47 protein-coding genes (2 of these 47 only partly in view) are annotated in these 57671 nt (G+C 62.6%); 29 read left to right on the top strand and 18 right to left on the bottom strand.

Going from position 1 to position 57671, the window contains the following annotated elements; all coding sequences use genetic code 11:
- Positions 1-34, top strand: partial view of a fumarylacetoacetate hydrolase family protein gene (locus HB375_RS01035; RefSeq protein WP_167671095.1) — the 3' portion only. It extends 1166 nt beyond the left edge of the window; the window shows 34 of its 1200 coding nt (coding positions 1167-1200); its start codon lies off the left edge, out of view; its stop codon occupies positions 32-34.
- Positions 27-1484, top strand: a complete 1458-nt coding sequence (locus HB375_RS01030; RefSeq protein ID WP_167671094.1) for an aldehyde dehydrogenase family protein — start codon at positions 27-29, stop codon at positions 1482-1484. Before HB375_RS01035 ends, HB375_RS01030 begins: the two co-directional genes overlap by 8 nt.
- Before the next feature lie 115 nt (positions 1485-1599).
- Here HB375_RS01030 and HB375_RS01025 read toward each other — a convergent pair whose 3' ends face one another.
- The 3 genes from HB375_RS01025 to bglX form a co-directional block, all read right to left on the bottom strand.
- Entirely contained in the window at positions 1600-8085 is a 6486-nt protein-coding gene (locus tag HB375_RS01025; RefSeq protein ID WP_167671093.1) for a cadherin-like domain-containing protein, read from the bottom strand.
- Positions 8086-8417: 332 nt separating this feature from the next.
- Positions 8418-9197, bottom strand: coding sequence for a YoaK family protein (locus HB375_RS01020; RefSeq protein WP_167671092.1), 780 nt, complete (start codon positions 9195-9197; stop codon positions 8418-8420).
- 39 nt (positions 9198-9236) lie between these two features.
- Positions 9237-11480: a beta-glucosidase BglX gene (bglX, locus tag HB375_RS01015; protein ID WP_343232331.1), complete on the bottom strand. Its 2244-nt coding sequence runs from the start codon at positions 11478-11480 to the stop codon at positions 9237-9239.
- 128 nt (positions 11481-11608) lie between these two features.
- On the opposite strand from bglX, the gene HB375_RS01010 reads away from it, so the two are divergent.
- The 10 genes from HB375_RS01010 (at position 11609) to HB375_RS00965 (ending at position 21520) form a co-directional block, all read left to right on the top strand.
- Positions 11609-13126, top strand: coding sequence for a response regulator (locus HB375_RS01010; RefSeq protein WP_167671091.1), 1518 nt, complete (start codon positions 11609-11611; stop codon positions 13124-13126).
- Positions 13127-13226: 100 nt separating this feature from the next.
- Positions 13227-14621 (top strand): MATE family efflux transporter, encoded by a 1395-nt coding sequence (locus HB375_RS01005; RefSeq protein WP_167671090.1) that lies wholly within the window; start codon positions 13227-13229, stop codon positions 14619-14621.
- A gap of 264 nt (positions 14622-14885) precedes the next feature.
- On the top strand, positions 14886-15227 hold the full coding sequence (locus HB375_RS01000) for a septal ring lytic transglycosylase RlpA family protein (protein WP_167671707.1): 342 nt from the start codon (positions 14886-14888) through the stop codon (positions 15225-15227).
- Positions 15228-15291: 64 nt separating this feature from the next.
- A complete protein-coding gene (locus HB375_RS00995; RefSeq protein ID WP_167671089.1) occupies positions 15292-15645 on the top strand; it encodes a hypothetical protein in 354 nt (117 codons plus the stop codon).
- A gap of 94 nt (positions 15646-15739) precedes the next feature.
- Positions 15740-16045, top strand: coding sequence for a hypothetical protein (locus HB375_RS00990; RefSeq protein WP_205800003.1), 306 nt, complete (start codon positions 15740-15742; stop codon positions 16043-16045).
- Positions 16046-16100: 55 nt separating this feature from the next.
- The gene (locus HB375_RS00985; RefSeq protein WP_167671087.1) at positions 16101-16412 is read left to right on the top strand and encodes a polyhydroxyalkanoic acid system family protein; all 312 of its coding nucleotides are present in this window, start codon (positions 16101-16103) and stop codon (positions 16410-16412) included.
- A gap of 187 nt (positions 16413-16599) precedes the next feature.
- Positions 16600-17817, top strand: coding sequence for a glycosyltransferase (locus HB375_RS00980; RefSeq protein ID WP_167671086.1), 1218 nt, complete (start codon positions 16600-16602; stop codon positions 17815-17817).
- 4 nt (positions 17818-17821) lie between these two features.
- Complete coding sequence (glf, locus tag HB375_RS00975) at positions 17822-18979, top strand: UDP-galactopyranose mutase (protein ID WP_167671085.1); 1158 nt, start codon at positions 17822-17824, stop codon at positions 18977-18979.
- Between the two features lie 54 nt (positions 18980-19033).
- On the top strand, positions 19034-20311 hold the full coding sequence (locus HB375_RS00970) for a family 1 glycosylhydrolase (RefSeq protein ID WP_167671706.1): 1278 nt from the start codon (positions 19034-19036) through the stop codon (positions 20309-20311).
- A 15-nt stretch (positions 20312-20326) separates the two neighbouring features.
- Positions 20327-21520 carry a glycoside hydrolase family 1 protein gene (locus tag HB375_RS00965; RefSeq protein ID WP_167671084.1) on the top strand — a complete coding sequence of 398 codons (1194 nt, stop codon included), beginning with the start codon at positions 20327-20329 and terminating at the stop codon, positions 21518-21520.
- A 3-nt stretch (positions 21521-21523) separates the two neighbouring features.
- On the opposite strand, the gene HB375_RS00960 is transcribed toward HB375_RS00965, so the two are convergent.
- Positions 21524-24274, bottom strand: a complete 2751-nt coding sequence (locus HB375_RS00960; protein WP_167671083.1) for a glycoside hydrolase family 2 protein — start codon at positions 24272-24274, stop codon at positions 21524-21526.
- Between the two features lie 389 nt (positions 24275-24663).
- Between HB375_RS00960 and HB375_RS00955 the strand changes: the two genes are divergently transcribed.
- The 6 genes from HB375_RS00955 (at position 24664) to HB375_RS17995 (ending at position 31471) form a co-directional block, all read left to right on the top strand.
- Positions 24664-27177 (top strand): DUF3772 domain-containing protein, encoded by a 2514-nt coding sequence (locus HB375_RS00955; protein WP_246728284.1) that lies wholly within the window; start codon positions 24664-24666, stop codon positions 27175-27177.
- Positions 27174-27668: a CAP domain-containing protein gene (locus HB375_RS00950; protein ID WP_167671082.1), complete on the top strand. Its 495-nt coding sequence runs from the start codon at positions 27174-27176 to the stop codon at positions 27666-27668. The genes HB375_RS00955 and HB375_RS00950 overlap by 4 nt, the downstream gene beginning before the upstream one ends.
- 132 nt (positions 27669-27800) lie before the next feature.
- Positions 27801-29606 carry a glucan ABC transporter ATP-binding protein/ permease gene (locus tag HB375_RS00945; RefSeq protein ID WP_167671081.1) on the top strand — a complete coding sequence of 602 codons (1806 nt, stop codon included), beginning with the start codon at positions 27801-27803 and terminating at the stop codon, positions 29604-29606.
- Positions 29607-29631: 25 nt separating this feature from the next.
- Complete coding sequence (locus HB375_RS00940; protein ID WP_167671080.1) at positions 29632-30570, top strand: alpha/beta fold hydrolase; 939 nt, start codon at positions 29632-29634, stop codon at positions 30568-30570.
- A 5-nt stretch (positions 30571-30575) separates the two neighbouring features.
- Entirely contained in the window at positions 30576-31067 is a 492-nt protein-coding gene (locus HB375_RS18000; RefSeq protein ID WP_246728283.1) for an alpha/beta fold hydrolase, read from the top strand.
- Entirely contained in the window at positions 31064-31471 is a 408-nt protein-coding gene (locus HB375_RS17995; RefSeq protein WP_246728282.1) for an alpha/beta fold hydrolase, read from the top strand. Before HB375_RS18000 ends, HB375_RS17995 begins: the two co-directional genes overlap by 4 nt.
- Here HB375_RS17995 and HB375_RS00930 read toward each other — a convergent pair.
- From HB375_RS00930 to HB375_RS00920, 3 genes are read right to left on the bottom strand one after another with little or no spacing between them, the layout of a single operon-like run.
- The gene (locus HB375_RS00930) at positions 31468-32766 is read right to left on the bottom strand and encodes an HlyC/CorC family transporter (protein ID WP_167671079.1); all 1299 of its coding nucleotides are present in this window, start codon (positions 32764-32766) and stop codon (positions 31468-31470) included. The two genes, HB375_RS17995 and HB375_RS00930, sit on opposite strands and share 4 nt — an antisense overlap.
- Positions 32763-33890, bottom strand: a complete 1128-nt coding sequence (aroB, locus tag HB375_RS00925) for a 3-dehydroquinate synthase (RefSeq protein WP_167671704.1) — start codon at positions 33888-33890, stop codon at positions 32763-32765. The genes HB375_RS00930 and aroB overlap by 4 nt, the downstream gene beginning before the upstream one ends.
- A 17-nt stretch (positions 33891-33907) precedes the next feature.
- Complete coding sequence (locus HB375_RS00920) at positions 33908-34537, bottom strand: shikimate kinase (RefSeq protein ID WP_167671078.1); 630 nt, start codon at positions 34535-34537, stop codon at positions 33908-33910.
- Positions 34538-34676: 139 nt separating this feature from the next.
- On the opposite strand from HB375_RS00920, the gene HB375_RS00915 reads away from it, so the two are divergent.
- Both HB375_RS00915 and xerD read left to right on the top strand, forming a co-directional pair.
- Entirely contained in the window at positions 34677-34820 is a 144-nt protein-coding gene (locus HB375_RS00915; RefSeq protein ID WP_167671077.1) for a histidine kinase, read from the top strand.
- The gene (gene xerD / locus HB375_RS00910) at positions 34820-35752 is read left to right on the top strand and encodes a site-specific tyrosine recombinase XerD (protein ID WP_167671076.1); all 933 of its coding nucleotides are present in this window, start codon (positions 34820-34822) and stop codon (positions 35750-35752) included. The genes HB375_RS00915 and xerD overlap by 1 nt, the downstream gene beginning before the upstream one ends.
- A gap of 445 nt (positions 35753-36197) precedes the next feature.
- Here the strand turns inward: xerD and HB375_RS00905 are convergent, their stop codons facing one another.
- The 3 genes from HB375_RS00905 to metX form a co-directional block, all read right to left on the bottom strand.
- On the bottom strand, positions 36198-36554 hold the full coding sequence (locus HB375_RS00905; RefSeq protein ID WP_167671075.1) for a hypothetical protein: 357 nt from the start codon (positions 36552-36554) through the stop codon (positions 36198-36200).
- A gap of 72 nt (positions 36555-36626) precedes the next feature.
- Positions 36627-37271: a methionine biosynthesis protein MetW gene (gene metW, locus HB375_RS00900; RefSeq protein WP_167671074.1), complete on the bottom strand. Its 645-nt coding sequence runs from the start codon at positions 37269-37271 to the stop codon at positions 36627-36629.
- Positions 37268-38437 carry a homoserine O-acetyltransferase MetX gene (gene metX, locus HB375_RS00895; protein WP_167671073.1) on the bottom strand — a complete coding sequence of 390 codons (1170 nt, stop codon included), beginning with the start codon at positions 38435-38437 and terminating at the stop codon, positions 37268-37270. Before metX ends, metW begins: the two co-directional genes overlap by 4 nt.
- A 132-nt stretch (positions 38438-38569) precedes the next feature.
- Between metX and HB375_RS00890 the strand changes: the two genes are divergently transcribed.
- The 4 genes from HB375_RS00890 to HB375_RS00875 all read left to right on the top strand — a co-directional run bounded on the left by HB375_RS00890 (position 38570) and on the right by HB375_RS00875 (position 42340).
- Positions 38570-39247: a hypothetical protein gene (locus tag HB375_RS00890; protein WP_167671072.1), complete on the top strand. Its 678-nt coding sequence runs from the start codon at positions 38570-38572 to the stop codon at positions 39245-39247.
- Between the two features lie 89 nt (positions 39248-39336).
- Entirely contained in the window at positions 39337-40170 is an 834-nt protein-coding gene (locus HB375_RS00885; RefSeq protein ID WP_167671071.1) for a chorismate mutase, read from the top strand.
- Positions 40171-40293: 123 nt separating this feature from the next.
- Entirely contained in the window at positions 40294-41400 is a 1107-nt protein-coding gene (hisC, locus tag HB375_RS00880; RefSeq protein WP_167671070.1) for a histidinol-phosphate transaminase, read from the top strand.
- Positions 41393-42340, top strand: a complete 948-nt coding sequence (locus tag HB375_RS00875; protein WP_167671069.1) for a prephenate/arogenate dehydrogenase family protein — start codon at positions 41393-41395, stop codon at positions 42338-42340. The genes hisC and HB375_RS00875 overlap by 8 nt, the downstream gene beginning before the upstream one ends.
- Here the strand turns inward: HB375_RS00875 and HB375_RS00870 are convergent.
- Complete coding sequence (locus HB375_RS00870; protein ID WP_167671068.1) at positions 42334-43386, bottom strand: DUF2125 domain-containing protein; 1053 nt, start codon at positions 43384-43386, stop codon at positions 42334-42336. The two genes, HB375_RS00875 and HB375_RS00870, sit on opposite strands and share 7 nt — an antisense overlap.
- Before the next feature lie 119 nt (positions 43387-43505).
- On the opposite strand from HB375_RS00870, the gene HB375_RS00865 reads away from it, so the two are divergent.
- Entirely contained in the window at positions 43506-44033 is a 528-nt protein-coding gene (locus HB375_RS00865; protein ID WP_167671067.1) for a gamma-glutamylcyclotransferase, read from the top strand.
- Between the two features lie 13 nt (positions 44034-44046).
- On the opposite strand, the gene HB375_RS00860 is transcribed toward HB375_RS00865, so the two are convergent.
- From HB375_RS00860 to ftsE, 4 genes are all read right to left on the bottom strand, one after another.
- Positions 44047-44811 (bottom strand): lysophospholipid acyltransferase family protein, encoded by a 765-nt coding sequence (locus tag HB375_RS00860; RefSeq protein WP_167671066.1) that lies wholly within the window; start codon positions 44809-44811, stop codon positions 44047-44049.
- A gap of 51 nt (positions 44812-44862) precedes the next feature.
- Positions 44863-45594, bottom strand: a complete 732-nt coding sequence (locus HB375_RS00855; RefSeq protein WP_246728281.1) for a YdcF family protein — start codon at positions 45592-45594, stop codon at positions 44863-44865.
- A gap of 108 nt (positions 45595-45702) precedes the next feature.
- A complete protein-coding gene (locus tag HB375_RS00850) occupies positions 45703-46668 on the bottom strand; it encodes a cell division protein FtsX (RefSeq protein ID WP_167671065.1) in 966 nt (321 codons plus the stop codon).
- Positions 46669-46673: 5 nt separating this feature from the next.
- Complete coding sequence (gene ftsE, locus HB375_RS00845; protein ID WP_246728326.1) at positions 46674-47297, bottom strand: cell division ATP-binding protein FtsE; 624 nt, start codon at positions 47295-47297, stop codon at positions 46674-46676.
- 389 nt (positions 47298-47686) lie between these two features.
- Between ftsE and hpt the strand changes: the two genes are divergently transcribed.
- The 3 genes from hpt to HB375_RS00830 all read left to right on the top strand — a co-directional run bounded on the left by hpt (position 47687) and on the right by HB375_RS00830 (position 51515).
- Positions 47687-48253 (top strand): hypoxanthine phosphoribosyltransferase, encoded by a 567-nt coding sequence (hpt, locus tag HB375_RS00840; protein ID WP_167671064.1) that lies wholly within the window; start codon positions 47687-47689, stop codon positions 48251-48253.
- Positions 48254-48301: 48 nt separating this feature from the next.
- On the top strand, positions 48302-49456 hold the full coding sequence (locus tag HB375_RS00835) for a trans-sulfuration enzyme family protein (RefSeq protein WP_167671063.1): 1155 nt from the start codon (positions 48302-48304) through the stop codon (positions 49454-49456).
- 112 nt (positions 49457-49568) lie between these two features.
- Positions 49569-51515, top strand: a complete 1947-nt coding sequence (locus HB375_RS00830; RefSeq protein ID WP_167671062.1) for a bifunctional 2',3'-cyclic-nucleotide 2'-phosphodiesterase/3'-nucleotidase — start codon at positions 49569-49571, stop codon at positions 51513-51515.
- Between the two features lie 483 nt (positions 51516-51998).
- Here the strand turns inward: HB375_RS00830 and HB375_RS00825 are convergent, their stop codons facing one another.
- From HB375_RS00825 to HB375_RS00815, 3 genes are all read right to left on the bottom strand, one after another.
- Positions 51999-52853 carry a YihY/virulence factor BrkB family protein gene (locus tag HB375_RS00825; RefSeq protein WP_167671061.1) on the bottom strand — a complete coding sequence of 285 codons (855 nt, stop codon included), beginning with the start codon at positions 52851-52853 and terminating at the stop codon, positions 51999-52001.
- Positions 52854-53030: 177 nt separating this feature from the next.
- The gene (locus HB375_RS00820; protein ID WP_167671060.1) at positions 53031-54845 is read right to left on the bottom strand and encodes a calcium-binding protein; all 1815 of its coding nucleotides are present in this window, start codon (positions 54843-54845) and stop codon (positions 53031-53033) included.
- A 623-nt stretch (positions 54846-55468) separates the two neighbouring features.
- The gene (locus HB375_RS00815; protein WP_167671057.1) at positions 55469-57016 is read right to left on the bottom strand and encodes a calcium-binding protein; all 1548 of its coding nucleotides are present in this window, start codon (positions 57014-57016) and stop codon (positions 55469-55471) included.
- A 161-nt stretch (positions 57017-57177) separates the two neighbouring features.
- Here HB375_RS00815 and HB375_RS00810 point away from each other — a divergent pair, with 161 nt between their 5' ends.
- Positions 57178-57671, top strand: the 5' portion of a protein-coding gene (locus tag HB375_RS00810) for a DMT family transporter (RefSeq protein WP_167671055.1). The gene runs 370 nt beyond the window's last position; the window shows 494 of its 864 coding nt (coding positions 1-494); its start codon is at positions 57178-57180; its stop codon lies beyond the right edge, outside the window.

Here is a 57671-nt window from a genome sequence, read left to right as displayed (position 1 = left end):
GCGCGGCCTGCTTAACAGCACAAGGAATGGATGAGATGAATCGCAACTACATTGGCGGATCCTGGGTCGAGGCGTCGCAGGCAGCGCCCGACATCAACCCCTCGAACACCAACGACGTGGTGGGCATGTTCGCCCGCGCCGATGCCGCCGATGCGCAGGCCGCCATCGCGGCCGCGTATGACGCATTTCCCGCCTGGTCGCGCTCCTCGATTCAGCTTCGCCACGACATCCTCAAGCGGATCGGTGATGAAATCATCGCGCGCAATGACGAGCTGGGGCGACTGCTCTCGCGCGAGGAGGGCAAGACCTTGCCTGAGGGCGTCGGCGAAGTGGTCCGCGCCGGCCAGATCTTCCTCTTCTTCGCCGGCGAGTGCCTGCGCATGGCTGGCGACAAGCTTGCCTCCGTCCGTCCGGGCGTGGATGTGGAAATCACGCGCGAGCCTCTGGGCGTGATTGGCCTGATCACGCCGTGGAACTTCCCCATCGCCATTCCGGCCTGGAAGATCGCCCCCGCGCTCGCCTTCGGCAACACGGTGGTGTTCAAGCCAGCGGAACTGGTGCCGGGTTCCGCGCACGCGCTTGCCGAAATCATCGTGCGCGCCGGCGTGCCGGAAGGCGTGTTCAACCTCATCATGGGCCGCGGCTCGGTGGTGGGCGACGCGTTGCTGAACAGCCCGAAGGTCGCGGCGATCTCGTTTACCGGCTCGGTCGCCACGGGCCGTCGCGTCGCTGCGGCGAGCGTCGCATCCGATCCGATGAAGAAGCTGCAGCTTGAGATGGGCGGCAAGAATCCGATGGTGGTTCTGGACGATGCCGATCTCGACGTGGCGGTAGATTGCGCGCTCAACGGCGCGTTCTTCTCCACCGGCCAGCGCTGCACCGCGTCCTCGCGGCTGATCGTGACGGAAGGCATTCACAACCGCTTCGTCGATGCGCTGAGCGCGCGCATGCGTTCCCTTGTGGTGGAGGATGCGCTGAAACCCGGTACGCAGATCGGCCCGGTGGTCGACCAGAACCAGCTCGACCAGGACCTTTCCTACATCCGCATCGGGCAGGACGAAGGCGCGAAGCTGGTGTGCGGCGGCGAACTCTTGAATCGTGAGACGCCGGGCTTCTATCTCGCGCCCGCGCTCTTCACGGAAGTTGACAATGCCATGCGCATTGCACGCGAGGAGATCTTTGGGCCCGTCGCCACGGTGATGCGCGTACGTGATTACGAGGCGGCGCTGGCAGCGGCGAACGACACGCCGTTCGGCCTGTCATCCGGCATCTGCACCACGAGTCTGAAACATGCCTCGCACTTCAAGCGCAACAGCGAAGCGGGCATGGTGATGGTCAACCTGCCGACGGCGGGCGTGGATTACCACGTTCCGTTCGGCGGCCGCAAAGGTTCGTCCTACGGACCGCGCGAGCAAGGGCGATATGCGGCGGAGTTCTACACGACCGTGAAGACCGCTTACACCTTCGACGGCAACAAGCCCTAAAACTCCGCAGGCGAAAACCGGCCTATAAACAAAAGCTCCTCCCTGACGACCAGGGAGGAGCTTTTTCTGTGAGTGAGGATGAGCCTGTTCAGCGAAACAGGCTCGTCCGCATGTTTTAAAGGAAGAAGTCGCCCTTCTTCAGGCTCACGACATTCTTCAGGAAGAAGGCGATATCCGCCACACCATCCCCGTTGACGTCACCATAGACATAGGACCCACCGGCGACGGCTTCATAGCGGAGTTCGCCTGCCGTGTGGCTGAACGCGCTTGCGCCGATGAAACTGAAGGCCTGGTTGTCTGCCCGCACGCTGTTGGCGTCCATCACGGAAAGATCGATCTTGTCTTTCTCCTTGGCGGAGAAGTCGTCGATGACATCGATGCCCCAGGTGAACGAGCTGTCGCTGAGCGACCGGAACATGAAGGTGTCGGCCCCACTGCCGCCCGTCATCCGATCCGCACCGAGACCGCCGTGTAGGAGATCGTTACCTTCGCGTCCGATCAGAACGTCGTTGCCGGTTCCGCCATAGAGTGAGTCGTTGCCCGTCCCGCCATCGACGGTATCGTTGCCATTGCCGCCGAGCAGGCGGTCGTGGCCGTTCTGCCCGTAGAGACGGTCGTTACCGTTCTCGCCTTCGATTCGATCGTTGCCGTCGCCGCCATAGGCCTTGTCGTTACCGCCGCGGGCGAGAAGAATGTTGTTTTCGGCATTGCCCCGAAGGAGGTTGTCGAGATTGTTCGCATAGCCGAGCCGGGCCTGACCGGTGAGGATCAGGTTCTCGATATTGGCCGGGGCGATGTAGCTGGTGGACGCATAGATGGTGTCCGTTCCCTCACCGCGTCCCTCGATCACAAGATCATTGATGTCGTCGACGATGTAGATATCGTTGCCCTTGTCCCCGGCCATACGGTCTTGGCCCATCCCGCCGTTGAGATGGTCGTTGCCGTCACCGCCCAGAAGCTGGTCGAGACCTTCACCGCCGAAGAGCAAGTCGTTGCCGATGCCGCCCGAGACGGTGTCATTGCCGGCATCGCCGTAGAGCATATCGTTGCCGCCGAGCGAGCCGACATAGTCGTTTCCGCCGCCGCCGTGCAGCGTGTCGTCATCCGCGCCGAGCACCATGTACTGGTTTGCGCTATCGCCCCAGACGAACTGCGCTCCGTCGCCGCCCGTGATCTTGATCGCGCCGATAACCGCCGCGAATTCCACGTTCTGCAGCTGGATGCTGCTGCCCGAGGGAAGGTTGCGAGTGTCGACGACAAGGGCCGTCGCCACGCCGGTTGCCGACGGGTTGCCGGAAATGACCAGCGGCGCGCCGGGTGCTGCGCCCGACGTCGTCGGAACGATGGTCTGCACCAGAAGGTCCGTGTGGCCCGGCAAGCTCTGCAGGAAGCTTGATGCGCCGCTGCGAAGACTGCCCCGGTCGCTCGAGTTGGCGTCGGTGTGGGCGTTGATCTCGAGCAGGATATCGGCCAGCGCCGAGTTCACATCCTTCGGTGCGGTCGGCCCCGTGACTTCAAGGCCGAAGCCCACCGGCAGCTGTGCCAGCAGCAGAGGACCGCCGGAATTCCCCTGGACGAGCGGAATGTCGGCCACGGTGTTGTTGCCGACCTCCTCCGAGCGGGTCGGCTCGACCACCGGGATCGTGATGACCTGCGTGATCGAACCGTCGAGGTTGTTGTGCGTCTCCGTATGGACGGGTGTTCCATCGACGAGCGTGTTCACCCACACGTCAACACTGTCGGACGCCGTCGAGAACGGCGTCGTGCCGCCGGTCATCATTGCATCTGCGATGTTGCCATTCGTGCCAACGCTGCGATCCCACGCGTGGAAGGTGAGGGCTGTCGCGATCATGCCATGAACAGCGGCGTCGGGCTCGAAGTAGATGCGCGTATTCGCGTCCGCAGGCAGGAGACGGGCATTGTCGGGTGTCAGCGTCCCCACGCGGAGCCAAGTTGCGCCGCCATCGGTCGTGTACCACCAGGTGCCGTTCGTCTCATCGGCTTGCGTCACGACGATGCCGGCAAGCGCGCCTGCATCGATGTCCGTCACATTGCGGGTGCCGACCAGGGCGGAGACAAGCGTGCCGACAGTCCCGACCGGCGCGCCAGCGTTCTCGCCCACCAATATGGGCGACACATTCGTGTCAATCAGAACAGGCGCGTCGTTGACGCCATTCACCGTGATGGTGGCCGTATCCGTCGTGGTGCTGAACGGCGACTGACCGCCGGTCGCAGTGACATTGACCTTTGTGCCTTCATGACCCGCCGTTGCGCCGGTCTGGTCCCACGCCCGGTAGGTCAGGGATGCTGTGGTGCCATTCTTGCTATCCGGTACGAAGCGCACGAGGTCGGTCGCGCGCAGCAGCAGGGCCGCGCTGTTCGACACGGTGCCGATGGCTGTCCAGTGTGCGCCGCCGTCGAGCGAATACTCCCACTGGCCGATGCTCGACACGAGCCCGGTCACGGCGATGCCGCTAAGCGCGCCTGGGTCAGGATCGGTCACGCTAGCGCCGAAAATAGAGGCCACTGTGGCGCCGCCATTGGCGATGGCATCCTCGGTGATGCTCGGAAGCGTCGGAGCCGCCGGGGTGATGACCGGCGCGTCGTTGACCTGCGTGACGGTGAAGTGGAACGTCTGATTGCCGCGCGTGCCGCCAGCCGCGTCGGTGATCGAGAAACCGAACCCGTCCGTCGCGGCCTCCAATCCGTCGTGGGCGTACTTCAACCGACCGGCGTTGATATCGGCCTGAGTGAACGTCGCGCCCGCGGCGAGGGCCGTGCCGGAGAGATAGAGCGTACCGTGTGCGGGACCCGTCGTAACGGTGTAGGTCACCTGCCCGGGCGCTTCCGCATCCGTCGCCTGCAGCATCGTGGCGGTAATCGTGTTGTCCGCCGAGCCTTCCGCCACCGTCGCGCCGGTGTTGAACGACACCACCGGCAGCGTGTTGTAGGCGACTGTCTTCGTGACGGGAACGCTGTTGCTGCCACCCGCATCGCGCACGGTGATCGCGACGGTCCGGTCACTTTCATCAGGAACGGCGTTCGTGTTCGTGTAGGTGATGCCACGCAGCACCTGCTCGTAAATCCCGATGGTGGTGCTTCCTAAAATCGTCAACGTTCCGGTGACGCCGTTGTAGGAGAGGGTCAGCCCGGAAGCTGCGGCCAGATTGGCAGCGGCGGAAGTCAGCCCCATAGCCTCGTCGATCCCGTCGGGGCGCGACAGCAGTGTGATCGTTGCTTGGCTGAGCAGGGTGCTGTCCACATCGGAGAGCGTCAATCCGCTGTCGACGGTGACGGCGCTGCCGGGTACGTATTCGGTTGTGTGCGGAGACACGCCGATGACGGGCTGGTCGTTGACGCCTATGAGGAGAACGGAGCTGGTGACCGTATTCGACTGGCTGTGTTCCGCAGCGCCGTCGCTGACCTGGATGCTGATCGTCCGGGTGTTGTCGGTGCCGAACTCGGTCGGGTTGGCCGAGGTGGACGAATAGGTCACGGACCGCAACGCCGTCTGCAGTTCCGCCACCGTGCCGGTGCCGGTGAGAGTCAGAACGCCGGTTGCAGAATCATAGGACGCGGTGAACGGACCCGGCGTCCCGACCGCCAGCGTGTCGCCCGTATGGAAATTCGTGATCGTCACGGTGCCGCCGGCGAGCGTCGCGCTGTCAACGTCCGTCAGGCTGAGCGAAGGGGCGACGGCCGTTCCCGCGGCGCCTTCCGTCCAGGTGGTGATCCCGCCATTGGACAGGACTGGCGCGTCGTTGATGGCGGTAACAGCGATGGTCGCCGAGGCGGTCTGCGAGGAGAATGCCGTCGTGCCGCCATTGACCAGGGTGCTGGCGGTGTGCGGACCGCTGTTGTCCGAGGCACTGCCGGTGGTCCGGTCCCATGCGCGGAAGGAAAGGCCCGCGTTCTCCGCGTTGTCGCCATCGGGCATGTAGCGGACGAGGCTGGTTGCGGAGAGCAGCAACGCCGCGCCGCCGGACACACTGCCGAAGGCGTGCCAGGTCAGGCCGTCGACTGAGTATTCCCACGTGCCATTGCCGTTGGTGGCCGTCACCGCGATGCCGGAGAGCGCACTTGCATCGATGTCGCCATGGCCGCTCTGCGCCAGAAGGGCGGCGACGGTGGTGGCGGCGCTCGTGGTGTCTTCATCGGTGCCGGTCAGCGTAATCGTTCCGCCCGTCAGGGTCGGCGCGTCGTTGACCGGCGTGATCGCGATCGTCGAAGTCGCGGACGAGCCGCCGAGGCCCGCATTGATGGCGCTGGTCGAGGCCTGCACCGTGAAGCTGCCCGGATCGTTCGAATCGTGCGTCGGTCGGAAGTAGACGGCCGTCGTCGCGCCGGTCGACGGAATGAAGGTGCCGTCCGTGATCTCGTGCGTGAAGGCCGCATCCGAATAGAGCTTGCCGCCAGTAATTCCGGTGATCTTGTAGTGCGTGACTTCAGAGCCGTCCGCCGCATTGCGCGTAATGACGATGGCGCCGCTGTCCGTATCTTCGAGAATGGTGGGGTTAGCAACGCTCGGCGTGTCGGCGACGGGGGTGATCTTCACCGTTGCCGTCGAGGCCGGCGAGTTCGCGCCCTCGTTGTCGACGACGACATATTGGAAGTTCGCATCCGTGTTGCGGTCCGCATCCGGCGTGAAGCGCAGGTCGACCGAGCCGTTGGTGAGCGTGATAACCGTGCCGGCAGCGCCAAACGTGATCGGCGTGCCGTCCGCCAGCTTGAGCGTGCCGCCGGTGACGGACATGATGCGGACCTGCGTCGGTGTCGGACCGTCCAAGTCGAACAGCGTGGTCGGCGTCAGCTGGATATTGGCGGCGCCAGGAGTGGCGTCCTCCAGGATCGAAACCGCCGCACCGCCGGGCGCGCTCACGGTCACGTCACCGCCGGCGTTCGGCTTTTCATTCACGTCGATAACCGTGATGGAGGCGGTGTCGGTCGCAGTGGAGAAGGACTTGCCCGTCGTGGTGTTGACGCCCGTCGCACCGTTGGAGTGGCCACTGGTGCGGTCCCACGCCTTGAAGGTGATGCCGTCGGCAAAGTCCCCGGTCTCATTCGGATTGGGCTTGAAGTAGATCAGCGTCGTGGCGTTGGCGTAAAGCACCAGCGCGGAGCTGGCGCTGACAGCCGCGAGAGCGGTCCACGTCGCGCCGCCATTGATGGAATAGTAAAGCGTGCCCTTGCTGCTGACGCCGGTAATCGCGATACCCGCGGCGTCGCCGTCAACATCGCTGAAGTTGCTAATGCCCATGGAGCCGATCAGCGTCGAGACCGCAGTCGAGCCTGCGGTCGAGCCGTTGGCCGGAGCGGGCGAATCCTCATCGATGGCGTTGAGCGCGGGGCTCTTCGAGACATTGAGAACCGGCGCATCGTTGACGCGGGTGATAGTGACGGTGGTGTTGCTGACCGACGTGGTGCCCGCAACCGTGCCGTCATGCACGCCAACGGTGATCCCGGTCGTGAACGTGCCGGACGAGCCCGTGTTGTTGGTCGGCGTGAAGACGATGGAATCGAGGATCGCGGTCGCCGCCGCCGGCGTGAGGCCGGTGATCGTATAGACGCCGTTGGAACTGGATGTGAAAGCCGCTCCGCTCAACGTGCCCGCCGCCGGATTCGAGAGCGTGATCGTCAACGTGAGATCGCTCTCGCCCGTATCGGGATCGGCAACCGTCAGGTTCTTAAAGAGATTGAGTGTCGCGCCGGTGTCGTTGTCGTTGAGCGCGGTGGTGGCCAGCGAGCCGGAAATGACCGGAGCATCGTTGACGCCCTGAACGGTGATGGTCGCCGTTGCCGTGTCGTTGAGGCCGGTGGAATCCGTCACCGTGTAGGTGAAGGAGGTGGTGCGCGTCTGGCCCTGGGCGAGATCCGCGAAATTGCCGTTATCCGAGAACTGGAACGTGCCGTTGGAGTTCACCAGGACACGCCCGCCACCGGACAGATTGGTCCACTGGCCGACATTGACCGCGCTGCCATTGATCTTGGTGATCGTCTGAAGGTCAACGACGCCGAGCGGACCGCCGTTGTCGAGGTCGATGTCGTTGGCGAGCAGATTGCTGCCGTTCAACGTGGTTCCGGCCGTCGCTGTGTAGAAGTCGGGATGCGCCACCGGCGCATCATTCAACTGGTTGTCGTAAAACACCGTCTGGTCGACATGCGTGCCCGGCTGGAAGCCGAGGAACATCCAGTTCAGCGTCAGCGTCTTGGTGGCAGCGTCATAGTTGGGGGTGTAGACGTTATTGACCCCGTTCATCGAGCCTTGATCGGCGATCGTGCCCGGGGCGACGCCCTGCGGCGCAAGCCCCTCGATCTTGATGCTGAAGCCGGCGGGCTGTGCCGTGCCGACGAAGCTCGCAAAGACTTGGTTGCCGGAAATATCGACGGTCATTGTGCCGCTGAGAAGGCCGTTCGGACCCTGGACCGGCTCCATGTCGCCGTCGCCGTCCGTGTCCGACAGGATGCGCGCTGAGATCGGCACCACGAGTTCGGCGCCATTGCCGACGATGACGGAGGTGAAGACGTTCGGCTGTTCGAATTGGAACCAGCCCTGCAGTTCGAACGTGACTGTGACCGCAATACCTTCAAGACTTCCAGCCATATGCGCCCCCTTCATCCCGGCGTGGCGTCGGGATGGCGTGCCTCTATCGGCACGGTTTCGAATTGTTGACGTAACTTCCCCAGCCGACTCGCGGCCCAGTTTCAGGGTGCAGAATAAGTATTTAGTCCCGCTCGTCGAGCGAATATTTCGAAATTCGAACTAATTAATGCGAATTATTACCTTGAGATGACGTTAAGTTATGATTTGTTTTATCATTACATATCTTGTTTGTGTTTCTTTGATATAAGAAAACAATCAGAATTTGCATGAACATCTCTGCGCAGCCGAAGATCCGCCTCCCGCTATGAGGGTTCACCGCGTTCCGCGCGGGATCAGCGGCGCTTGGCGAGGTCCGGCAGCAATGCTGGGCCGGCCAGAATAAGTAGCACGAAGGCGAAGGGCAGGGCGAACAGGAAGCCGATTTGATTGAAGCCGACCGCCCCGACGATGCCGCCGATGAAGAACGAAACCAGCAATGCCGCCAGAAGTCGCAGCTTGGCGCGGTCCGCCATGACCGGCGGAACTGACTTGTCACGGTTCCAGTAAAAGAGCTTGCCGAGTTCGATCCCGATATCGGTCACGATGCCGGTGACATGAGTCGTGCGCATCCGCGCGCCGGAGATCTTTGTCACGGTCGCATTCTGCAGGCCCATGATGAAGCAGAGCAGCGGCACGGCGGTGCGCATGAAGCCGGCGGATGGGTAAGCGAGCCAGCCGAGCACGCCGAAGGCGATGAGGAGCAGCGCTTCCAGCAGGAGGGGCAGGGCGAAGAGACCTCCCAAATGGTGACGCCTCCCCCAGTTGATCAGCATGGCCGAACAGGCCGCGCCAATAATGAACGGCAGGAAGGCCATGAGGCCGAACAGAACCACGTCGAAGGCGCCCAGGGCCGCATGATCGGCCATGGCCGAGAGGATCCCCGACATGTGCGAGGTGTATTGGCCGACGGCGAGAAACCCGCCCGCATTGATCGCACCCGCGACGAAAGTCAGGGCCATGCCCAACCGTGTATCCGCCACGCCAGTGCGCTCGGAGGCGACGATGTCTCGCGCTCCAAGATAGCGAGCTGTCAGCGTCCGATGTGTTTTCGCCCTGTTCCGTGCGTCATCCATCGCCTCCTTCTATAGCGGGTGCGGCGGCCCTTCGTCGACCTATTGCGCTTGAATCGGAACAGATGCGCGCCGCTCCGAGGGCGGGATGCGGATCGTATCCGCGACGGTGACCTCACCCACCGCTGCGGCATTCGCGTCGCCGCCGACGAAGACTTGGATCGTGCCCGCTTCCACAAGATACGTGCCGTCATCGAGGTGGAAGCCGAGGGACTCCACAGGAACGCGGAGCGACACCGTCTTCGCCTCGCCGGCTTTTAGGGCAATTTTCTCAAAAGCCTTCAATTCGCGCAGAGGACGGCTGCGCATGGCGACCGGATCGCGGGTGTAGAGCTGCACCACCTCCTGGCCGGCCCGCGCGCCCGTGTTGGTCACAGTGACGGAGACATCGAGCGCGTCGCCGGGTTCGAGACGCGCCTTCGCGATGGTGGCGTTCCTGTAGGCGAAGTGCGTGTAGCTTAAGCCCCAGCCGAAGGGATAAAGCGGGGTGATCTCGTCATCGAGATAGTTCAGGGTGAAGCGGTTGTTCGGCAGGGTCGGACGGCCCGTGGGCAGACGGTTGTAGTAGAGCGGCAATTGCCCCACCGAACGCGGCCAGCTCAAAGGAAGTTTTCCGCTCGGGCTCACATCGCCAAACAGCACGTCCGCGGTGGCGGGCCCGCCTTCCGTGCCCGGATACCAGGCCATGAGGATCGACGGGATTTTCTCGCTGAGCGCGCCGAGTTCCAGCGGACGGCCGGCAACGATCACGAGCGCGACCGGCTTACCCGTGGCGGCGAGCGCCTCCAGCACCTCCACCTGCTTGCCGTTAGGCACGAGACGCGTGCGCGAAGCCGCTTCGCCGGACAAATCCTGTGGCTCGCCGAACACCGCGATCACGAGGTCGGATTCTTTTGCGACGGCGATAGCCGCGGGGAGCTGATCGGTCTTCTTGCAGAAGAGATCGCAGGCCGGAGCGTATCTCACCGCGACGCCCGCCTCCTTCGCCCGTTCGCGAACGCCTTGCAGAATGGTGGTGCTGTCGTTCGATTGGCCGCGCGCGGCATGGGGGCCGAGCTGATCGCGCTGCGCATCCGCGAGCGGCCCGATGACGGCGATGGAGCGCACGCGCGGCGTGATCGGCAGAAGGTCGTTGCGGTTCTGCAAGAGAACCAGCGTTTCGCGCGCTACCTCGCGCGCGGCCTGCCGCGCCTCGCGGGAGGGGAAGCCGTCATCGTTCCGGGTCGGATCGATGTCCGGCCGGTCGAAGAGGCCGAGGCGGAATTTCGTGCGCAGCACGCGGCGCACCGCCTCGTCCACTGCGCTCTCGGGCACGCGGCCCGCGCGCACCTCAGTGGGCAGGTACTTGATGTAAAGCTCGCCCATCATGTCCATGTCGACGCCGGCGAGCAGCGCCTTGCGCGCCGCCTCCGCTTCGTCCGCCGCGATGCCATGGCCGATGAGTTCGTGAATGCCGGACCAGTCGGACGTGACGAAGCCGTCAAAGCCCCATTGATTGCGCAGCACCTCCGTCAGAAGCCAGGGATTGGCGGTCGAGGGCATGCCGTTCAACGCGTTGAAGGCCGCCATGAAACTGTCGGAACCTGCCGCCGCCGCAGCGCGAAACGGCGGCAGGTAGGTGTCGTGCATCTCGGCCGGCGGAATATAGGTGGTGTCGTAATCGCGCCCGCCCTGGGGCGCGCCATAGCCCGCGAAATGCTTGGTGGTCGTCGCCAGCCCGCCCTTATGGAAACCCTCGACCCGTGCCGCGGTCAGCATCGCGCCAAGAAAGGGGTCCTCGCCGAATCCTTCCACGATCCGGCCCCACCGGCTGTCGCGGGAGAGATCGGCCATCGGCGCATAGGTCCATGTGACGCCGACATAAGAAGCCTCTTTCGCCGCCCATTCGGAGGCGAGAGACGACAGGCGCGGGCTGAACGCTGCCGCCTCTCCCAACGGAATAGGGAATTGCGTGCGGAAGCCGTGCAGGATGTCGAGGCCGAAGAGCGGCGGGATTTTGAGGCGGGACTGGCGGACGAGCGCCTGCGCGCGCGCGACATCCGCCGCGCTGTTGAAGTTGAGCAGTGCGCCGATCTTACCCTCGGCAATGTCCTGCCAGCGCAGCGGCGGGCCGTGGGAGATGAGGTTCAGCTGGCCGACCTTCTCTTCCAGCGTCATGCGGGCCAAAAGATCGTTGACGCGCTTTTCGATCCCGTCCTGGGCCGAAGCCCCTGCGAGAGCACCGAAAAACAACGCACTTGCAACCAGAGGCCGCAAAATCCTGACACGACGAAACAACGGCACCACTCTTAATTTCCACCGGACACGAAAACTTGCTGCAATAACATCTCGCTTTGCATCAGATCGTGCTACATAAAACAATTATCGAAGTGGCGTCTTCGAGGCGCTTCGTCAAATGATTGTTCGAAAACGCGATGCCTTTGCTGCCTTTTACATTGAAGCTCGCTCTTGCGCTCTCCTCCTGCGCGCTCATTTTCTCAGGCCTTGCATTGGCGGGTGCGGCGTTTAGCCGGCAGCCCGAATGGATCGCCATGTCGGGCCTGCTTTTTGCCCTGGCCGTCCTGTGGGGCGGCGTGAGCCTCGGCCGGCGGATCAAAGAACTCCTGCGCGAGCAGGAGGAACGGGCCGCGAATCGCTCAAGGCCGGAGGCGGAGCCCTTTCCCGCTCTTGAGAAACCGGCCCCGCGAATGCATTCAGAGGGTCCGACGCCGGTCCCCGCGAAAGCCTCCGGCGAGGCCGGGGATGAGCAGAGCGCGCGCCGGGTGCAGAAGCTGGAAATGCTGGAGCGCCTGCGGGAAGGCATCGTCCACGACCTCAACAACAAGCTTCTCGTCATCAGCGCGAATATCGATTCCGTGGCGCGGCACCTGAAGGATCAGCCGGCGCTGCAGCGGAAACTTCTCTCCGCACTCGTGGCGTCCGACCAGGCCGCCAGCCTGATCGCCCGCTCCAATGCCTTTGCGCGGGGGCAGGATGGCGATGTTCGCTGTGTCGACCTTGCGGAGCGCATCGAATCCATCGCGACGCTGATGAACCGGTCGCTCTTGAGGGACACGGTGGAACTGCGCGTCTCGCTTGAGAGCGATCTCTGGCCGGTGCAGGTCGATCCCAGCGATCTCGAGATGGCGATCATGACGCTCAGTGCCTATGTACGCGACGCTCTTCACCAGGGTGGGACGATCACCATCGAGGCGCGAAACGCGCAGGTGCAAAAGGGATCTCTATCGAACCTCGCGATCGAAGGCGACTTCGTGCAACTCGTCATCGCCAGCACCGGAACGGACGAGCCTCAACTCGGTCTGGATGAACAGGGCGAGCAGGCGTTCACGTTGCGGGACATGGATCTCGACGCGTGGCTGACATTGAATCGTGGCTTACGTTTCCTGCATCCGCTCGGCGGCACCGCGGAGGTGCGCAATATCGCATACGGTCTTGCGATCACCCTCTACCTCCCGCGCGCCGATGCTCCCGTAGAAATGCTGCCGGGCGCCTTGCGGGACGAGTTTGGTGAGAGCGAAACGGTCCGCACGCATACTGAGGTCCTTGTCATCGACGATGAGGTGGACGTGGCGCTGGCCTTGCAGGCCATGCTCGAAGAGGTCGGCTATGTCACGCGCATCGCCACCGATGCCCGGCAGGTGATGAAGACGCTGAAGGCGCGCAAGCCCGGCCTTGTCCTGACCGATGTCGCCATGCACGGCACCATGAACGGCGTGATGCTCGCGCGCGAAATCCGGCAGGCCTTTCCGGATCTGCCCGTTCTGCTCATCACCGGCAATCCGAGTGCGATGGAGGAGGAAAAGGAGTTTCTGCTTCTCCTCAAGCCCATCGTCAGCCGCGATCTGCATGCTGCGATTCAGCGACAGCTCGCGCCTCCCGAGGAGAACAATGTCGTGTCCCTGTTCCCTCGGCCCTCGCGGCGTTCGTCCTAAGAGATTCGGATTCGCCCGGAACGAGAGGGCGAAGATCTATTCTCCGCACGACTTCAGGGTGTGGCCTTTCGCGTCCGGTTCGGGCTAAAAGCCTGTCACCATGATTCCGAGCGCTTCATCCACACAACGGGCCGCCTGGACAGCGGAGCTGCGCGCCACGCTCGCGCTCGGCTGGCCCCTGATCCTCACCAACGTCGCCCAGAATTCCCTGATGACGACGGACGTCATCCTCATGGGCTGGCTCGGCTCTGGCGCATTGGCGGCCGGTGCGCTCGGCACCAACCTCTATTTCGCTTTCCTGATTTTCGGCATCGGGCTCGTCAGCGCGACATCGCCGCTGATCGCCGAGGAGTTGGGCCGCAAGCGCCATTCCGTGCGCGAGGTGCGCCGCACCGTGCGCCAGGGCTTCTGGGCGGCGATCACCGTCGCGATCCCGATCTGGGCCGTTGCGTGGAATGGTGAATGGCTGCTCCTCGCCATGGGGCAGGAACCCACCTTAGCCCATGAGGCGGGGCAATACATCCGTGCTTTGCAATGGAGCCTGCTGCCGTTCCTGCTCTACCTCGTGCTGCGCTCCTTCCTGGCGGCGCTCGAGCGGCCCGGCTGGGCGCTGGTGATCGGTCTTCTCGCCGTGCCGGTGAATCTCGGGGCCGCCTATGGCCTGATGTTCGGCACGTTCGGCCTGCCGAGCCTCGGGCTTGTCGGCGCAGGCCTCGGTACGGTGATTTCCAGCACGTTCATGTTTCTTGGCCTGGCGGTGGTCATCAGCTTCGATCGCAAGCTCAGGCGCTATCATCTCTTCGGCCGCTTCTGGCGGGCCGATTGGCCGCGCTATCGCACCCTGTGGCGCATCGGCGTGCCTATCGGCCTGACGCTGGCGTTCGAGGTGACGATCTTCAACGCGGCTGCGCTCCTCATGGGACGCATCGGGGCGAACGAACTCGCCGCCCACGCCATTGCGCTTCAGATTGCCTCCTTCTGCTTCATGGTGCCTTTTGGCTTCAGCCAGGCCGTGACGGTGCGCGTGGGGCGGGCCTATGGCGCGCAGGATGCCGACGGGGTGACTCGCGCCGGCTGGACCGCCTTGGCGCTTGGCGTGGGCTTCATGGTCTTCACGGCGACGCTGATGATTTTCGCACCGCATCTCCTGGTCGGCGCGTTCCTCGACCTGAACGATCCGAAGAATGCCCCGGTAATCGGCTTTGCCCTGTCCTTCCTGGTGCTTGCGGCCGCCTTCCAGCTGGTCGACGGTGCACAGGCTGTGGGGGCGGGCATGTTGCGCGGGCTTCAGGATACTCGCGTTCCCATGATCTATGCCGCCTTCGGCTATTGGGGCGTCGGCCTGCCGCTCGGCGTCGCTCTTGCCTTCGGCACGAATTTGAGAGGCGTCGGCATCTGGATCGGCCTTGCCACGGGGCTCGCGACGGTCGCGGCCCTGATGTTGTGGCGCTGGCTGCGGCGCGAACGGCTGGGGCTGCTCACCCTTCCGGCCTGAGGATAGGTTTCAGTCGTCTCAGTGATGCCATTCGGCCAAGCTTTGAAGAGGCTTGGCCGTAAATCTCCGTGTCTCATTAGTTTAGTTCCATAGCGCAAAAGGATAGGTTTCTAAGAAAAAATCCATTTTAAGTTGATTTTGCTCCTCTGGTGGCCAGCTCCCCCTGTCAAGCTCGATACAAGGGGAGCAATATCCGTGAGGACTTTCGTTTCTCTGGTGCCGCTTCTGGCGCCGTTTCTCTTTGTCGCTGCCTGTCAGGAAACCATGGCCGATCCTTCAGTGACCGGCTCCATTCCGCAAACCAAGTCTGGCCGAGAATTCCAGCGGGGGGTGGCCTCCTGGTACGGGCCGGGCTTCCAAGGTCGCCGGACCGCGAGCGGCGAAAGCTTCAACTCATCGGCCATGACGGCGGCCCATCGCACCTTGCCCTTCGGGACGAGATTGCGGGTCGTGAACGAGAAGACCGGCCTGTCCGTCGTGGTCCGGGTCAATGATCGCGGACCTTTCGCTCATCGGCGCATCATAGACTTAGCGGCTGGCGCGGCGCAGGAGCTGGGTCTGACCAAGACCGGCACGGCCTATGTCGCGCTGCAACGGCTCGATTAAGGTTAGGCGCTTCTTAATTCCTTGCAGCGATCCTGTCTCCGATTCGGGGCCAAGGGTTGCTTACATGGAATCGAGATCTCAGCCGACCAACGTCATCCGCTTTCCCGGTGCGCGCATTGCGGCCTCGCCGCGCCGCGACCAGAAGGGTTTTATGGATGCGGTCTATACCGCGGGCTCGCTGCCGGTCGCCGCTGACGACCGGGCGACCAAAGTCATGGCGACGCGGCTGACCATCTTCGGTCTTGTCGTCATCGACGAGATGCAGGCCGACGGCACGGCGCGGCGGTTGCGACCGTCGGAAGCGATTCATGCCTCAACGGCCTGTCCTTGGCGCGTCTCGAAACCGTCGAGCCGCTATCGGGTGGATGACAGCCTGCCGGCCTCCGACCGGGATCTCTTCGCGGCGTTGCAGGCCTGACGCCTCGTTTTCCGCTCTTTACGCCCTAGCTGTCCATCCGTGACGCATCGAGCGCGGCCGCGGCCGCGCTTCCCGATGCTTCAGGGTGGTGGCGATGCATCTGGTTCAGCTTCTTCTGCCCCTGACGGATCGCGCCGGACGCCGCTTCGACGGCGCAGTCTATGGACGTGTGCGCTCCGAACTCGCCGAGCATTTCGGCATCATCTCAAGCTTCACGCGCGCTGCCGCCAACAGCGTGTGGAAGGAAGGCGGTCACACCCCGCACGACGATCTGGTGGTGTTCGAGGTCATGGCCCGCGAAATCGACCAGCATTGGTGGGAGCGCTACCGCGCCGAGCTTGAGCGCCGCTTTCAGCAGGAGACGATTGTGGTGCGCGCGCTCAAGGTCGAAATGCTTTAGTTTCGGAACCCGATCCGCACCGCTGCGCTTGTTGTGCAAAGAAGCGGAGCGACCCATGTCGAAATCCCTCGTCGTCCTCATTCCTCACAATCTGGGAAAGGCTGAAGCCGCGCGCCGGCTGCACGGCGGCATGGCGCGGCTCAAGTCGCAGTTCGGCGACAAAATCGCCTCCATCGATGAAGCCTGGGCTGAAGATCGCATGACATTTCACGTCGGCGCACTTGGCCAGTTCGTCGATGGTCAAATCGATGTCTTTGACGATCAGTTGCGTGTTGAAGTGCAGTTGCCGTGGATCCTTGCCGTCATCGCAGACAAGGCGAAAACATTCATTCAAGCGCAAGGGACGCTGATGCTGGAAAAGAAATAACAGCCGTATTTCCTGAATGACTGTTCATTAAGATGAACGAATCCGGAACCAAGTTGCTTTGGTTGCGTTGGCAACTTGATTGCGAGCGTGAGCCATTGCCGGTTCGCTTCACGAAAACCTGAATGTCACCGCCCGAGCGAAACATCGCCCGGCCGTGACCGCGTATGGACAGTTTAAGGATTGCGCTATGCATGAGCGTTTGACGACGCAGAGCCTTGCCTATCGTCTGAGTTTCAAGACTTCCTCGAAAAAAACTCTTCTTGTCTGCTTCTCGCATCTGCGTTGGGATTTCGTCTGGCAGCGTCCGCAACATCTTTTGAGCCGCGCCGCGCGGCACTACGCCGTTCTCTTTGTTGAAGAACCTATCTTTGAACCTGTAATCCGCGCGCATCTGGAACTCAGCACACGGCCGCAAGGCGTCACGATTGCCGTGCCGCATCTGCCGGAAGGATTGTCCGCGGATGGAACTGTTGCGGCGCAACGCAAGCTTGTTGCCGATCTCATCGGCCGCCGCGCGCAGCAACCTCGCATCTTCTGGTACTACACGCCGATGGCGCTCGCGTTCTCGAACGATCTCGAATGCGATCTGTGCGTCTATGACAACATGGATGAGTTGTCTCTTTTCCGCGGCGCCTCGGAGGAGATGCTCGCCCTCGAATCCGAACTCTTTGCGCATTCCGATCTGGTCTTCACCGGCGGCTTGAGTCTTTACGAAGCCAAGCGCGACCGACATCACAGCGTGCACGCCTTTCCCTCATCCATCGATTTCGATCACTTCGCGAAAGCGCGCGACATCAAAGCGGATCCCGACGACCAAGCCGAGATCGGCCTTCCGCGCCTCGGATTCTTTGGCGTCATCGATGAGCGCATGGATCTCGATCTTGTTGCCGACATCGCCGATCTGCGGCCTGCGTGGCAGCTCGTCATGATCGGGCCGGTGGTGAAGATCGATCCGGAATCGTTGCCGCAGCGGCCCAACATTCACTGGCTCGGCGGCAAGTCTTATAATGATCTGCCGCATTATCTGTCGGGCTGGAATGTCGGCCTCATGCCCTTCGCGATCAATGAAGCCACACGCTTCATCAGCCCGACAAAGACGCCGGAGTTTCTCGCCGCCGGCGTGCCGGTGGTATCCACCCCTATCACCGATGTTGTCAGGCCCTATGGCGAAAAGGGGCTCGTCGAGATTGCAGGAAACGCATACGACGTGGTCGCGTGCGCGGAGAGCATTCTCTCACGGCCGAAGGATGCGTGGCTCGCGAAAGTGGACCGCCATCTCGCCTCCGGCTCGTGGGATCGCACTTGGGCGGCCATGCATCGGTTGATGCGCGATGTCGGCGGAGAGATGGTGGCCGGACGTTCCGTATCGCCGCAGCCCACTCATGCGGCCCCCCCCGCGGAGTAAGGTCATGTATGACTGGCTCATCGTTGGCGCGGGCTTTGCCGGAAGTGTGCTTGCAGAGAGAATTGCGAACGAGCGCAACGAGCGCATCCTGCTGATCGACCGGCGCAACCATATCGGTGGAAACGCTTATGATCGGTATGACGATCAGGGCCTCCTCATCCATCAATATGGCCCGCATATCTTCCACACGAACGCCAAGCAGATTTTTGACTATCTCTCCCGCTTCACCGAATGGCGGTTCTATGAGCACCGGGTACTGGCACAGGTTGATGGTACGCTCGTGCCGATTCCGATCAATCTCGATACGGTCAATACGCTTTACGGCTTCAACCTGACCTCGGAAGAGTTGCAGGAATGGTTCGCCGGGCGGGCGGAAAAGGTCGACGAGATCAAAACATCGGAAGATGTGGTGGTCTCCACGGTCGGGCGCGAACTCTATGAAAAATTCTTTCGGGGTTACACCCGCAAGCAATGGGGTCTCGATCCGTCCGAACTCGACAAATCGGTGACCGCGCGCGTTCCGACGCGCACCAACCGGGACGACCGCTATTTCGGTGACGAGTTCCAGTTCATGCCGCGTCACGGCTACACACGCATGTTCGAAAAGATGCTGCGGCATCGCAACATTCACATCATGACGCAGACCGAATACGAAGATGTGCGGTATAAGATTCCGCACAGGCGAGTCATTTATACCGGGCCTGTCGACGAATATTTTGGGTTCCGATTCGGCAAATTGCCTTACAGGTCGCTGCGCTTCGAGCACGTCACGCTCGACAAGCCATGGCACCAGCCGGTCGGCGTCGTGAACTATCCGCAGACGCAGGACTACACGCGCGTTACCGAGTACAAGCACCTGACCGGCCAGGAGCATCCCAAGACGGCGCTCACCTATGAGTATCCGTCCGCTGTCGGCGATCCGTATTATCCCATCCCGAAGCGGGAAAATCAGGAGCTTTTCAAGAGGTACGAGCGGCTCGCGCTGGCGACACCGGATGTGTGGTTCGTCGGGCGGCTTGCTACCTATCGCTACTACAACATGGACCAGATCGTCGGTCAGGCGCTCGCCACGTTCCGACGCATCAACGACACGGTGCCGCGCGGAGCGGCCGGCACAGGTCGGCGCATCGTTCCGGCAACAGCGGCCGCTCGCGCGCTCTAGAGCTTATATTCCAGCCATTACGGAACAACGCAGCGCGGAATGGACTCATAGGTGATGACATCCCTTCCGCTCCGCCCGCAAGCGTCGCGCCTCACTGCACCGCAGGCTTTCTGGTGGTCGACCGGAATCGAGGACACATTCATCACTGAGCCTTGGCCATCGACGGGGCGAACTCTCGATGAGTATGAGCTGACCGGTCACTATGAGCGCTGGGCGGAGGACCTGAGCCTCGCAGCCGCATTGGGCGTGAAGACCATTCGCTACGGCATCCCCTGGCACCGTGTGGAGCCCGCGCGCGGGCAGTGGGATTGGGACTTTCCTGACAAGACACTCGGGCGTCTTCTTGATCTCGGCATCGATCCGATCGTGGACCTCGTCCATTATGGCCTGCCGCGCTGGCTGCATGGCGCTTACCTCAACCCCGATTATCCCGAGCGTGTCGCGGAGTACGCGTCCGGCCTCGCTGGTCGCTTCCAGGGGCGAATCTTCTGGTACACGCCGCTGAACGAGCCGCGCATCACCGCCTGGTATTGCGGCCGCCTCGGCTGGTGGCCGCCGTTTCGCCGCGGTTGGTCGGGTTTCATCGCAGTCATGATGGCGATTGCCCGCGGCATCGTGCGCACGGTGCAGGCCTTGCAGGCAGTCGATCCTGAAATTCTAGCCGTTCACGTCGATGCGACCGATCTCTACGAGACTCCCGATCCAGCCTTGGCTGGTGAGGGCGAGCGCCGACAGGAGATCGTGTTTCTCTCGCTCGATCTCGTCAGCGGCAGAGTCAACCGCGAACATCCGCTCTGGGCGTGGCTGCTGCACCATGGCGCGGGGGAGAGCGACCTCGCGTGGTTTCAGGAGAATGCCATCGACCTGCCGTTCATCGGCCTGAACCTCTACCCCATGTTTACAAAAAAGCGGCTGCAACGAGAGGCGAGGGGGCGCTTGCGCATCCGCCAGCCTTACGCTCCCGGCGATCTCGTGGCGCAGCTAGGGCGGCTCTATCATGCGCGCTACAAATCGCCGCTTTTCGTCAGCGAGACCGCATCCATCGGCTCGGTCGCGAAGCGGCAACGATGGATGGACGATTCCATCGCGGCGGTGAAAATTTTGCGAACTGAGGGCATCCCGATGGTCGGCTACACCTGGTGGCCGATGTTCGACATGGTGGCCTGGGCGTACCGCCAAGGCACGCGGAATCCCGCGAATTATGTCGCGCCGATGGGGTTGTGGGACCTTGATCCCGTGACGCTAGATCGAACTCCTACGCCTCTCGTCGGTTCTTATCAGGCCTGTGTGGCCGGCGGCATTTCCGCCGTTGGGCTACTGAAGACTGGATAGAGCGGGGCGCTTTTCATGTTTCGCAGCTTCTTCCTGGCCGGCTTCGAAGGCTCGACCGGATATAACCGCCATGGCCAGTGGTTCGATCAGGTCGTCGCCACGGGGCATGACAAAACCTTCCGCGAGGATTATCGCGCGCTCGCCAAGCTCGGCATTCACGGCATCCGTGAAGTCATGCGCTGGCCGCTGATCGACCTTGGCCGGGGACGATACGATTTTTCCTCCGTCGCGCCTTTTCTGCATGCGGCAGCGGAGAGCGGGCTCGAGGTGATCTGGGATCTTTTTCATTACGGCTTCCCTCGCCACGTCGACCTGTGGAGCACGGACTTTCCAAGCCGCTTCGCCGACTACTGCTACGCCGCCGCGCGGCTCGTGGAGCGCCATTCCTCCAGCATCCCTTATTTCACGCCCGTCAACGAACCCTCATTCATGGCTTACGCCGGCGGCGAGAAGGGGCTGTTTGCGCCGCACGAAAGCGGGCGTGGATGGGATCTGAAGGTCGCGCTTGTGCGTGCCGCCATCCAAGGCATCGACGCGATCCGCTCCGTGCGCTCGGACGCGCGCATCGTCAATGCGGACCCGCTCTGCTCCGTCGTGGCGCCGATGTGTGAGGAGGAGGAATGGCGCGCGGTGGTGGAGGATTTCAACAATCGCCTTGTCTTCCAATCCTGGGACATGCTGTGCGGCCGTCTCCTGCCGGAGCTCGGCGGCAGCCGGGCGCATCTCGATATTGTGGGCGTCAACTACTATTGGACGAACCAGTGGGAGTGGAACACGCCACCCTCCGTTGACGGCACGATTCCGCCTCTGGCCGAGGACGATCCACGCCGTGTGAAACTGCGCGATCTCGTGACAAGCGTCTCGGATCGCTATGGCGGCGATCTGATGATTACCGAGACGACGCATGTTGGCGAAAGGCGCGGCCCCTGGCTGCGCGAGGTGGCGGGGGAATCCGAGATCCTGCTGCGCGATGGTGTGCCCCTTCAGGGCGTCTGTCTCTATCCCATCCTCGGCATGCCGGAATGGCATTCGCCTCAGGATTGGACACCCATGGGGCTGTGGGATCCCGTCTGTCGCCACGAGCCGCATGGTGAGCGCGTTCCCTGTCAGCCGATGCTCGACGCCTTTCGCGATATGCGCGGGCTCGATGTGTTGCACGCGAGGCGGCGGCGCGAACGCCTGTCGCCTCGCGCACGAGTCATGACATGAGATTTACGCCGCAGCCTCCGCTGCCCGCACGGCCTCCTCGAGGCGCGGCGCGCGTGCTTCGACGGAGAGGTCGATGAGACTGTCGAGCAGGCTCGTCGCGGTCGGCTCGGCGAGCGGATCGTCCCTGAACAGCTGGAGGGTGGACGCCACCATCCGTCCGCGTCCGTACGTACGCTCCACGCCGAGTGCGACCGGCTTGTGAATCCAGCCGACCACCAGACCGGCAAAGACACGGGCCTGGAAGTCGAGCAGGTTGCAGCCGGAAATCACGTAATCCGGCAGAACCCGGTCCATCGTCTCATCGAGAAGCGGCCCGCCGGGGAAGTGCGCGAAATGCCCGGCGCGGCGCAGCCACGAGAAGGATGAGGCCCAATCACCGCGCCACAGCGTACCGTCGCGCGACTTGACCTTCACGTTCTGCCAATGCGGGAAGAACGGATAGAGCATCATCTCGTGGTCCGGCAGCAACAGGAGGTTTGCGCCCCGCCGGACATGATCTGCGATCACCTTGTCATGGTTGCGGGAGACGATGACGGTCGCTTCCTCCATCTCGCGCGCGGCGGCATAGCCCATGAGCTGCAAGCGCTCGCGAATGTCTTCGTCCGGTGACCACATCAGCTGGCGCGCCTGCGCCGGCGCGCCGCGCCTGGGGTGAATGGCAAGGTCCACGTGGTTCTGCGCGATCAGGTGCCCCTCCGCCGAACGCAGATGCAGCGAAATGCGGCGCAGGCCCGCCTCCGTCAGCTCCGGAATGGGGATCGCCACCTGTCCGAGATCGAGCACGAAGGGCGCTTCGATACGCGGCAGATTCATCTGCTTTGTGTGACTGTCCAGGCTGATGTCGAGACGGCAATTTTCCAGCAAAGGCCCCGCGCCGTGCGCCACCGCGAGGCGAAGATTGGCCGTCTCGCCCGCCCAATAGGAGACCCGCTCCCATTTCGGCACGATCACCGTATCCGCATTGATGATGTGGAACAGCTCGTGGAACACGCGCGGATTGCGGCGCATGTCGAGAAGGCCGTTCGATTCCCAATGGCAGTCGTGCAGCTCGGTGATGACGTAGCCCGCAAGGCTCGGCTTCCGGCGCATCGCTTCGATCTCGTACTTGAGCGCGCGGAATTGCTGCCATTGCGCAGCGGTCACGAAGCGGCGCAGGTCGCCGAAGACACGGTCCATGCTCCAGTCCGAGAAGCGGTTCTCGACGCCGTGCGCATACATCACGCCCTCGCCCCAATCGTGCCCGGTTTCGAACCACCAGGGCTCCTCGCCATTGGCGGCGCGTAGATCCTTTGGATAGGGCAGGCCCCAATTGCCGAATTCGGAGCACATCAGCGGTTCGCGGCCGGTAATCACCGCGTCGCCATGGGGCGAATAGAGCCAGGAGGCGCGGGCCGCGAGTTCGTCCACGAACTTGTCCCACTCGTCACGGTGGTCGGGAATAGCGGCGTAGAAGTGATAATCCGCGATGTCCGATTCAACATGGAAGCTCGGCGCGAGCGGCGAGTTGTCGACCACGAGTCGCGTCGGGTCATAGGCCTTCAGCCAGGCGAAAGTGCGTTTGAGCCACTCGCGATGATCCGGATCGTTGACGAGGTCGACGCCCCAGTTCTCGTTGATGATGGTCCAGATGATGATGCTGGGATGGTTGCCGTCGCGATCCACGATGCCTTTGAGGAGCTTTTCCTTGCGCCCGCGCGAGCGGTCGGTGGACATGCCGCCATTCGGCAGCTCGGTCCAGATCAGAAGGCCCATGCGGTCGGCGACTTCGTAATAACGTGGGTCCGCCGCCTTGATGTGGCAGCGCAGGCAATTGAGGCCCAATTCCTTTGCCTTGCGGAACTGGTCTTCCAGAAAAGCCACTGACGGCACCGTGCAGATGGTGTCGGGATAGTAATCCTGATCGAGCGCGGCGCGCAGATAGAGCGGCTCGCCGTTGAGATAGAATTTGCCGTTGCGGGCTTCGATGGTGCGGAAGCCGAAATGGTCCTCGATCTCATCCTGAACTGCGCCGTCGCGGACGAGGTGCAGTCGGATGCGATAAAGGTTCGGTTCGTCCGGCGACCAGGATTCCACATGCTTGATCGAAAACTCGAACGGCATGCTGGTGACGCCGACCTGCGTCGGGTGCGTTTCTTCGAGCACCAGATTGCCGGAGGGATCAAAAACCTCGATCCTGACGTCCGCCTCGTCCGTGAGAGGGCGCGCGAAGAACACGCCCGCCATGACCCGTCCCGTTTCCCGGTTCGGCACGAGGCGGATGCGCGTCATGTGATCTGCGATGCGGCGCTCGAGAAGGACCGGCTGCCAGATGCCCGAAAGCGGGCCGTACCAGCTCTGCTTGCCGAACGGAATTTCGGCGAAGGGTGAATCCGGAAACTCGGCCGGGTTGTCGGTTGGCGAGTCGACCCGCACCTTGATCTCGTTCGGGCCGGGCTTGAGATAAGGCGTCACGTCGAAGGAGAAGGGCAGAAAGCCACCCTCGTTCGTGCCCACAAGTTCTCCGTTGATGAAGACGCGCGAGTTGTGAAAAACCGCGCCGAAGCGGAGCCATACACTGTCGCGAAGCCAGTCTTCCGAAAGTTCGAGGTTCAGACGATAGATGCCGATGCCTGCGCGCATTCGCAGGTCGGAGAACTGTGCCTGCCAGGGGCTGGGAACCACGATCTGACGGATCTCGGCGGGGCCGGAAAGGCGGTCATCCGCGATGTGCAGGAATTCCCAGGTGCCATCGAGGCTGATGCGATTGTCGTGCATGAGCGCTCCTTGAATTCAGGTTCTACCCAAGGGCGTCCAAAGCGGCGAAAACATGACTGATCCCACGGCTTGTCAGCCTGGCGCACTCTTCGCCGCACCGACCCCGAGAATCGCTCGAACTATTTGTCCTCACCCGCGACAATGGCGACGCGCCCAAACTGAAACAACGGTGGAGCCGCGCATTTGATCCCGGGCTCAGGTCTTCCGCCGGGGGTACAAGGCGGTGTTCTGCGGGCGTCCTGGTGGCCTGCGCTATCGCTGGGATGGGTGAGGAAACGATGTTGTTCATCATCCTCGGCTTTTTCTTGCGCTTTGCCTGTCCGAAGGCGACTTTTTGCCCCAATGATTCGCATAACCGGCCATCCAGGATTTGCGACAAGGCGGATTGAATGACGAAAACGGGAATGCAGCGGTTCTTCTGGGCCGCCTTGATGGTGCTGACGTTCGCAGTTGGCGGGCTCGGGCAGGCACAGGCTCAGCCCCAGTCGCCAGTAACCGTACCGGCGGTCTCCGCCGCGCCGGAGGCAGGCAGCGCAGCCTCGCTCGACACGAAGGCCGCCCGCGCCAAGCTCGACGGCATCAAGGCCGATCTCGACCAGAAGGAGCTGGCACTCCAGGGCCGGACGCTTCCCAACGCGGAGCTCCAGAACCTCCGGCAGCAGATGGAGCCGATCATCGCCAATATCCGCGCGCTGATCGAGGATCAGACGCCGAAGCTCGAGGCCAGCAAGGCGCGGCTCACGCAGCTCGGGCCGAAGCCGAAGGACGGCCAGCCCGAGGAGAGCGCCGACGCCGCCAAGGACCGTGCCGAACGCGAGGCGGCGGTGGCGGAGTTGGACGAGACGCAGCGCCTGGCGCGCGCCCTTCTCGTTCAGGCCGAACAGGTCAATGCGCAGATCAGCGACCGGCGACGCGCCGGCTTTGCACGCGCCTTGTTAGAGCGCAGCGACGGCATCTTGAGTCCTAGCCTGTGGCTCAACGTCGTCCAGGCCATCCCGCGAGAACTGCGAGCGCAGCGCATCACCCTGTCCGATACGCTCACCCAGATGGATCGCAACGCGACGTTCGGCGTGCTGCTGGTCGTCGCACTGGCGCTCGGCACCGCCATCGCACTCTATGTCGGGCGGCGCTACATCGCGCCGCGTCTCGTGCGACGTGACCCTGAAATCACCGAGCCGGCGCGCCGCAGCCGGTTGCTTGCGGCGCTCGCCGTGCTGCTTCTCGGCGCGGTTCCTGCCATTGCCGGCAGCTGGATCGTCTGGATTGCGATCGACTCGGCCGACATCTTCCCGCCGCGTTTGGAACAGGTTGTCGCGGCCTTGCTGCTCGGCATCGCATTCGTGGCCTTCGTGCGGGCGCTGGTGGACGCCATTCTCGCGCCCGATCACACGCCCTGGCGCTTGGTAAACGTCTCGAACACGTCCGCCACGCGCATCATGAGTTTCTCGGTCACCATCGCAACCGTGATGATGATCGGAAAGGTGCTGGAATCGTTCAATCAGGCGATTGCCGCGGCTCTGCCGATCACAGTCGTCACCCGCGGGGTCTTCGCGCTGGCTGCAGTGCTGCTTTTTGCGGAGCTTCTGCGTCGCTTCGCCCGCAAGGCCTCGCAGGAAGAAGCCTGCCTCGGCCCCTATGTGGCGCCCGAGCCCGACATCGGCGGCCCGTTGCGGACGCTGGGTTGGATCGTGGTCGGCATCGTCATCGCCAGTGTGCTCACCGGCTATGTGGCGTTTGCCTCATTCCTGGTCGATCAGGTCATCTGGGTCTCCATCATCGTCGCGCTGCTCATTCTCTCGATTGCGCTGGCGGACGAGTTCATCGGCGGCACGCTGCGCGGCGACACCCGCGTCGCCACGACGCTTCAGGCCAACACCGGCCTGCGCCTCCGCTCGCTCGAACAGATCGGCGTGCTGGCCAGTGGCGCGGCCCGGCTCGGGCTGATCGTTCTGGCCGTCCTTCTGGCGCTCGCGCCGTGGGGAATCGAGTCAACCGATCTGATGGGGTCGATCCGCGCCGCCTTCTTCGGCTTCAGCGTCGGCGATATGACCATTTCGATTTCGTCGATCCTGATTGCCGCCCTGCTGTTCGCGGCGGGATTCGCGATCACGCGCGTGATCCAGCGCTGGCTCGATCACACTTTCCTGCCCGCGACCGATCTCGATGCAGGCCTGCGCAACTCGATCCGCACGGCGGCGGGCTATGTCGGCGTCATTGCGGCGGGCGTTTTGGCCTTCAGCTATCTGGGCTTGAGCCTGGAGCGTGTCACCATCGTCGCCGGTGCGCTCTCGGTCGGTATCGGTTTCGGCCTGCAATCCATCGTCAACAACTTCATCTCAGGGCTCATCCTGCTCTGGGAGCGCCCCATCCGCGTGGGCGATCTCGTCGTGGTGGGCGATGGCGAAGGCTATGTGCGCCGGATCAACGTGCGCTCCACCGAGATTCAGACTTACGACCGCTCGACGCTGATCGTGCCGAACTCGAACCTGATTTCCGGCATCGTGCGCAACAGGGTTCGCAACGACCGCATCGGGCGCGTGCTCGTGTCGGTGCCCGTTCCGCGCGCGACCGATCCCGACCTCGTGGCGCAAATCATGCGCACCGCCGCTCTCGCCCACCGCGAGGTGATGAGCGAGCCCGCACCACGCGTCATCTTCAAGAAGGTCACCGAGAACACCATCGACTTCGACCTCATCTGCTTCGTCGATGACATCGACGCGGCTGGTCGCGTTTCGAGCGACTTGTATTTCGAGATCTTCCGCGGTCTGCGCAAAGCAGGCGCGTCCGCCGTGCCGGAGGCGCCTGCTCATAAGCCGGAGGAGTACGAAGAGGAGCCGCCGAAGAAGCCGAAGGAGGATGAAGAGGAAGGCTTAACCCTTCTCAAGGATAAGTCCTCTCCATGAAACACATCGCCGTCGTCAGCCTTATCGCGCTCGCCCTCGCTGCTTGCCAGGGTGGGCAGCGCTCCGCGAATCAGATGCCGAGCTTCTATGTCTCGCTCACCAATGCCAATGCGGTGGTGGATGCGGCGACCGCGCGGGACATGATCAGCGCCTATCGCGGCAACAAGGGCCTCGGGCGCCTCGCCCTCGATCCTGACCTGCAGGCCGAAGCCGAGGCCGAGGCCGACGCCATGGCGGCCGCGGACAAGCCAAGCTCCGCCGAGACCCTCAAGAGTCGTCTTGCGGCGAAGGGCGTCATCGCGCCCGCTGTCAATCTGTCGGCGGGCTACCACACGCTGGCCGAGGCGTTTTCAGGCTGGCGCGAGAGCCCCCAGCATGACCGGGTTTTGCTAGATCCGCAGGCGACCCGCATGGGCATCGCCACGGCTTATACGCCGCGTTCCAAGTACAAGGTCTATTGGGTGCTCGTCGTCGCCGGCCCGAAGCGCTGACCGGCTGGCGGCGAAGCTTGCCCAAAGCCGGGGCAGGCTTAGTATCGTGACGAAACTCCGTTCAGCAACGGATCATGTAACAGCGGTTATATGATGGGTTGCTATTGGGGTTCGTTGCGCAGGTGACCGCGTATGTGGCTGATCCGCCTTTACGCCCGTGTTCTGGGCCAGCTCGGTTCCGATCTCCGTATCGGTGGCATTCTGGCCCTCGCCAATGTGGCGCTTGCCATTTCCGCCTTCGCGGAGCCGATCCTGTTCGGGCGCATCATCGATGTGCTGACGCGTGCTCAAGTGCCGGGCGCGCCGCGCATCACCTTCACGGTGCTGACGCCGCTGATCGCGGCCTGGGTCGCGTTCGGTTTCTTCTCCATCGGGGCGGGGGCGCTCGTGGCGCTTTATGCCGACCGACTGTCGCATCGCCGCCGTCTCGCGGTGGTGGCGAATTACTTCGAGCATGTGCTCCAACTGCCGCTGGCCTTCCATACCTCGACCCATTCGGGCCGTGTCCTGAAGGTGATGTTGGAAGGCTCGAACGGCATGGCCTGGCTCTGGCTCGGCTTCTTCCGCGAGCACTTCGCCGCGCTCGTGGCTTTGTGCGTGCTGCTGCCGCTGACGGTCTTCCTCAACTGGCGGCTCGGCCTCCTTCTCGTTGCTCTGGTCATCGTCTTCACGATCCTGACCATCGTCGTGCTGCGCAAGACGGAGAGCCTGCAAGGCTCGGTGGAGCGCTACCATTCGAACCTCGCGGAGCACGCCTCTGACGCGCTCGGCAACGTGCCGGTGATCCAGTCCTTCACCCGCGTGGAGGCGGAGGCGCGTTCGCTCAGAACCATCATCCAACAATTGCTCCAGGCCCAGAACCCGGTCCTGTCCTGGTGGGCGGTGGCCTCTGTCGCCTCGCGCGCTGCCGCGACGATCACGGTCACGGCGATCTTCCTCGTCGGCACGGCGCTCCACCTCAACAAGCTCGCCACCATCGGCGATATCGTCATGTTCATGAGCATGGCGACGATGCTGGTCTCCCGCCTCGAACAGGCGGTGAGCTTCGTCAACCAGCTCTTCATGCAGGCGCCGAAGATGCGGGAGTTCTTCGAGGTGCTCGATACCGTGCCGGTGGTGCACGACCGCCCAAACGCCAAGCAGGTCGAGCGTTTTCAGGGCAACGTTGCTTTCGAAGATGTCAGCTTCTCTTATGACGGCAAGCGCGCCGCCATCGAGGACGTGACTTTTTCCACCAATCCCGGCGAGACCATTGCGCTTGTCGGCGCAACTGGTTCCGGCAAGTCGACGACGCTGGGCCTGCTGCACCGCGCCTTCGATCCGCAATCGGGCGCAATCCGCATCGACGGCGACGACATTCGCGACATCGCGCTCTCATCCTTACGTCGCAACATCGGCGTGGTGTTCCAGGAGCCGATGCTGTTCGCCCGCTCCATCCGGGAAAACCTCCAGGTCGGCCGGCCTGAGGCGACCGACGCGGAGATGATCGAGGCATTGGAGCGTGCGCAGGCCATCGAGTTCATTGCCCGGCAAAGCGAAGGGCTCGACACCATCATCGGCGAACGTGGCCGCTCGCTTTCCGGCGGCGAGCGCCAGCGCCTGTCCATTGCGCGAGCGCTTTTGAAGAACCCGCCGATCCTCATCCTCGACGAGGCGACGAGCGCGCTCGACGCTGCCACCGAGCAGAAGCTCCAGAGAGCATTGGACGAAGTCATGCGCGGCCGCACCACCTTCGTCATCGCTCATCGCCTCGCGACCATTCGCAACGCCAACCGTATCCTCGTCTTCGACCACGGCCACATCGTCGAGATGGGGACCTTCGACGAGTTGGTCGCCAAGGGCGGGCGCTTCGCGGAGCTTGCCAAGGCGCAATTCATGGCCACCGAGGAGCGGCCACGACGCCCGAGGCTAGTTGCCGAGGAGGCGCTAAAAGCCTAGGAGGTGAGGGCGGAGTTAAATCTTCATGCCCCTGGCCCCAAACGACGGAAGTATTCCCGACTGGTCGGGACCGGCCTCGACCGGACATCACAAGGTCAATGGCGTTACCTTGCACGATATCGAGGTTGGCACGCCTGAATCGCCTCTTGTTATTTTGTTGCACGGTTTTCCAGATTTCTGGTGGGGGTGGCGGCGGCAGATCGCTCATCTCGCGTCCTCCGGCTTTCGCGTCGTCGTGCCGGATCAGCGCGGCTATAACCTCAGCGAGAAGCCTGTCGGCTTCAAGGCGTATGATCTCGACACGCTGGCAGCCGACATCATTGGCCTAGCCGATGCTTACGGCTCCAAGAAGGTGCAACTCGTCGGACATGACTTCGGTGGCTTCGTCGGTTGGTGGACGGCGACGCGCCATCCCGACCGGGTCGAGCGCCTCGTCGCTATCAACGCGCCGCATCCGCATATCGCGCTGTCCTATGTGCGCCGCCATCCGATCCAGATGATGCGCAGCTTCTACATGGGCATCTTCCAGCTCCCGTGGGTTCCGGAATCCATCCTCGGGCTGAGCAACTACGCCGTACTGCGCAAGACGCTGACTCTGAGCAGCCGCGCCGGCACTTTTACCGCCGCCGACATGAAGCGATATGAAAATGCGTGGGCGATGCCGGGGGCCTTGACCGGCATGATCAATTGGTATCGCGCCCTGCGCGTGCGCCCCCAGCTGGCGGAGGTGAAGGTCAAGGTGCCGACGCTCGTGATGTGGGGCCTGCAAGATCACTTTCTGGACCGCGGGTTGGCCGATGAGAGCATGGAATTGTGTGAGAACGCACAGTTCCTCGGATTTGAGAATGCCACTCATTGGGTCCACCTCGAAGAAGCGGACGCTGTCAACGAGGCCTTGGTTTCCTTTCTGAGTTCTCCGGTGGGGTGCATTTCCGACACGGGGAGCCGTGTTGCTGCGGGTTGAGGGGTATGTCGCAGGTGATCCATGAGCCGAGTGTGCTCGAATGGCCGGGGGAGCCGGTTGAGACGCTCCACCGCGTCAACGGCATCACGCTGCATGATGTCCAGCTCGGCGCGTCGGATGCTCCACTTGTCATTCTTCTCCACGGCTTTGCCGACTTCTGGTGGGGGTGGCGACGGCAGGTGGACGATCTTGCGGCTGCAGGCTTTCGCGTCGTCGCGCCCGATCAGCGCGGCTACAACCTGAGCGAAAAGCCGATCGGTCTCAGATCTTACGATCTCGACACGCTCGCGGCCGATATCGTCGCCTTGGCGCAGGCTTATGGGCGCGAGAGGTTTCATCTCATTGGGCATGATTTCGGCGGCCTGATCGCGTGGTGGACGGCGTCCCGCTATCCGGATCGGTCGAGCGGATGGTGGCGATCAACGCGTTCCACCCCCAAATCCTCATTCCCTACATCCGCAAGCACCCCAGCCAGATGCTGCGAAGCATCTACATGATGATCTGTCAGGTCCCCTACCTGCCGGAATCCCTGCTGAGATTCCGAAATTTCGCGATCCTGCGTGGCATGCTGCACATTGGCGGTCGGAAGGGCACATTTTCCGATGCGGATACGAGGCGCTATATGCGGACGTGGTCGGTGCCGGGAGCCGTGACGGGTATGGTTAATTGGTATCGCGCCCTGCGCCGCAGGCCGCCAATCGACAATCCCCGCGTCAAGCCGCCGACACTCGTGATCTGGGGCAACCGCGACCCCTACCTGCAGAAGGGACTGGCTGAAGCAAGCCTGAGCCTTTGCGACAACGGCGAAGCCCTCTGGATGGAGGACGGTTCGCATTGGGTGCACATTGAAGAGCCGCAGGTCGTCAACAAGGCGCTGATCGATTTTCTGACACGGTCCTAATCGTTTCTGTTTCCCGCCGGGGCGAGGCGCGTGATCCGCAGCGCCATGATCCTGTTGCGCGATTTGCGCAGCACCTGGAAGCGGAAGCCGTGGAAGGTGAAGATCTGGCCCGTGTCGGGAATGGCCTGCGCCTCATGGATGACGAGGCCGGCGATGGTCGTCGCCTCCTCATCGGGCAGGTTCCAATCCATGGCGCGGTTGAGATCGCGGATCGGCACCGAGCCGTCCACATTCACCGAGCCGTTGGGCTGCGGGCGCACGCCCTGCACGGACAGATCGTGCTCATCCTTAATGTCGCCGACGATCTCTTCGAGGATGTCCTCAAGGGTAACGAGGCCCATCACCTCGCCGTATTCGTCCACCACCAGCGCGAAGTGGGTTTTCTTCGCTAGAAACGCCTTCAGCTGGTCGCGCAGCGACATCGTGTCGGGCACGAACCAGCTCTCGAGCGCGATGGCTTCGACCTTGAGCTTGGTGGCGTCTCCGCCGACCACGTCGAGCGCGCGCAGCAGGTCCTTGGCGTGCAGCACGCCGATGATGTTCTCCTGGCTGCCGCGCCAGAGCGGCATGCGCGTATAGGGCGAGGCCAGCACTTCGCGCACGATCTCTTCCGATGAGAGATCCGCGTTGATGGTGCGCATCTTGGTGCGGTGAACCATCACCTCGGAAACGGTCAGCTCTTCAAGGTCGAGAAGACCGCCGAGCATGTCGCGCTCCACTTTCTCGACATTGCCTTCCTTGTGCAGCAGATCGAGCTGGCCGCGCAGTTCCTCCGACGCGGAGAGGATTGGCGTGTTCTCGCCGATACGAATACCGAAGGGCCGCAGCATGAGCCGCACGGTCCATTCCACCGCAAGCGCCAGCGGGCCGATGATCGCGACGACCCAGGTCATCACGCGCGACAGCAGCAGGGCCGTGTTGTCGGGCGAGGTGATTGCCAGCGTCTTCGGCAACACCTCCGCAAACACGATCACGAGGATCGACATGAACACGGTGGCATAGATCGCGCCTTCGCTGCCGAAAAGCTGCACGAGAATGCTTGTGGTGAAGGCTGAGACGCCGATATTAACGATGTTGTTTCCGATCAGCGCCGTGCCGAGAAACCGCTCGCGCATGTTCAGCAGGCGATTCACCAGCCTGGCGCGGATATCTCCGCTCTTTTCCAGAAACAGCATTCGCGAGCGCGACGCTCCCGTGAACGCCGTCTCGCCCGCGGAGAAAAACGCCGACAAAAGAAGGCAGAGGATAACGACGAGGGCCGCGAACCAAAGGTTGACGGAAAGATCTTCACTCATGGCCGTGACGCGTTGATCTCTTTCTCCAGAAACGCCCGCACGCTATCGACGGCAATGCCGGGAGCGATGAAGCTTTTCCCGATTCCGCGCGCCAGAATGAAGGTGAGCGCGCCGCCCTTCACCTTCTTGTCCTGGGCCATGGCGTCGAGAAGCTCGTCCACCGTGCCGCAGCCGCCGGAAACCTGGGCAAGCCGCGTGGGCAGACCCGTGGCGGCAAGATGCGCCTCGACACGCGCCGCATCAGCCTCAGGGCAAAGGCCCAGCGAGGCCGAGAAGCGGAAGGCGAGGCACAGCCCGATGGCGACACCCTCGCCATGCACGAGCCGCGCCGATTCGTAACGGGTGATGCGCTCCAGGGCGTGGCCGAAGGTGTGGCCGAGATTGAGCAGCGCGCGGTCGCCGTCCTCACGCTCGTCGCGCACCACCACGGCGGCCTTGGCGCGGCAGCTTTGCGCCACTGCTTCGTCCCGCTCCGGTCCGCCCGCGAAAACGCCCTGCCAGTTTTTCTCGCACCAAGCGAAGAAGGCCGCGTCATCGATGAGGCCGTATTTCACCACCTCCGCATAGCCCGCGCGCATTTCGCGAAGCGGCAGCGTGTCGAGGAGCGCCGTATCGGCGAGAACGAGGCTTGGCTGATGGAACGCGCCGACAAGGTTTTTGCCGTGGCGCGAATTGATGCCGGTCTTGCCGCCAACGGAGGAGTCGACCTGCGAGAGCAGGGTCGTCGGCACCTGCACGAACCGCACGCCCCGCCGCACGACGGCCGCCGCGAAGCCTGCGAGATCACCTACCACGCCGCCGCCGAGCGCCACGACGAGATCGCCGCGCTCGATCTTGGCTTCCAGCACCGCGTCGCAGACGGTTTCGAGAGAGGCGTAGCTTTTCGTCGCCTCGCCCGCCGGAACCGTGACGATGGCAGCGCGCAGACCTTGTTGTTTAAGCGATTGCGCTAGGGTCTCGGCGTAAAGCGGCCCCACATGCGCGTCGGTCACGATGGCCGCTGCCCGCGCGCCGAGCGCGGCAATGCGTGCCCCGGCTTCGTGAAGCAGGTCGCGCCCGACGAAGATGTCATAGGCCCTGTCGCCCAACGGCACCGGAACGGTCGTGATGGATGCCGCCGGCATCCGCGCTGCTGCGCCGCTCAACGTTGCGCACTCCTATTTTTCTCAAACCACTTCGCGAGAGCCTCGATGATATCTGCGACCACGCGATCATGCGGCGCTTCGTGCGAATCCACCGTGAGGTCCGCCGTCGCATAGACCGGGTGCCGCGTATCCATGAGCCGCCGCATCGTGCCTTCCGGGTCCGGGGTCTGGAGCAGGGGCCGGTTCGAGCGCTTGCGCACGCGGCGCATCAGCACGTCGAGGTTGGCCCGAAGCCAGATCGAGATGCCGTCCTCGGCAATACGCGCCCGGGTTTCATCGTTCATGAAGGCCCCGCCGCCGGTCGCCAAAACCATCGGTCCGTGGTCCTGAAGAAGGCGGGCGATGACGCGGCGTTCCCCGTCCCGAAAGTGATCCTCGCCGTGAATGGCGAAGATGTCGGGAATGGTCATGCCGGCGGCGGCCTCTATTTCATGGTCAGCGTCGCGGAAAGGCAGACCGAGAGTCTGGGCAAGCCTCCGACCTACGGTACTCTTTCCCGCGCCCATGAGGCCGACGAGCACGATTGATCGCGTGCCAAGCTGGCGGCAGATCGGGTGGCCGCCCTGGCTTCCGGTTTCCGGCTCGCCGGCTTCATCGAGGGAGGTGAAGCGGCTGATACTGTTCATGCTTCATGTCCTAGCATGGGGGGCGGCTTCTGTCACAAGGAGCTTGCGCCCATGGCTTAGGGATGAACCTGAGAATTGATCGGGGCTTGCCTGTCGTGCTGTTGCGTGGTTCCTACCAAAGAGACTTCATGAGGCTCCTGTGCCGACACTTTTTCGGTTTTTCGCCGTCGTTGCCTTGCTTGCGGTTGTCGGGTTTGCTGCCATGTGGGCGCTGGCGACCTTCGTTGAGCCCAGCCCGCATGAGATCACCGTGCCCGTCGCCACCCCGCATTCGTCCTCCTGATGAACGGTCACCGTCACGCCAGCCTTTTCCTCGACATGCTCGCCGCCGAGCGTGGCGCGTCCAAGAACACATTGGACGCCTACCGGCGCGATCTTGAGGACTATCTTGCTTACCTCAACGAGGCAGGCAGCGCGCCGGACCGCGCCGATGCCGCGACCGTGCGGGGCTTCATGGCAAGCCTGGAGGAGCGGGGCCTGAAGGCCAGCTCCGCTGCGCGGCGCCTCTCAGCCGTGCGGCAGCTCCACAAATTTCTCTATGTCGAAGGCTATGCCCCCGCCGATCCGACGGCTGCAGTGTCTGCGCCGAAGCGCGGCCGCGCGCTGCCGAAGGTTCTCTCAGTCGAGCAGGTGGACCGTCTGCTGCAGGTGGCACAGGAGAGCGCGAGCCTCGAAAAAGCCTCACCCACCGAACGCCTGCGCGCGGCACGCATGGTCTGCCTGCTGGAACTGCTCTACGCAACGGGCCTGCGCGTGTCGGAACTGATTGCGCTGCCGCGCAGCGCCGCCAAGACCAGGGACCGCTTTCTCGTCGTCAGAGGCAAGGGGGCGAAGGAGCGCCTTGTGCCCCTCACCGATGCAGCGCGGGAGGCCGCGCAGGCCTATCTCGCTCTCTCGGAACAGCAGAACAAGGCGAGCGGGCCGTGGCTGTTTCCTGCGGACAGCGAAAGCGGTCACCTCACCCGTCAGGCTTTCGCCCGCGACCTCAAGGCCGTGGCGGCAGGCGCTGGCCTGCGCGGCGACAAGATCAGCCCGCACGTCCTGCGCCACGCCTTCGCCAGCCACCTGCTGCAGAACGGCGCGGACCTGCGCGTCGTGCAGGAACTGCTGGGCCATTCCGACATCTCGACCACGCAGATCTATACCCACGTTCTCGACGAGCGCCTGAAAAGCATGGTGCGCGACTTGCACCCGCTCTCCGCCAGCGAAGGGTAGGCTGCGTCTGTCAAGGGTTGTGAAAATATTGCAGCGAGCTCTGATAGTATTTTGACATGAAATGGGCTGAGGTGAGGCTATTTTGTGCCGATTAGCCTATAATCTTAAGGTCAATACTTCATTGGGATTAATAATAAAATACAGATAAGCTCGAACCATGTTCTCCCGAAGGGGTTATTCAAAGCCACGAGCCACCATCAGGGAGTGAGACGATGCCTAATCAACCTGGTTCTCCGGGCCGCGAACAATCGCCGTCGGAGAAGAACAAACAGCGTGATATGCCCCGCAAGGGCGAAGAGCGGACCCCTTCGAAAGAGACGCCCAAGGGCGGCCAGAATCCGCAGGGCGGTCAGCGTTGATTGATTCATTGCGGTGAATTCATTGCGAAAGGGCTGCCGCGAGGCGGCCCTTTCTTTTCGTGCAGGATCTTAAGACATCAGCCGTGTCATTCCACGACTTTGATGCTTTTCAACGTCCGGCCATCGCTTGAAACGTGACAAACGCCGCGAAGAGCGAGGCGAAATTTCTTGTCGGCATGAAGGTTCTGGATATCCCAGGAGACGATGATCTCGTCCTTTACCACTTGTGTGCCGGTGATGTTGCTCATGTCGCCGACAGTATCGGGCGTTCTGCGAATGGCGGGAATCTGCGGCAGCGTTTCCTTGGCCTTCAGGCAGGTTGCAGCGGCGGCATTGCTGACTTCAAGAGGGAGCTTCGCTTGTTCCGCTTCTGCGCCTGTCGCGAGCGTAAGCATCGAGGTGAGTAGGATTACCGGTAGAATGCGGAAGGGTGAGGGGGCCATGCGTTGCACCGCGAATAGGTAAGGTCGGAACAACGTTGCATTGCGGTGAACTTCCCGCAAGACCTTCAAGAATTATCGCCGCTTGAGCAAAAACACCCCCTGCTCGCCGAGCAGGTTCCACACCCACCAGGGCAGGGTCATGCGCACGGGGCTGCCGCCTGCGTCGAGGGCGGCGGCTTTTTCCATCTGTGCGCCAACCTCGGCGCAAAGCTCCACGAAATCGCGGATCGTGCAAAAGTGGATGTTGGGCGTGTCGTACCACGCATAGGGCAGGTTTTCGGAAACCGGCATCCGCCCGCGAAAGGCAAGGTCGAGCCGCACGCGCCAATGGCCGAAATTGGGGAAGGAGACGATGGCCCTGCGTCCGATGCGCAAGAGCTGTTCCAGCACCGCTTTCGGCTGACGGGTCGCCTGGATGGTCTGGGAGAGGATGACGTAGTCGAAGGCATCATCCGGATAGTCGACGAGGTCCGTATCCGCGTCGCCCTGGATGACCGGCAGGCCCTTGGCGAGACAGGCATTGACGCCCTCGCGGGAAATCTCGATGCCGCGCCCGTCGACGTTCCGGCGCTCGCGCAGCAGCGAAAGGAGCGCCCCATCGCCGCAGCCGATATCGAGCACGCGCGAGCCCGGCTCGACCATGTCGGCGACGAGGAGAAAATCGAGCCGGTGGCCGAGACGATCGTCGGTCGGGGGAAGCGCGGCTTGCGATGTCATGCGATCCCCCGTGCGCGAGCCGCTGCATCGATGAAGCCGCGCGCCGCCGCGAACATTTCCGGCTCGTCGAGCAGAAACGCGTCGTGGCCTTTGTCGCTCTCGATCTCGACGAAGCCGACGGAGGCCGCAGCCGCGTTCAGCGCGTGCACGATGGCGCGCGAATCCGAGGTGGGGAAGAGCCAGTCGGAGGTGAACGAAATCACGCAGAAGCGCGTGGCCGAGCCCTTGAAGACGCGCGCGAGAGAACCGCCATGCTCCGCCGCAAGGTCGAAATAATCCATTGCGCGCGTGACATAGAGATACGAGTTGGCATCGAACCGCTCGACGAACGACAGGCCCTGATAGCGCAGATAACTTTCGATCTGGAAATCCGCGTCGAAGGAGAAGGTCGGGGCGCTGCGGTCCTGATAGTTGCGCCCGAATTTCCGGTGCAGCGCCATCTCGGAGAGATAAGTGATGTGCGCGCCCATGCGCGCGACGGCGAGGCCTTTGGAAGGCCGTGTGCCTTCGCTCAAGTAGCGCCCGCCGCGCCAATCGGGATCGGCCATCACCGCCTGGCGGCCGACCTCGTGGAACGCGATGTTCTGGGCCGAATGACGCGCGGCCGTCGCGATCGGCAGCGCGGCAAAGACCCGGCCGGGATAGCTTGCGGCCCATTGCAGCACCTGCATCCCGCCCATCGAACCGCCGACGACGCAGAACAGCTTCTCGATGCCAAGCCTGTCGATCAGGGCTGCTTGCGCGCGCACCATGTCGCGGATGGTGACGACGGGAAAATCGAGCGCATAAGGCTCACCGGTCGCGGGGTTGATGGAAGCCGGGCCGGTCGTGCCCATGCAGCCACCGATGACATTGGCGCAGATGACAAAGAAGCGGTCGGTATCCACCGGCTTGCCGGGGCCGATCATGGTGGTCCACCAGCCGGACTTGCCCGTCACGGGGCTGACATTCGCCACATGCTGATCGCCGGTCAGCGCATGACAGATCAAAACGGCGTTGGACCTGTCGGCGTTGAGCGTGCCGTAAGTCTGGTAGGCGATCTGCCAGGAGGAGAGGGGGGTGCCCGCATCCATCATCAGCGGCTCGTCCGGCCCAAAGCGCGCAACAAGGCTCGACGGATCGTCGATCTGGCTTCGCGGCTCGGGGGGCGGAACGGCACTGGACATGGTTTCGACGGAAACGTTCGATCTTCCGAACAGCGGTAACGGGGGCGGGTCCGGTCGTCAACGACCGTTGGGCTAAAACGACTTGCCGCATCTGCCCCGAGGTGCAAGAGAGGGCGGATAGGAAATAATATTATGAATCGTTCTACATTTCGTCCATCGTTCTGGGACCTCACCCCTGTCATTGTGCCCTTTGCGGTTTGGCTTGTGAGTTCGAGCTGGATCGAGTCGAAGGCCGAGCAAGCGTATCAGCAATCGCTTTGTCATCTCGATTTGCCGCTGAGCCTCGCCACCGCTACCGACATCCTAAAAATGCTTTATCCGGTGGCGTGGAACGAGGTCGTTCTTCTCGGCCAGAAATCTTCGCAATGTGTCGCTGATTTCCATACGCAACTGATGGCGGCTTACACATGCGCATTCATTGTCGCAGTTATAAGCGGCATAGTCGTGTATTTCGGTGCGGGTCTCTGGAGGTATGTCGCGACCGAACTTAGCGGGAAGCATCCAGCTTTTAAATTTTCATATCTATTGGTTGGTATAGTATTTTGTTGTTTTACTATATATAGTTCAGCGACGCAGATGGCTGTTATTGTCTTTGAGCCCGATAAATATGCTCATCTTGGAGCAAAGGCGAAAAATACGAGGCTATTATTCGACGGAAAATATGTAGATATTAACAATCACTGGTGGAAAATCCAGATGATCGCTTTTGTTACATTAGGATTCATGGTCCCGCTTTATCACGCAGTGACTGCATTCATGCGCTCGACGGACGGGCGTCAAAAGCACGGAGAGTCCGTGACATCCGCTTGAGGGATAGAAGACGTCCGCATTTACAAGCAGGGAAACTAGCGCTCTAAGAGGCAGGCCGAACGATCCGTCCCACCTCTTGGATTGCCTTCATGTCCGCTGAAAAGCCCGCCTTCTCCCTCGCCGATCTGCGTCAGGACATCGACCGCATCGATGAGGCGATGCATCGCCTGCTCATGGAGCGCGGTACCATCATCGACCGGCTGATCTCGGTCAAAAAGACCTCCGAGTCAGGTCAGGCTTTCCGGCCGGGCCGCGAGGCGTCGATGATGCGGGCCCTGGCCGAACGGCATACGGGCCTGCTGCCGCTCGATACGGCGGAGAGCATCTGGCGCGTCATCATCGCCACCTTCACCTATGTCCAGGCGCCGTACTCGGTCCATGCCGACATTTCCGGCGGCGATGCGCCCATGCGCGACAGCGCGCGGTTCCATTTCGGCTTTACGGTGCCTTACATCACCCATCCGAGCGCGGCAGCGGTGATCGAGGCGGTGGCCTCCTCGCGCGGGGATCTCGGCATTTTCCGGCTCGACCAGGGGGCGACGAGCGGCGCGTGGTGGCGGGCTCTTGCCGATGCGGAACGGCCGAAGATCATCGCGCGCCTGCCCTTCATCGAGCGCCCCGACCATCCGGCCGGAACGCCGGTCTTCGTCATCTCGAAGCCCCTGGAGGATGCCGCCATGCGCGACGTGATCCTTTATGCCGCGCAGTTCGAGCGCTGGCACAAGGGGGCGAACGAGGCTCTGGCCAAGCTGGGCGGCGAGGTAGTGGCGAGCGCCGCCGATGCTACCGGGCTGTCGGAATTGATCGCGGTTCCCGGCACCGTCGCTCCGGATAAGCTTCAGGAGGCGCTCACCGCCGCAGGCGCGAGCCTGGCAAGCCTCGTCGAAGTGGGCAGCCATGCCGAACGTTTCCGCGTGAAATGAGCGGCGAGCTGCTCTCTATCTCTTTGCTTTGCCGCATTTCCTTTCGGCGAACCGGTAGCCACTTCGCCGGAAAATGCGCTAGAGCCTTTGTCACACAGTCCGTTTGAGTTTGAGGAAACACCCATGTCTTCTCGTCCCGTCCCCCGTTCCGGCATCATGGACATCGAGGCCTATGTGCCCGGCAAGAGCGCGGCCAAGGGTGTCACGAAGATCCATAAGCTCTCGTCGAACGAGACGCCGCTCGGCCCCTCGCCGAAGGTGGTGGAGGCGATCCGCACCGTGGGCGACCTCGAGCTTTATCCCGACGGGTCGGCCACGAAGCTTCGCGAGGCCATTGCCGCGAAATACGGGCTCGATCCCAACCGCATCATCTGCGGCGCGGGCTCGGACGAGCTTTTGTCGCTGGTCACGAACGCCTATGTCGGCCCGGGCGACGAGGGCATTTTCTCCGAGCACGGCTTCCTCGTCTATCGCATCGCGATCCTCGCGGCGGGCGGCGTACCGGTGGTGGCGAAGGAGAAGGATTATCACGCCGATGTGGATGCGATCCTCGCCAAGGTGACGCCGAAGACCAAGATCGTCTTCCTCGCCAATCCCAATAACCCGACCGGCACCTATCTGCCGTTCGACGAGGTGAAGCGTCTGCATGCGGGCCTGCCGCCGCATGTGCTGCTCGTGCTCGATGCGGCCTACGCGGAATACGTGCGCCGGAACGACTATTCCTCCGGTCTCGAACTCGTTGCCACCGCAGACAACGTGGTGATGACCCGCACCTTCTCGAAGATCTACGGTCTCGCGAACTTGCGTCTCGGCTGGATGGTCGGTCCCGCCCATGTCATCGATGCGGTCAACCGCATCCGCGGCCCGTTCAACATCAACGGCCCGGCGCTGGTTGCTGGCATCGCCGCGATCCAGGACGATGCGCATGTGGCGAAGGCCGTCGCGCACAACGATGAATGGGCCGCTTGGCTCACCCGCGAGATCGAGGCGCTCGGTCTCAAGGTCACGCCGAGCGTCGGCAACTTCCTGCTGATCCATTTCCCTGAAACGCCGGGCAAGACCTCGAAGGAGGCGGATGCCTTTTTGTCGAGCCGTGGCCTGATCTTGCGCCGGATCGATGCCTATGGGCTGCCTCATGCCCTGCGCCTCACCGTTGGCAGCGAAGAGGCGAACCGTCTTGTCGTCTCGGCTCTGCGCGATTTTCTGAGCGGCGCGAAGTCCCATGCCTGAGCGTCTCGGTCCTCCCCGCGACACGCCGCTGTTCGGGCGCGTCGCACTGGTCGGCCTCGGGCTGATCGGCTCCTCCATTGCGCGTGCCACGCAGCGCCTCAAGCTTGCGGGCACACTCGTTGCCATCGACAACAGCGAGGCGGTCGTTGCGCGCGTGCGTGACTTGGGGATTGCGGATGAAGCGACCACCGATGTCGCCGCCGGCGTGAAGGATGCGGATCTCGTCATCCTTTGCGTGCCGGTCGGCGCGTGTGGCGCGGTCGCCGAGGCGATGGGGCCGTCTCTGAAGCCGGGCTGCATCGTGTCGGATGTCGGTTCGGTCAAAACCTCGGTCATCAATCAGGTTCAGCCGCACCTGCCAGCGGGCGTGCATCTCGTTCCCGCGCATCCGGTCGCGGGCACGGAACATTCCGGCCCCGACGCCGGCTTTGCGACGCTGTTCTTCAATCGCTGGTGCATTTTGACGCCGCCCGAAGGCGCGGATGAAGCGGCCGTCGCGCGCGTGAACGCGTTCTGGCAGACGCTGGGTTCCAAGGTGGAAGTCATGACGGCGCAACATCACGATCTGGTGCTTGCCATCACAAGCCATGTGCCGCACCTCATCGCCTACAACATCGTCGGCACGGCGGCGGATCTGGAAACCGTCACACAGGGCGAGGTGATCAAGTTCTCGGCCGGCGGTTTTCGGGACTTCACCCGCATCGCCGCGTCCGATCCCACCATGTGGCGCGACATCTTCCTGCACAACAAGGAAGCGGTGCTCGAAATGCTCGGTCGCCTCAACGAGGATATCGCGCTGCTCGCGCGTGCCATCCGCTGGGGCGAGGGCGACAAACTGTTTGACCTCTTCACCCGCACCCGCGCCATCCGGCGCGGCATCATCTCGGAAGGCCAGGAAACGGCGGAGCCGGATTTCGGCCGCCGCCGGGAAGGTCAGTAAAGCGGCATCAGCCTGATGCTGGGGATCACGAAAGGCCCCAGCACGAGGCGTCCGTTCTCGAGCCGCAGGGACGGCAGGGGCATGAGCTGCGGTTGCGCATTGGGCTGGCCTGCGGCGGCCTTTGCGCCCTGACCGAGCAGCGCGCCGATGAGCGCCCCATTCGTGCGCCCGCCGACAGCATTGCCGAGGAGACCATCGAGCCCCGCCGCTGCAATGCTCAGCTGGCCCGCGGGCCGATGCAATTCATCCAATTGCAGAGCGCCTTTCGCCTCCAATCGGCGCGGCCCCTTCGCCATGGACAACATGAGAATGTCGAGCTTGCCGCCGGCGGTGCGCCAGCGTTCCAGCTCCTCGGCAACAGGTCGGCCGCGAAAGCCCTCGGCTTGCGAGGCCGTGACGTCCGCGCTCAGATCCACCGGGTCCGCTCCACCGACCAGCGCGTCGAGAAACGGAATCGAGGCCTGCTTCACCGACACAGCGGCGTCATAGGCTTTTTCCTCCGCGCGGGAGGGGTTGGGGCGGATGTGAAGCTCCACATGCTTCCCTACGGTCACGATCTCGTTTTCGGCGAGTCCGCTGATGGTGAAGCGTGGCGCGTCGGCAGCAATCGAGAGACGCTGGAAGCCATTCTGCGTGGTATGCACGCTCGTCTGCAGCAGATCCCAACTGCCCTGAACGGTCACTTTGCCGTCGGTGAAAGTCAGCGGCCCGTCGATCTCGGTGATGATGAGGCGGGGCTGATAGACCTGCGCGATGGACTCGACGCGGCCGAGCGATGCGCTGATCGCCCCCTGCTTCAGGGAAAGGGTGTCGCAGGTGACCTCGATGCGGAACGGATAGCCGCCCATCCAACGATCCTCACAGGTCCATTGGCGGCCCGCCTTGGCCTCAGCCGCAAGCCACGCATCCATCGCGTCGCTGGTGCGGTTGCGGATGACGAACCAGGCGACGCTCCACGCGATGGCGACCAGAAGCAGGATGGTGATGGGCGCATAAAGCCAGAAGCGATTGCTGCGGGCGCTCGCTTCGGTCAGGGACTCATCCATTCTTGCTTCTCCAGTTGGGCGGTTTCAGCGCGCGGTCGGTTTCGGGTTCCCCTTTCCCGGCACACGCTCTAGTAACGGCTAGCGTCGGAAACAGGCAAGGTTCGGGCATGGCGGATGCAATGAGCGATCTTTCGGACGATTTGTGGGTGTTCGGCTACGGCTCACTTATGTGGCGTCCGGGTTTTCCTTTCGTGGAAACCCGCCACGCGCATCTCTCCGGCTATCACCGCTCGCTCTGCGTCTTCTCCCATGTTCATCGCGGTACGCCCGACAATCCGGGGCTGGTTCTTGGCCTCGACCGGGGCGGGCGCTGCCATGGGGTTGCCTTCCGCGTGACCCCGCAGGAGGCCGAGGCGACGGTGCATTACCTTCGCGAGCGCGAGCAGGTGACGGCGGTCTATCTCGAACGGCGTCTGCCGGTCCGCCTCAATGACGGACGCGCGGTCACGGCCCTGGCCTATGTGGTGGACCGCAAGCATGAGCAATATGCCGGCCGCCTCGCGTTTGAAGAAGTACTGACGCTGGTGCGCCAGGGCCGAGGCGTCTCCGGGGCGAATCCGGATTACGTCCGCTCGACCCACGAGCATTTGCTCGGCATGGGCGTGGTCGATCCGCTTTTGGCGCGGCTCATGACCTCGCTGGCCTGAAGAGCCTGCCAGGTCAGGCTTTGGAGAGGTTCGCGGGTTTCGACGCGGGGTCGAGGCCGAGTTCACGGCGTCCCTGAGCGAGAAGCCGATTGCTCGCCGTCTCGATCTCGTCCTGCAGCTTCTGGAAAAACGCGTCGCGCGGCAGGCCTGCCGGAATCGGGTCGAGGATTTCGATGCGGATCGTGCCGGGGCGGCGGATGAACTGACGGCGCGGCCAGTAAAGGCCGGAATTCAGCGCGACCGGCAGGCAGGGCACCTCGAGGCTCCGATAGAGGTGCGAGACGCCGACCTTGTAGGCCGGGGGCGCTCCGGCAGGGCGCCGCGTCCCTTCGGGGAAGATCAGGATCTGGCGTCCGTGAGCGGCTTCCTCATGCGCCCGCGCCATCATCTGAATGAGGGCCTGCGATCCCTTCTTGCGGTTCACGGGCACGGAGCCGCCCTTCCAGGTGTACCAGCCGAAGAACGGAATCCACATCAGCTCCCGCTTCAGGATGAAGGCCGGGTCGTCGAAGAGAGGCAGGAGCGCAAAGGTCTCCCACAGCGACTGGTGCTTGGCTGCGACGAGGATGCCACCCGGCGGAATCTTCTCCCGCCCGATGATCTCGACTCGTGTTCCCGCCAACACCCGCAGGAGCCAGTTGGATGAGACTGCCCAGAGCTTCGCGCCGCGCATGAAGATCCGCCGGGGCAGAACGAGGGTCGGGATGAGCAGGATCAGCCACCCGATCAGGTTGAGATAGAAGGCGACGTTGAACAGCAGGGAACGGAGAATGAGCATGGCTTCGCGGCAAAAGAAAAGCGGAGCTTCGCGCTCCGCGTTACCAGTACTTTAGCGCGATTGCGGCTCCGCGACCACCTGCTTCACGGGCTGGTGGATGATGTGAACGACCGCGGAGGATTCCGGGTCGTCCTCCAGCCGGGTTCGGAGCCAGACGAGCAGGAACTTGACGTATTCGGACGCCACCACCTTGGCCGTGGTCGGGTTATGCCACCAATCATGCGGGTCGATGGTCGCCGCGACCGGGTAAGGAATTTTTTGCAGGTTTGGCAGGGCGTGGTCCAGCTCCACGAGCGTGCGCGGCATGTGGTAGTTCGAAGTCACCACGATGATGGCGTCGAAACGGTTTCTCTCGGCCCAGCGCCGGGTCTCGATGGCGTTGCCGATGGTGTTGCGCGCCCGGTAGTCCAGGTCCACGCAGCATTCGAAAAGCCGCCGCTGGCCCGGATTGAGGCGAGAGATTTCCTCTCGGCTGGTGCGTTCGTTGACGCCGGAAATCAGAAGCCTTTTGGCGTAGCCGTTGGCAAGAAGGTCGATGGCATCCCCGATGCGCTGCGCGCCGCCGGTGAGCGCCACGATGCCGTCCGCTCGCGTCTCGGGCTTCTGCTCGAATCGGTCGAGGGAATAGACGAAGGCAAGGAAGCCGAGAAAACCGATGGCGAGGAAGGTGAGGACCGCATAGAGGCCGGTCAAAAGGCCGAGCTTCAACCAGGGTCGCCGCGCCCGGAGAGGGGGCGATCCGGCATTGTTCCAACCCCAACCCAAGGCCTCGGTGTGATCCATAGCGTTCCGCGTCGCCGAACTCTGCGTTCGCGAGGTCATCTTGACGGAGGATAGTGCGGAATGCGGCAACGGAGTGGCAACCCTTTCACTTAACGGTAACCATCATCCTCACCCGTTTTCGTTAAGAAAACGTCGTACCGTGAGCCGGGAAACAATGCCGGTGATCACTGCGACAGCAAGCGCGATGAGAAGAACCAGAAAGTAGCCGCGCCAGCTGATGCTGAAGGAGCCGAAAAGCGCTTCGATCTGGTCGCCCGCCGGGCTTGCTCGCCAGGAACTCGTCACGAAGCCGACGATGGTGGTCAAAACGAGCGCGACGCCCGCCCCGACAGCCGCACCGCGCAGGCCGAGCGCGAAGAACCGGCGCTGGAATTCCTTGGCGATGAAATCATCGTTCGCGCCCACGAAATGCAACACGTCCACCACTTCGCGGTTGCCCGCCATGGCGCCCCTTGTCGCAAACGTGACCGCGAGGCCTGCCGCCACGAGTACGAGGATCACCAGGACGGTCCCAACCCCGATGATGGTGTTGGCCATGGTGGAAAGCCGCGAGACCCACAGCGCATGGTCGTCGAGCGAGGCGCCGGGCACCTGCTCCTTCAAGGCTTGGCGCAGGGGCGTGAAATCGGGCCTCGCTCCCTCTTTCAGCTTGATGACGATGAGGCGTGGTACGGGCAGGTCGTTGAAATCGAGCCCCGTGCCGAGCCAGGGCTCCAGCAGGCGCTCGGATTCGGTCTTCGAGAAGGGTTGGGCCTGTTCGACGCCCGGCATCTGGCGCGCCAGCGCCACGGCGCGGTCGACATCCGCCTCGATGGCCCGCTGGGCGTTGGGGCGGACCTGGATCGTGACCTCGCGGGCGATGTCGGAGCGCCATTGGGACGAACTGGTGGCCACCAGTTCCGCACCTCCTGCGCAAAGGGCCGCGAGGAAGGTGAGAATCGCGATCACAGCGGCAAGGGCCTGCCCGCCCGCCGAATCCACCGGAACGAGCGGGGCATTGCGCCTTAAGGACGCGGGGAGGGGGCGTTGGCCTTCCTCAGGCTTTGCCGGCTGCGTGGAGCGGGGCTGCTTCATCCCGCTCACTCGTCGATATGCAGCCGCCCGTCGCCGAGCACGAGGCGGCGCACGCTGAGCTGATCCATGAGGCTGAAATCGTGGGTCGCGATGACGACCGAGGTGCCGAGCCGGTTGAGTTCGATGAACAGGCGCAGCAGGCGGCGGGCAAGCGAGGGGTCCACGTTGCCGGTGGGCTCGTCGGCCAGAAGCAGGTCGGGACGCACGATCAGCGCCCGGGCGATGGCCGCACGCTGCTTCTCGCCGCCGGAGAGAACCGGCGGCAGCATGTGCATCCGGTCGCCCAGCCCCACCCAGCGCAGAAGTTCGACCACCTCGTTGCGATAGCTCGTCTCCTCCTTGCCCTGGACGCGCAGGGGCAGAGCGACGTTCTCATAGGTCGTGAGATGGTCGAGCAGGCGAAAGTCCTGAAACACTACGCCCATGCGGCGGCGCAGATCGGTCAGCTCGTCCTTCGAGATGCGGGAGACATCCTCGCCGAAGAGTGAAATCAATCCCCGCGTCGGTTTGACCGAGAGCAGAATCAGCCGCAGCAGCGTCGTTTTGCCCGCGCCGGAGGGGCCGGTGAGAAACTGGAACGAATTCGGCTCGATGGAAAAGGTCAGGTCGCGCAGGACCTCGGGCCCCATGCCGTAGCGCACGCCCACATTCTCGAAGTGCACGGCGGCTGGCGCCGGGCCTTCCTCGAAACCGGTGTCGAATAACGCTTTCACACGCCCCTGGGCCATTCCTTATCGCTTCAAGTGTGACCGGCGGATCGGGCCGCCGGGTGCCAATTCGTTTCGCTTATCGCCTCTTAATCCTCAACAAGACAATAAAATTCCAGCGGCTGTAGGAGCGCAGGCAACAGTCTTCGCGATGCTATCGGATCTTTTCTCAAGGATGAACCGCTCGGGATTTTGGGCGAGAGGCACTGAGTCCGTTTGACTTCGCAGTCTGGCCATGGTCGTGAAAGGGAGAGAAAAGATCTTACGTCGGCTTACGTAACAAGCCGCATCACCTTTTGGACGGACTGACGATGACTGGCACGCCGCGTATTCGGGTTCTCTTCAACGAGGAAACCATCGCCAAGCGCAATGAGGAACTGGCGCAGGACATCGCGCGCTCGAACCCTGAAAACCTGCTCGTCGTCGCCGTTTTGAAGGGCAGCTTCATGTTCGCGGCGGACCTTCTTCGCGCGCTGCACCGGGTCGGTCTCGAGCCCCAGGTCGAGTTCGTGCACCTCTCGAGCTATCTCGACGGCACGGTGTCCACCGGGAATGTGACGATCCTGCGCGACGTGGAAAGCGACGTGCGCGGCCGCGACATTCTGCTCGTGGATGACATTCTCGAATCCGGCCGCACGGTCACTTTCGCCAAGGATCTGCTGATGGCGCGCGGCGCGAAGCGGGTTCTGACTACGGTGCTGCTGGAAAAGCCCGGCAAGCGCGCGGTCAGCATCGAGGCCGATTTCGTCGGTTTCACCTGCCCGGACCTGTTCGTAGTCGGCTACGGCATGGATGTCGCCCATTCATACCGCCAGCTGCCCTTCGTCGGCGTGGTCGACCACGCGAATCAGGACCCCGATTTGTTCGATAAGGCTTAAAGGCGGGCAGTCGCCTAAGCCCCCAAAACCGCCTCCCGGAGGTTCTTCATGTCCTCGTCGCGCTCCAGCTGGTCGAAACGCAGCCTCGCCGCCCAGGCCATGGGCCATGTGGACCCGATCACGAAGGCGGTCGTGCCGCCGATCCATGTGGCGACGACCTATATCCGCGATGAGGACAACGCCTATTCCTCCGGCTTCGTCTATGGCCGGCCCGACAACGCCACCATCCGCGAGGCGGAAGAGGTGCTGGCGATGCTGGAGGACGCCGAGGCCGGTGCGCTCCTGTTTTCCTCCGGCATGGCGGCGGCGACTGCCGTCTTCCAGGCGCTGAATCCCGGCGATCATGTGGTCGCCTCCAAGGTCATGTACTGGGCTCTCCGCAATTGGCTGATGACGGAAGCCGTCCGCTGGGGCCTCGTCGTCGATTTTGCGGAAACGGACAATCTCGATGCCTTGCGTGCGGCGGTTCAGCCGGGGCGCACCAAGCTGGTGTGGATCGAGACGCCCTCCAACCCGCTCTGGACGATCACCGACATCGCAGGCGCCGCGGCAATCGCCCATGAGGCGGGCGCGCGTCTCGCGGTCGATTCCACCACCGCCTCGCCCTTCCACACCCGGCCCCTGACGCTCGGCGCCGACATCGTCATGCACGCGGCCACCAAGGTGCTGAACGGGCATTCCGATGTGGTCGCGGGCGCGCTTGCGGGCGCGAAGGCGGATGAGTTCTGGGCGAGGGTGGTTTCCATCCGCAAGATGCAAGGCGCGATTCTCGGCCCCTTCGAGGCCTACCTGCTCATGCGTGGAATGCGGACCCTGCATCTGCGCGCCGCCGCCCAGACCAAGAGCGCCATGGATCTGGCCGTGCGCCTCTCGGTCCATCCCAAGGTCGCGCGCGTGCTCTATCCCGGCCTACCGCAGCATCCCGGCCACGACATCGCCGCCCGGCAGATGGAGGGCGGGTTCGGCTTCATGCTGTCGATCCAGCTGACCGGAGGGGAAGCGGCCGCGATCCGCACGGCGGCGCGAGTGCGCCTCTGGAAACGTGCGACTTCACTCGGTGGGGTGGAAAGCCTCATCGAGCACCGCGCCTCCATCGAGGGGCCGGGCACACCGTGCCCCGCGGATCTCCTGCGCTTGTCCACAGGCATCGAGGACGTGGAAGACCTTTACCGAGATCTCGACGAGGCCCTGAAACCCGCCTGAGAAGGTTGCCCCGCAACTCGCGGAAACCATTAGGCGGCTATTATTGATCTTGTCACAAATTTCGTGTTCCCTCAGGCGGGAGCGAACGCTGTTTCGCCAGGGGAATGAGACCATGTCAGGGACTTTGATTACTCGCCGTAGAGCCCTCCAGACGGGTGTGGCCGCGGCTGCCGTTGCAGGCCTGCCGAAATTCGCTTTTGCGGGCGATCCGGTCATCAAGCTGCGCGTGCTGGAGACGACGGATCTCCACGTCAACGTGATGCCTTACGACTATTATCGCGATGCCGCTGACGACACGGTCGGTCTGGCGCGCACGGCGACCCTCGTGAAGACGGCGCGGGCCGAGGCGAAGAACAGCATGCTGTTCGATAATGGCGACCTGATCCAGGGTTCCCCACTCGGCGACTTCGTAGCCTATCGCCGTGGCATGAAGAACGGCGACGTCCATCCGATGGTCGCCGCCATGAACACCCTGAACTACGATTGCGGCACGCTCGGTAACCACGAATTCAACTACGGCCTCGAGTACCTGCAGAACTCGCTCGGCACGGCGAAATTCCCGCTGGTCTGCGCCAACGTCATCAAGGCCGATGGCTCGACGCTGCTGAAGCCCTGGCTCATCCTCGACCGCGAGTTCGTCGACGAGGCCGGCGCGAAGCACAAGCTGAAGATCGGCGTGATCGGCTTCGTGCCGCCGCAGATCGTGCAGTGGGACAAGGCGCATCTCGACAACAAGGCGACAACTGTCGACATCGTCGATGCAGCCAACAAGCATGTTCCTGACCTGAAGAAGGCTGGCGCTGACATCGTCGTTGCGCTCTGCCATTCGGGCATCGCGGGCGGCGAGCGCAAGGGCGGTGAGGAAAACGCCGCGCTGCACCTCGCCAAGGTCGAGGGCATCGACGTCATCTTCACCGGCCACCAGCACTTCGTGTTCCCCGGCGGCAAGGAATTCGCCAACATTCCCGGCGTCGATGTGGAGAAGGGCACGCTGCACGGCAAGCCGGCGGTCATGGCCGGTTTCTGGGGCAGCCACCTCGGCATCGTCGATCTCGAATTGACCAAGGCCAGCGACACCTGGAAGGTCGCGACCTTCCGCACCGAGGCGCGCCCGATCTATGATCGCGTCGACCGCAAGATCGTGCCGAAGGTGGAATCGGAAGCAGCTGTCATTGCGGCCGTTCAGGGTGATCATGACGGCGCGCTGAAATACGTGCGCGAGGCTGTCGGCACCACGTCGGTTCCGATTCACTCGTATTTCTCTCTCGTCGCCGACGATGCCTCCGTGAAGATCGTCGCCGAGGCGCAGGCCTGGTACGTGGCCGATCTTCTGAAAAACACGCCTTACAAGGACCTGCCGCTGCTCTCCGCGGCCGCGCCCTTCAAGGCCGGCGGACGCGGCGGCCCGAACTACTTCACCGACATCAAGCCCGGCCCGCTCGCCATCAAGGACATGGCGGACATCTACATCTATCCGAACACGGTGCGCGCGGTGAAAGTCACCGGCGCGCAGGTGCGCGAATGGCTGGAACGCTCGGCTGGCGTGTTCAACCAGATCGACGCGTCGAAGAGCGGCGAGCAGGACCTCATCAATCAGAAGTTCCCGGCCTATAACTTCGACGTGATCGCGGGCGTGCAATACAAGATCGATCCGACACAAGCCTCGCGCTACGACGACAACGGCAAGGTCATCGCGCCGGATGCGCACCGTATCAAGGATCTGACCTACAACGGCAAGCCGGTGACGGACGATCAGGTCTTCATCGTCGCGACCAACAACTACCGCGCAGGCGGCGGCGGCAACTTCCCCGGTGCCGACGGAAAGACCATCGTGTTCGAGGCACCTGACCTCACGCGCGATGCGATCATGCGCTTCATCATCGAGCGCAAGACGGTCGCGCCGAAGGCCGATGGTTCGTGGTCGCTGGCGATCCCCGCCAACGTCACCGCGACCTTCACCACCGGCCCGAACGCCGCCGCCTATCAGCCGGCCGGCATCAAGGTCGAGAAGCTGGGCGACGCGCCGGAAGGCTTCATCAAGTATCGCGTCTCGAACTGATAAATCGGGTTCAAGATCGTCAGACGGCCGGGCACTCGCCCGGCCGTTTTCGTTTGGCGATGGTGAACGTCGTGAGAGGTCCTCCTCTGCACTAGACGTGGTGCACCGGTCGCAGCGGATATCGGCCACAAAAAAGGCCTCCTGGAGGAGGCCTTTTTCTTTCGAAGAGATGGCAAAAGGTCAGATGACGAGGAAGTCCGCGTAGGTCATCTTGAGGCCCTTGGTGATGGTCGCGAGCAACCGCAGGACTCCCGGCCCAAGACGCATGGTCTCGGGCGCCAGGAGACGAGGGTCGGAGTTGGGGGCGGGGTGTCCGGCGCGTGTCCGCAGCTCTCACCAAGCCCGAATCGGAAGACAACGTACTTTATTGCGTAACGTTTAAACAGTCTCTGAAATGGCGATGTGCTTTGCCGCACAGGCGAGACTCGATCTTCCCGTCCCTCGCTTGGGCTTGAAACGCCGCGCCGAGTCTTGTTGTGCCGGTCAGTTCTGCCGATCGAGGTGCAGGCGTCGCGCGGCGATGATGGTGCCGTTCAGCTCGCCGCCGAAGAGGAAGATCGCGCCGAGTGTGTAGAGGAAGATGAGCACGACCATCGCGGTGGCGAGGCCGCCGTAGGTGGAGGCGTAAGCCGCGGGGAAGAATTCGAGATACCAGCTGAACCCCAGGCCGCCGAGAAGCCAAAGCACCAGCGTGACGCCGACGCCCGGCAGCACCGAGCGGAAGGTTCGCTGCCCCGCAGGAATGAATTTGTGGGCCGCGAGCAAGCCGACCACGGAGACGAGCGTCGCAATGCCGATGCGCAGGAAATCGATGACGCCGCCGAAGGTTTGCAGCGCCGGCACCCAGCGTAAGAGCGCGCGCCAGACGAAGGGGCCAAGCACGAGAAGAAAGGCGAGCGCGAGCATCACGAACGCACCGCCGATGACGAAGGCGATGGATTCGAGCCGCGTCAGCCACCACGCCCGTGTCTCGCGCACGCCGTAGGCGCGGTTGAGGCCGACGCGCAGGCTCTCGACGCCGCTCGAGGAGAAATAGAGTGCGAGGACGAGACCGAGAGTGAAGACGCCACCCTGTCGCTCGGTGAGGATGCGGTGGATCTCGCCTGCGATGGGCTCGGCGATTTCCTTCGGCCAGGCTTCCAGAATGATCTCGGCGGCGTTGTCCGCAAGCGAAGCGCTGCCGAAAAGGCCCGCGACTGCCGTGAGCAGGATCAGGAAGGGAAACAGCGATGTCAGCATCGAGAGCGCGATATGGCTGGCGATGGCCCAGGCATCATGCCGCAGGAAGCGATTAGCAGCGATCGCGACGATCTCGAGGGCGAAGCGCGAACGGTTCAAAAGGGATCCTTCTCTACGCGGCTGGAGATGGCGTAAGGGCTGGCATGGGCAAGGGGCACGTGCCTCATGCTACCAGCAGGTTCGGGCCTTCCGAAAGTCTGCCACAGAAATCCTCTGGCCTCCCTATATGAAAAGGCCTCCCGAAGGAGGCCTTTCCTTAAGTGTCGTGCTGATGGCTCAGATGATGAGGAAGTCGGCCGAGGTCAGCGCGAGACCTTTCTTGACGGTAGCGAAAGCTACCGCTGCCTTCGCTCCCGATCCGTCGACGTCGTAGTAGAGGATGCCCTTGGTTTTGTTGTAGACGATGTAATCGTTCGCGTCCTTAGCCTTGTCGCCGACGGTGAAGAAGGCCTTGTTGAGCTTTCCAGGCTTTGCGACCGAGCCCTTGCCGACCTTGGTGAAGATCTTGTTCTCCAACCAGATCGTATCGTCCTTGACGTTGAAGTCGGCGAGTTTGTCGACATTGGTCTTGGCGTTCAGCGCGGTGTTAAACACGAAGATGTCCTTGCCTGCACCACCGGTGAGGACATCCTTGCCCAGTCCACCTGCGATCTTGTTCGCTCCCGCGTTGCCTGTAAGCGTGTCATTCAGCTTGCCGCCAGTCAGGTTGATCGCCGCCGAGCCGATGGCCACCACCTTGTTGGTGCCCGATGTGTCGATGATGACATCGCCCACATCATCGACATAATAAGTGTCGTTACCGACCCCACCTTGCATCGTATCGGCGCCAGCGCCGCCAATGATGATATTATCGTTCTCATTGCCGACGATGTTGTTGTTCAACGCATTGCCGGTAAGCTGAATGGCCTGCGGCTTGCCGGCCAGAGCCGTGAGGTTTTCGACATTCGTGCCGAGAGTGTAGCTGATTTCCGTGAACACGCGATCGGTGCCCTCGTTGAAACCTTCCTCAACCAGATCGCCACTTTCGTTGACGTAGTACGTGTCGTCGCCCGCAGCGCCGCTCATGGTGTCCGCGCCTGCGCGGCCATCGAGGATGTTGGCCTCAGAGTTACCGATGAACTTGTCGCCGTTCGCCGTGCCCCGCAGCGCCTCAACTTTGGTCAGAACATCACCTTCGGCCTGGCCGCCCTTGCCGAGCCCGGTCTCCAAGTTGACCTCGACGGCAGCACTGTTCAGCTCATAGCAAGCCCAATCGATGCCATCGCCACCGTCGAGACTGTCGGCTCCGTTATAGCCCCAGAACTCATCATTGCCTGCGCCGCCCACGAAAGTCTGGGCATGCATGTTGCCGCCCATGGTGTCGTTGTAGTCGGAGCCGATCACCTTTTCGATGCTCGTAAACCTGTCGCCCGCGGCTTCACCAACCTCCACGATGGAGTAGGTCATGTCGAAGGAAATGGCAGACGCGGCATATTGATAAGTGACCACATCGATGCCGCTATCCGTCTGATCAGTCTCGAAGCTTCCATAAAACCGGTCAGCACCTGCGCCGCCAATCAGCGTGTCGCTGCCGAATCCGCCCTCAAGCTTGTTATCTTTCGCGTCGCCGATGAGTAGGTCGTCGTGCGCTGATCCGAGCAAGCCCTCGATTGAGTCGAAAACGTCGCCTGCGGCTTCGCCCGTGTTGAGGATCCCGTACAGACCTCCAAGATTCACCGTAACGCCAGCCGCTGCATAGGAATAAGATGCGGTGTCCCAGCCGTCGCCGCCCTCGAGCGTATCGGCTCCGCCCATGCCCCAGAGGAAGTCATTATCAGCGCCGCCGCGGAGAAGGTTGGCGTTGGCGTTGCCGCCGAGCCAATCGTTTTTGCTCGTGCCGATCAGACCGTCGATGTCGGTGTAGGTGTCGCCATTCGCTTCACCATAAGCGGCAAAAGCCCCCTGGAGACTAACCTTTACCGTGCCGGTCGATATGGCATACGAGACAACATTGAGTTTGCCAGTAAGGCCGAGGAAGCCTTCATTCGATGCCGTCTCGGCATAGAGAATGCTCAGGTTGGCGGGATCGGCGAGATAGGTCGTGTTGCTCATCGTGGTCCTCACAAGGCTCCGCGTGGGAGGTATGATTTAGAAGATTGGCCAAGGGTAACTGAGACGACTCAGTGGGAAACGCACCGCTAGTTATGCGCTATGTTGTACTATTGCAACAACGAAACATTTGCGGAGATGCGTTAAGAGATCGTGAAACGGCCTGAGGCGGCGTTGCCCCCTTTCCCCGGCGAAGTCGAAAAAGGATGATGCCAAAGGGACTTAATTCGCCTCGGCATTGGGTGCGAAGGCGGGACTGCAAATAGGGAGCAACGTAAAATGCCGCGTTCGGGCCGTGCGAAAACGCACGTGCGGCTTGGGAAATCTAAGCCCGGCAAGCCGCTAGATCATTGCCCGTTGGGAAGGCGCAGCGACAAAGCTAATCCTCCTCTCAAGAATTGAACCTGGTCCGAGGCAACGCATCAGCTCAGGTATGTTCTCGCCCGTCCCACGTCGTTGCTCTGGCTGCTTGTGTCGTAGGCCTTGTTCGGTGAGCGAATGGCATGGGCGTTGCGGTTTCTGGCCCATGTCGCATGGCCCTGCTGTCAGGCATCGCGATGCCGGGTGCGGCCGTAAAAAAGGCCTCCCAAGGGAGGCCTTTTTCAGATTAATCGGAGGGCCGGACGTTAGATGACCAGGAAGTCCGCGTAAGTCATCGTGAGGCCCTTGGTGATGGTCGCAAAGGCGACTGCCTTGCCTGCGCCAATACCGTCGGCGTCATAGTAGAGAACGCCCTTCGCCTTGTCGTAGATGATGCGGTCGTCCTTGTCGTGCGCGGTAGCGCCGGTCCAGAAGGCTCCCTTGGCGAGCACGCCCTTTTTCGCGACCTTCGTGAAGGTGCTTTTGGCCAGTTGGATCGTGTCGTCCTTCACGATGAAGTCGGCGACTTTGTCGATGTTGGAGGAAGACGGCTTCGTGTTGAACACGAAGGCATCCTTGCCCGTGCCGCCGGACAGCGTGTCTTTGCCTGCGCCGCCGTAAAGCGTGTCGTTTCCGGAGCTGGCATTGATGGTGTTGGCGCCGGAATTGCCGGTGATGACGTTGTTGCTGGCGTTACCGGTCAAGCGGATCGACGAGGAGCCGAGCGCCGTCAAGTTCTCGACATAGGCCGCCAACGTGTAGCTCACGGTGGTGAGAGCCTTGTCCGTGGTTCCGCCCGTCGCGGTTTCGATGATGCTGTCGCCCGCGTTGTCCACATAGTAGGTGTCGTTGCCACTGCCACCTTGCATCATGTCGGCGCCACTTCTGCCGTCGATGATGTTGTCGGCATCGTTTCCGATGATGAGATTGGTGTGGTAGTTGCCGTAAAGGTCGATCTTGTTGTTGCCGTCTATGGCCTTCAGAACCTCTATCTCCGCATTGCCTCGTGCTGCGAGATCGAAGGTCACGCTAGTGATCACGGTATCGTAACCTTGACCGCCGCCGTCGCGCAGATAATCGAGTGCGTTGTCGACGAAGTAGAGGTCGTTGTCCGCTTGGCCATTCATATTGTCGGCACCCAGGCCGCCGACCAAGGTGTCGTTGCCGTCCTTGCCGGCCAACGTGTCGTTGCCGGCGCCACCGTTGATGCTGTTGGCGACGTTGTTGCCGCTGAGCTGATCGTTGAAGGCCGAGCCCAGAAGATATTCGAAGTCTTTAAAGTGGTCGCCTGAATGATCGCCCACGCCGGCGCCGGTACCCTCAAGGCCGGGGTTTTGAAGGGTCACATTCACGCCCACCGTGCCGGTAGCCGGAGCATAGTGCTCGTAGGAAAGCGTATCGATGCCGTCGCCGCCGAACATGGTATCCGCGCCGGCTCCGCCTTCGATAGTGTCATCCCCGCCGCCGCCGACGATGCTGTCGGCACCGGCGCCGCCGATCAGCAGGTCGCCAAGCCTGCTATTACCGATGAGCGTATCGTTGAAGGCGGATCCGATGACGCCTTCGATGCTGATGAACTTATCGTTCGCGCCCTCGTCGACCAAGTCGTTCTGAGGATTCAGATTCACCGAGACGGCATCGGTTGCAGCCGCGTAGGAGACGACATCGAAGCCTTCCCCGCCGTTGAAGGTATCGGCTCCGCCGCCGCCGATAAGCGTGTCGTCGCCCTTGCCGCCTTCGAGGTTGTTGTCGGTTATTGCGTAACGTTTAACATACGAAATATCATCATATGTCTGGTGGCTGTGCTTCAGCACACTTGCCGATGGGTGGCGTGTGAAGGCTTCTCAATGAGAATTTCTCAGTAATCTGAATCTATTAGGGCGTTCCCCGTCGACTTTCCCGGGCGGCGGAGCGCGGATCGACAGGCGGCAGAACGCAGCGTAAGAAATAAGAATATCTCGTGTCGGCCTCTCCCATGCCCTCCAATCTCCTCGCCCGCCTCGCCCCGCCGCTCTTCGTCGTCATCTGGGCGACGGGTTTCATCGTGGCGCGTACCGTTGCGCCTTATGCGGAGCCGCTGACCTTTCTGCTGGTCCGCTATGTGCTGGCGATCCTCGTGCTGGCCCTGCTGGTGATGGCGACGCGGGCTCCCTGGCCGATAAACGCTCGCGATTGGCGCAACAGCTTCGTGGCGGGCATCCTGCTGCACGGGTTTTATCTCGGCGGGGTCTTCTGGGCGGTCAAACAAGGGCTGCCGGCGGGGATCACCGCCCTCGTGGCGGGGTTGCAGCCGCTGGTGACGGGCCTGCTTGCGGGTTCTCTTCTCGGCGAGCACGTCACTCCGCGCCGTTGGGTGGGCATCGGCCTTGGGTTTTTTGGGGCGGCGCTCGTGGTGCTGCCGAAGCTCGGAGGCGGGGTGCCTCCGCTGGCGCTCGGCATCTCCGTTCTCGCTATGCTCTCGATCACATT

The organism is Microvirga terricola (assembly GCF_011777495.1).
Classification (GTDB): Bacteria; Pseudomonadota; Alphaproteobacteria; order Rhizobiales; family Beijerinckiaceae; genus Microvirga; species Microvirga terricola.
This window is presented reverse-complemented; position numbering and strand designations above follow the sequence as displayed.

Bases quoted from the DNA above. Each gene is read 5' to 3' on its own strand.
- ftsE (WP_246728326.1), bottom strand. From the start codon at position 47,297: ATGGGGCCCGAGGTCCTGCGCGACCTGACCTTTTCCATCGAGCCGAAT.
- HB375_RS01005 (WP_167671090.1), top strand. From the start codon at position 13,227: ATGATTCCGAGCGCTTCATCCACACAACGGGCCGCCTGGACAGCGGAG.
- xerD (WP_167671076.1), top strand. From the start codon at position 34,820: ATGAACGGTCACCGTCACGCCAGCCTTTTCCTCGACATGCTCGCCGCC.
- HB375_RS01030 (WP_167671094.1), top strand. From the start codon at position 27: ATGGATGAGATGAATCGCAACTACATTGGCGGATCCTGGGTCGAGGCG.
- HB375_RS00835 (WP_167671063.1), top strand. From the start codon at position 48,302: ATGTCCTCGTCGCGCTCCAGCTGGTCGAAACGCAGCCTCGCCGCCCAG.
- HB375_RS01025 (WP_167671093.1), bottom strand. From the start codon at position 8,085: ATGGCTGGAAGTCTTGAAGGTATTGCGGTCACAGTCACGTTCGAACTG.
- hpt (WP_167671064.1), top strand. From the start codon at position 47,687: ATGACTGGCACGCCGCGTATTCGGGTTCTCTTCAACGAGGAAACCATC.
- HB375_RS00905 (WP_167671075.1), bottom strand. From the start codon at position 36,554: ATGGCCCCCTCACCCTTCCGCATTCTACCGGTAATCCTACTCACCTCG.
- glf (WP_167671085.1), top strand. From the start codon at position 17,822: ATGTATGACTGGCTCATCGTTGGCGCGGGCTTTGCCGGAAGTGTGCTT.
- HB375_RS00955 (WP_246728284.1), top strand. From the start codon at position 24,664: ATGACGAAAACGGGAATGCAGCGGTTCTTCTGGGCCGCCTTGATGGTG.
- HB375_RS00870 (WP_167671068.1), bottom strand. From the start codon at position 43,386: ATGGATGAGTCCCTGACCGAAGCGAGCGCCCGCAGCAATCGCTTCTGG.
- HB375_RS00945 (WP_167671081.1), top strand. From the start codon at position 27,801: ATGTGGCTGATCCGCCTTTACGCCCGTGTTCTGGGCCAGCTCGGTTCC.
- HB375_RS00875 (WP_167671069.1), top strand. From the start codon at position 41,393: ATGCCTGAGCGTCTCGGTCCTCCCCGCGACACGCCGCTGTTCGGGCGC.
- HB375_RS00855 (WP_246728281.1), bottom strand. From the start codon at position 45,594: ATGGATCACACCGAGGCCTTGGGTTGGGGTTGGAACAATGCCGGATCG.
- HB375_RS00865 (WP_167671067.1), top strand. From the start codon at position 43,506: ATGAGCGATCTTTCGGACGATTTGTGGGTGTTCGGCTACGGCTCACTT.
- HB375_RS00860 (WP_167671066.1), bottom strand. From the start codon at position 44,811: ATGCTCATTCTCCGTTCCCTGCTGTTCAACGTCGCCTTCTATCTCAAC.
- HB375_RS00830 (WP_167671062.1), top strand. From the start codon at position 49,569: ATGTCAGGGACTTTGATTACTCGCCGTAGAGCCCTCCAGACGGGTGTG.
- HB375_RS00920 (WP_167671078.1), bottom strand. From the start codon at position 34,537: ATGAACAGTATCAGCCGCTTCACCTCCCTCGATGAAGCCGGCGAGCCG.
- HB375_RS00965 (WP_167671084.1), top strand. From the start codon at position 20,327: ATGTTTCGCAGCTTCTTCCTGGCCGGCTTCGAAGGCTCGACCGGATAT.
- HB375_RS00990 (WP_205800003.1), top strand. From the start codon at position 15,740: ATGCATCTGGTTCAGCTTCTTCTGCCCCTGACGGATCGCGCCGGACGC.
- HB375_RS00930 (WP_167671079.1), bottom strand. From the start codon at position 32,766: ATGAGTGAAGATCTTTCCGTCAACCTTTGGTTCGCGGCCCTCGTCGTT.
- metX (WP_167671073.1), bottom strand. From the start codon at position 38,437: ATGTCCAGTGCCGTTCCGCCCCCCGAGCCGCGAAGCCAGATCGACGAT.
- metW (WP_167671074.1), bottom strand. From the start codon at position 37,271: ATGACATCGCAAGCCGCGCTTCCCCCGACCGACGATCGTCTCGGCCAC.
- hisC (WP_167671070.1), top strand. From the start codon at position 40,294: ATGTCTTCTCGTCCCGTCCCCCGTTCCGGCATCATGGACATCGAGGCC.
- HB375_RS01010 (WP_167671091.1), top strand. From the start codon at position 11,609: ATGCCTTTGCTGCCTTTTACATTGAAGCTCGCTCTTGCGCTCTCCTCC.
- HB375_RS01000 (WP_167671707.1), top strand. From the start codon at position 14,886: ATGGCCGATCCTTCAGTGACCGGCTCCATTCCGCAAACCAAGTCTGGC.
- HB375_RS00980 (WP_167671086.1), top strand. From the start codon at position 16,600: ATGCATGAGCGTTTGACGACGCAGAGCCTTGCCTATCGTCTGAGTTTC.
- HB375_RS00985 (WP_167671087.1), top strand. From the start codon at position 16,101: ATGTCGAAATCCCTCGTCGTCCTCATTCCTCACAATCTGGGAAAGGCT.
- aroB (WP_167671704.1), bottom strand. From the start codon at position 33,890: ATGCCGGCGGCATCCATCACGACCGTTCCGGTGCCGTTGGGCGACAGG.
- HB375_RS00970 (WP_167671706.1), top strand. From the start codon at position 19,034: ATGACATCCCTTCCGCTCCGCCCGCAAGCGTCGCGCCTCACTGCACCG.
- HB375_RS18000 (WP_246728283.1), top strand. From the start codon at position 30,576: ATGTCGCAGGTGATCCATGAGCCGAGTGTGCTCGAATGGCCGGGGGAG.
- HB375_RS00885 (WP_167671071.1), top strand. From the start codon at position 39,337: ATGTCCGCTGAAAAGCCCGCCTTCTCCCTCGCCGATCTGCGTCAGGAC.
- HB375_RS01020 (WP_167671092.1), bottom strand. From the start codon at position 9,197: ATGGATGACGCACGGAACAGGGCGAAAACACATCGGACGCTGACAGCT.
- HB375_RS00960 (WP_167671083.1), bottom strand. From the start codon at position 24,274: ATGCACGACAATCGCATCAGCCTCGATGGCACCTGGGAATTCCTGCAC.
- HB375_RS00950 (WP_167671082.1), top strand. From the start codon at position 27,174: ATGAAACACATCGCCGTCGTCAGCCTTATCGCGCTCGCCCTCGCTGCT.
- HB375_RS00890 (WP_167671072.1), top strand. From the start codon at position 38,570: ATGAATCGTTCTACATTTCGTCCATCGTTCTGGGACCTCACCCCTGTC.
- HB375_RS00850 (WP_167671065.1), bottom strand. From the start codon at position 46,668: ATGAAGCAGCCCCGCTCCACGCAGCCGGCAAAGCCTGAGGAAGGCCAA.
- HB375_RS00940 (WP_167671080.1), top strand. From the start codon at position 29,632: ATGCCCCTGGCCCCAAACGACGGAAGTATTCCCGACTGGTCGGGACCG.
- HB375_RS00820 (WP_167671060.1), bottom strand. From the start codon at position 54,845: ATGAGCAACACGACCTATCTCGCCGATCCCGCCAACCTGAGCATTCTC.
- HB375_RS00995 (WP_167671089.1), top strand. From the start codon at position 15,292: ATGGAATCGAGATCTCAGCCGACCAACGTCATCCGCTTTCCCGGTGCG.
- HB375_RS17995 (WP_246728282.1), top strand. From the start codon at position 31,064: ATGATGATCTGTCAGGTCCCCTACCTGCCGGAATCCCTGCTGAGATTC.